56 protein-coding genes, 1 other RNA gene and 2 pseudogenes (2 of these 59 only partly in view) are annotated in these 56337 nt (G+C 49.4%); 30 read left to right on the top strand and 29 right to left on the bottom strand.

Translation table 11 applies throughout. The annotated features are described in order from the left end of the window. Nucleotides 1-807 carry the 3' portion of a thylakoid membrane protein ThyD gene (thyD, locus tag IXB28_RS08175; protein ID WP_215618077.1) on the top strand. 117 nt of this gene lie to the left of the window's left edge, so only the last 807 of its 924 coding nucleotides appear in the window; its start codon lies beyond the left edge, outside the window; its stop codon occupies nt 805-807. Between the two features lie 76 nt (nt 808-883). On the opposite strand, the gene IXB28_RS08170 is transcribed toward thyD, so the two are convergent. Beyond that, entirely contained in the window at nt 884-1456 is a 573-nt protein-coding gene (locus tag IXB28_RS08170; RefSeq protein WP_215618076.1) for a thioredoxin family protein, read from the bottom strand. A gap of 55 nt (nt 1457-1511) precedes the next feature. Between IXB28_RS08170 and IXB28_RS08165 the strand changes: the two genes are divergently transcribed. Together IXB28_RS08165 and IXB28_RS08160 are read left to right on the top strand one after the other, a co-directional pair. Continuing rightward, nucleotides 1512-1916, top strand: coding sequence for an NIL domain-containing protein (locus tag IXB28_RS08165; RefSeq protein WP_215618075.1), 405 nt, complete (start codon nt 1512-1514; stop codon nt 1914-1916). 8 nt (nt 1917-1924) lie between these two features. Beyond that, nucleotides 1925-2356 (top strand): hypothetical protein, encoded by a 432-nt coding sequence (locus IXB28_RS08160; protein ID WP_215618074.1) that lies wholly within the window; start codon nt 1925-1927, stop codon nt 2354-2356. A 615-nt stretch (nt 2357-2971) separates the two neighbouring features. Here the strand turns inward: IXB28_RS08160 and IXB28_RS08155 are convergent. From IXB28_RS08155 to IXB28_RS08145, 3 genes are all read right to left on the bottom strand, one after another. After that, nucleotides 2972-3616 carry an IS630 family transposase gene (locus IXB28_RS08155; RefSeq protein WP_326520986.1) on the bottom strand — a complete coding sequence of 215 codons (645 nt, stop codon included), beginning with the start codon at nt 3614-3616 and terminating at the stop codon, nt 2972-2974. A 50-nt stretch (nt 3617-3666) separates the two neighbouring features. Next, the gene (locus IXB28_RS08150; RefSeq protein ID WP_215618073.1) at nt 3667-4089 is read right to left on the bottom strand and encodes a helix-turn-helix domain-containing protein; all 423 of its coding nucleotides are present in this window, start codon (nt 4087-4089) and stop codon (nt 3667-3669) included. Nucleotides 4090-5450: 1361 nt separating this feature from the next. Next, entirely contained in the window at nt 5451-6344 is an 894-nt protein-coding gene (locus tag IXB28_RS08145; protein WP_215618072.1) for an alpha/beta fold hydrolase, read from the bottom strand. 946 nt (nt 6345-7290) lie between these two features. Here IXB28_RS08145 and IXB28_RS08140 point away from each other — a divergent pair. Beyond that, a complete protein-coding gene (locus IXB28_RS08140; protein ID WP_246559691.1) occupies nt 7291-8970 on the top strand; it encodes a phosphatase PAP2 family protein in 1680 nt (559 codons plus the stop codon). A gap of 277 nt (nt 8971-9247) precedes the next feature. Then, nucleotides 9248-10714: an ankyrin repeat domain-containing protein gene (locus tag IXB28_RS08135; RefSeq protein ID WP_215618071.1), complete on the top strand. Its 1467-nt coding sequence runs from the start codon at nt 9248-9250 to the stop codon at nt 10712-10714. Here the strand turns inward: IXB28_RS08135 and IXB28_RS08130 are convergent. Then, entirely contained in the window at nt 10689-11960 is a 1272-nt protein-coding gene (locus IXB28_RS08130; RefSeq protein WP_215618070.1) for a M16 family metallopeptidase, read from the bottom strand. The two genes, IXB28_RS08135 and IXB28_RS08130, sit on opposite strands and share 26 nt — an antisense overlap. A gap of 62 nt (nt 11961-12022) precedes the next feature. Continuing rightward, the gene (locus IXB28_RS08125; RefSeq protein ID WP_215618069.1) at nt 12023-13324 is read right to left on the bottom strand and encodes a M16 family metallopeptidase; all 1302 of its coding nucleotides are present in this window, start codon (nt 13322-13324) and stop codon (nt 12023-12025) included. 1021 nt (nt 13325-14345) lie between these two features. Here IXB28_RS08125 and sds point away from each other — a divergent pair. The 3 genes from sds to IXB28_RS08110 all read left to right on the top strand — a co-directional run bounded on the left by sds (nt 14346) and on the right by IXB28_RS08110 (nt 16978). After that, nucleotides 14346-15317, top strand: coding sequence for a solanesyl diphosphate synthase (gene sds / locus IXB28_RS08120; RefSeq protein WP_215618068.1), 972 nt, complete (start codon nt 14346-14348; stop codon nt 15315-15317). A 132-nt stretch (nt 15318-15449) separates the two neighbouring features. After that, nucleotides 15450-16412 (top strand): carbohydrate kinase family protein, encoded by a 963-nt coding sequence (locus IXB28_RS08115; RefSeq protein ID WP_215618067.1) that lies wholly within the window; start codon nt 15450-15452, stop codon nt 16410-16412. 74 nt (nt 16413-16486) lie between these two features. Beyond that, nucleotides 16487-16978, top strand: coding sequence for a CYTH domain-containing protein (locus IXB28_RS08110; protein WP_215618066.1), 492 nt, complete (start codon nt 16487-16489; stop codon nt 16976-16978). Nucleotides 16979-16993: 15 nt separating this feature from the next. On the opposite strand, the gene IXB28_RS08105 is transcribed toward IXB28_RS08110, so the two are convergent. Continuing rightward, entirely contained in the window at nt 16994-17716 is a 723-nt protein-coding gene (locus IXB28_RS08105; protein ID WP_215618065.1) for a carbonic anhydrase, read from the bottom strand. Nucleotides 17717-17977: 261 nt separating this feature from the next. Between IXB28_RS08105 and rnhA the strand changes: the two genes are divergently transcribed. Then, the gene (gene rnhA, locus IXB28_RS08100) at nt 17978-18838 is read left to right on the top strand and encodes a ribonuclease HI (RefSeq protein WP_215618064.1); all 861 of its coding nucleotides are present in this window, start codon (nt 17978-17980) and stop codon (nt 18836-18838) included. A 92-nt stretch (nt 18839-18930) separates the two neighbouring features. Here the strand turns inward: rnhA and IXB28_RS08095 are convergent, their stop codons facing one another. From IXB28_RS08095 to IXB28_RS08080, 4 genes are all read right to left on the bottom strand, one after another. Continuing rightward, nucleotides 18931-19977 (bottom strand): pentapeptide repeat-containing protein, encoded by a 1047-nt coding sequence (locus IXB28_RS08095; RefSeq protein ID WP_215618063.1) that lies wholly within the window; start codon nt 19975-19977, stop codon nt 18931-18933. A 296-nt stretch (nt 19978-20273) separates the two neighbouring features. Beyond that, nucleotides 20274-21356 carry a photosystem II q(b) protein gene (gene psbA, locus IXB28_RS08090; RefSeq protein WP_215618062.1) on the bottom strand — a complete coding sequence of 361 codons (1083 nt, stop codon included), beginning with the start codon at nt 21354-21356 and terminating at the stop codon, nt 20274-20276. Between the two features lie 192 nt (nt 21357-21548). Then, complete coding sequence (locus IXB28_RS08085) at nt 21549-21893, bottom strand: histidine triad nucleotide-binding protein (RefSeq protein WP_215618061.1); 345 nt, start codon at nt 21891-21893, stop codon at nt 21549-21551. Nucleotides 21894-22092: 199 nt separating this feature from the next. After that, the gene (locus IXB28_RS08080) at nt 22093-22449 is read right to left on the bottom strand and encodes a hypothetical protein (protein WP_215618060.1); all 357 of its coding nucleotides are present in this window, start codon (nt 22447-22449) and stop codon (nt 22093-22095) included. A gap of 391 nt (nt 22450-22840) precedes the next feature. On the opposite strand from IXB28_RS08080, the pseudogene IXB28_RS08075 reads away from it, so the two are divergent. The 5 genes and pseudogenes from IXB28_RS08075 to IXB28_RS08055 all read left to right on the top strand — a co-directional run. Continuing rightward, nucleotides 22841-23488 (top strand): annotated as a pseudogene (locus IXB28_RS08075) (magnesium chelatase domain-containing protein); the annotation flags it as partial. Between the two features lie 118 nt (nt 23489-23606). Next, nucleotides 23607-24299 (top strand): hypothetical protein, encoded by a 693-nt coding sequence (locus IXB28_RS08070; protein ID WP_215618059.1) that lies wholly within the window; start codon nt 23607-23609, stop codon nt 24297-24299. After that, a complete protein-coding gene (locus IXB28_RS08065) occupies nt 24299-24727 on the top strand; it encodes a hypothetical protein (protein ID WP_215618058.1) in 429 nt (142 codons plus the stop codon). Before IXB28_RS08070 ends, IXB28_RS08065 begins: the two co-directional genes overlap by 1 nt. A 173-nt stretch (nt 24728-24900) precedes the next feature. After that, on the top strand, nt 24901-25272 hold the full coding sequence (locus IXB28_RS08060) for a hypothetical protein (protein ID WP_215618057.1): 372 nt from the start codon (nt 24901-24903) through the stop codon (nt 25270-25272). A 2-nt stretch (nt 25273-25274) separates the two neighbouring features. Next, nucleotides 25275-25667: a hypothetical protein gene (locus tag IXB28_RS08055; RefSeq protein ID WP_215618056.1), complete on the top strand. Its 393-nt coding sequence runs from the start codon at nt 25275-25277 to the stop codon at nt 25665-25667. 556 nt (nt 25668-26223) lie between these two features. Here the strand turns inward: IXB28_RS08055 and IXB28_RS08050 are convergent. The 4 genes from IXB28_RS08050 to IXB28_RS08035 all read right to left on the bottom strand — a co-directional run bounded on the left by IXB28_RS08050 (nt 26224) and on the right by IXB28_RS08035 (nt 28109). Further along, complete coding sequence (locus IXB28_RS08050) at nt 26224-26391, bottom strand: hypothetical protein (RefSeq protein ID WP_215618055.1); 168 nt, start codon at nt 26389-26391, stop codon at nt 26224-26226. Nucleotides 26392-26803: 412 nt separating this feature from the next. Further along, nucleotides 26804-27235, bottom strand: a complete 432-nt coding sequence (locus tag IXB28_RS08045; protein ID WP_215618054.1) for a hypothetical protein — start codon at nt 27233-27235, stop codon at nt 26804-26806. Beyond that, complete coding sequence (locus tag IXB28_RS08040; RefSeq protein WP_215618053.1) at nt 27235-27672, bottom strand: Panacea domain-containing protein; 438 nt, start codon at nt 27670-27672, stop codon at nt 27235-27237. Before IXB28_RS08040 ends, IXB28_RS08045 begins: the two co-directional genes overlap by 1 nt. Before the next feature lie 257 nt (nt 27673-27929). Next, nucleotides 27930-28109 carry a hypothetical protein gene (locus IXB28_RS08035; RefSeq protein WP_215618052.1) on the bottom strand — a complete coding sequence of 60 codons (180 nt, stop codon included), beginning with the start codon at nt 28107-28109 and terminating at the stop codon, nt 27930-27932. 345 nt (nt 28110-28454) lie between these two features. On the opposite strand from IXB28_RS08035, the gene IXB28_RS16575 reads away from it, so the two are divergent. Then, entirely contained in the window at nt 28455-29069 is a 615-nt protein-coding gene (locus IXB28_RS16575) for a hypothetical protein (protein ID WP_246559690.1), read from the top strand. A gap of 7 nt (nt 29070-29076) precedes the next feature. Here the strand turns inward: IXB28_RS16575 and IXB28_RS08025 are convergent, their stop codons facing one another. Further along, a complete protein-coding gene (locus IXB28_RS08025) occupies nt 29077-30000 on the bottom strand; it encodes a DUF1036 domain-containing protein (RefSeq protein WP_215618051.1) in 924 nt (307 codons plus the stop codon). Between the two features lie 39 nt (nt 30001-30039). Continuing rightward, nucleotides 30040-32967 carry an nSTAND1 domain-containing NTPase gene (locus tag IXB28_RS08020; protein ID WP_215618050.1) on the bottom strand — a complete coding sequence of 976 codons (2928 nt, stop codon included), beginning with the start codon at nt 32965-32967 and terminating at the stop codon, nt 30040-30042. 92 nt (nt 32968-33059) lie between these two features. Between IXB28_RS08020 and IXB28_RS08015 the strand changes: the two genes are divergently transcribed. The 7 genes and pseudogenes from IXB28_RS08015 to IXB28_RS07985 all read left to right on the top strand — a co-directional run bounded on the left by IXB28_RS08015 (nt 33060) and on the right by IXB28_RS07985 (nt 37156). Next, entirely contained in the window at nt 33060-33242 is a 183-nt protein-coding gene (locus IXB28_RS08015; RefSeq protein ID WP_215618049.1) for a hypothetical protein, read from the top strand. 28 nt (nt 33243-33270) lie between these two features. Further along, nucleotides 33271-33891 (top strand): annotated as a pseudogene (locus IXB28_RS08010) (ATP-binding protein); the annotation flags it as partial. A gap of 418 nt (nt 33892-34309) precedes the next feature. Then, nucleotides 34310-34681: a roadblock/LC7 domain-containing protein gene (locus IXB28_RS08005; RefSeq protein ID WP_215618048.1), complete on the top strand. Its 372-nt coding sequence runs from the start codon at nt 34310-34312 to the stop codon at nt 34679-34681. A 261-nt stretch (nt 34682-34942) separates the two neighbouring features. Beyond that, a complete protein-coding gene (locus IXB28_RS08000) occupies nt 34943-35788 on the top strand; it encodes a DUF4388 domain-containing protein (protein ID WP_215618047.1) in 846 nt (281 codons plus the stop codon). A 59-nt stretch (nt 35789-35847) separates the two neighbouring features. Then, nucleotides 35848-35944, top strand: an RNA gene (gene ffs, locus IXB28_RS07995) — signal recognition particle sRNA small type. Nucleotides 35945-36156: 212 nt separating this feature from the next. Continuing rightward, nucleotides 36157-36531 carry a phasin family protein gene (locus tag IXB28_RS07990; protein ID WP_215618046.1) on the top strand — a complete coding sequence of 125 codons (375 nt, stop codon included), beginning with the start codon at nt 36157-36159 and terminating at the stop codon, nt 36529-36531. Between the two features lie 169 nt (nt 36532-36700). Continuing rightward, nucleotides 36701-37156 (top strand): hypothetical protein, encoded by a 456-nt coding sequence (locus IXB28_RS07985; protein ID WP_215618045.1) that lies wholly within the window; start codon nt 36701-36703, stop codon nt 37154-37156. 10 nt (nt 37157-37166) lie between these two features. On the opposite strand, the gene thiD is transcribed toward IXB28_RS07985, so the two are convergent. The 4 genes from thiD to IXB28_RS07965 form a co-directional block, all read right to left on the bottom strand. Then, nucleotides 37167-37973, bottom strand: coding sequence for a bifunctional hydroxymethylpyrimidine kinase/phosphomethylpyrimidine kinase (gene thiD, locus IXB28_RS07980; protein WP_215618044.1), 807 nt, complete (start codon nt 37971-37973; stop codon nt 37167-37169). A 13-nt stretch (nt 37974-37986) separates the two neighbouring features. Continuing rightward, nucleotides 37987-39117, bottom strand: coding sequence for a cell division protein FtsZ (ftsZ, locus tag IXB28_RS07975; RefSeq protein ID WP_407659182.1), 1131 nt, complete (start codon nt 39115-39117; stop codon nt 37987-37989). A 574-nt stretch (nt 39118-39691) separates the two neighbouring features. Further along, entirely contained in the window at nt 39692-40531 is an 840-nt protein-coding gene (locus IXB28_RS07970) for a cell division protein FtsQ/DivIB (RefSeq protein WP_215618042.1), read from the bottom strand. A gap of 349 nt (nt 40532-40880) precedes the next feature. Further along, nucleotides 40881-41315 (bottom strand): hypothetical protein, encoded by a 435-nt coding sequence (locus tag IXB28_RS07965; protein ID WP_215618041.1) that lies wholly within the window; start codon nt 41313-41315, stop codon nt 40881-40883. 150 nt (nt 41316-41465) lie between these two features. Between IXB28_RS07965 and psaK the strand changes: the two genes are divergently transcribed. Beyond that, the gene (gene psaK / locus IXB28_RS07960; RefSeq protein ID WP_215618040.1) at nt 41466-41729 is read left to right on the top strand and encodes a photosystem I reaction center subunit PsaK; all 264 of its coding nucleotides are present in this window, start codon (nt 41466-41468) and stop codon (nt 41727-41729) included. A 318-nt stretch (nt 41730-42047) separates the two neighbouring features. Here the strand turns inward: psaK and IXB28_RS07955 are convergent, their stop codons facing one another. Together IXB28_RS07955 and IXB28_RS07950 are read right to left on the bottom strand one after the other, a co-directional pair. After that, on the bottom strand, nt 42048-42356 hold the full coding sequence (locus IXB28_RS07955) for a thioredoxin family protein (RefSeq protein WP_215618039.1): 309 nt from the start codon (nt 42354-42356) through the stop codon (nt 42048-42050). 56 nt (nt 42357-42412) lie between these two features. Next, a complete protein-coding gene (locus tag IXB28_RS07950) occupies nt 42413-44728 on the bottom strand; it encodes an ATP-dependent helicase (RefSeq protein ID WP_215618038.1) in 2316 nt (771 codons plus the stop codon). Nucleotides 44729-44859: 131 nt separating this feature from the next. On the opposite strand from IXB28_RS07950, the gene IXB28_RS07945 reads away from it, so the two are divergent. The 3 genes from IXB28_RS07945 (at nt 44860) to IXB28_RS07935 (ending at nt 45580) form a co-directional block, all read left to right on the top strand. Then, a complete protein-coding gene (locus IXB28_RS07945) occupies nt 44860-45030 on the top strand; it encodes a hypothetical protein (protein WP_215618037.1) in 171 nt (56 codons plus the stop codon). A 4-nt stretch (nt 45031-45034) separates the two neighbouring features. Next, a complete protein-coding gene (locus tag IXB28_RS07940) occupies nt 45035-45310 on the top strand; it encodes a hypothetical protein (protein ID WP_215618036.1) in 276 nt (91 codons plus the stop codon). 72 nt (nt 45311-45382) lie between these two features. Then, entirely contained in the window at nt 45383-45580 is a 198-nt protein-coding gene (locus IXB28_RS07935) for a hypothetical protein (RefSeq protein ID WP_215618035.1), read from the top strand. A gap of 362 nt (nt 45581-45942) precedes the next feature. Here the strand turns inward: IXB28_RS07935 and IXB28_RS07930 are convergent, their stop codons facing one another. The 4 genes from IXB28_RS07930 to IXB28_RS07915 all read right to left on the bottom strand — a co-directional run bounded on the left by IXB28_RS07930 (nt 45943) and on the right by IXB28_RS07915 (nt 50175). Continuing rightward, nucleotides 45943-47382 (bottom strand): RecQ family ATP-dependent DNA helicase, encoded by a 1440-nt coding sequence (locus IXB28_RS07930; protein ID WP_215618034.1) that lies wholly within the window; start codon nt 47380-47382, stop codon nt 45943-45945. A gap of 165 nt (nt 47383-47547) precedes the next feature. Beyond that, nucleotides 47548-48174, bottom strand: a complete 627-nt coding sequence (locus IXB28_RS07925) for a hypothetical protein (RefSeq protein ID WP_215618033.1) — start codon at nt 48172-48174, stop codon at nt 47548-47550. A gap of 390 nt (nt 48175-48564) precedes the next feature. Continuing rightward, nucleotides 48565-49503 (bottom strand): serine hydrolase, encoded by a 939-nt coding sequence (locus IXB28_RS07920; RefSeq protein ID WP_215618032.1) that lies wholly within the window; start codon nt 49501-49503, stop codon nt 48565-48567. Between the two features lie 126 nt (nt 49504-49629). Beyond that, complete coding sequence (locus IXB28_RS07915) at nt 49630-50175, bottom strand: gamma carbonic anhydrase family protein (RefSeq protein WP_215618031.1); 546 nt, start codon at nt 50173-50175, stop codon at nt 49630-49632. 365 nt (nt 50176-50540) lie between these two features. Here IXB28_RS07915 and IXB28_RS07910 point away from each other — a divergent pair, with 365 nt between their 5' ends. Genes IXB28_RS07910 through IXB28_RS07900 form a run of 3 tightly spaced genes read left to right on the top strand, consistent with a single transcriptional unit; the run spans nt 50541 to nt 52838 of the window. Then, nucleotides 50541-51050 carry a TIGR02652 family protein gene (locus IXB28_RS07910; RefSeq protein ID WP_215618030.1) on the top strand — a complete coding sequence of 170 codons (510 nt, stop codon included), beginning with the start codon at nt 50541-50543 and terminating at the stop codon, nt 51048-51050. Nucleotides 51051-51078: 28 nt separating this feature from the next. Further along, complete coding sequence (locus IXB28_RS07905; RefSeq protein ID WP_215618029.1) at nt 51079-51492, top strand: VOC family protein; 414 nt, start codon at nt 51079-51081, stop codon at nt 51490-51492. 8 nt (nt 51493-51500) lie between these two features. After that, on the top strand, nt 51501-52838 hold the full coding sequence (locus tag IXB28_RS07900) for an ATP-binding protein (protein WP_215618028.1): 1338 nt from the start codon (nt 51501-51503) through the stop codon (nt 52836-52838). 67 nt (nt 52839-52905) lie between these two features. On the opposite strand, the gene IXB28_RS07895 is transcribed toward IXB28_RS07900, so the two are convergent. Beyond that, the gene (locus IXB28_RS07895; RefSeq protein WP_215618027.1) at nt 52906-54252 is read right to left on the bottom strand and encodes a serine/threonine protein kinase; all 1347 of its coding nucleotides are present in this window, start codon (nt 54250-54252) and stop codon (nt 52906-52908) included. 313 nt (nt 54253-54565) lie between these two features. Next, on the bottom strand, nt 54566-55669 hold the full coding sequence (locus IXB28_RS07890; protein ID WP_215618026.1) for a TRAP transporter substrate-binding protein: 1104 nt from the start codon (nt 55667-55669) through the stop codon (nt 54566-54568). 288 nt (nt 55670-55957) lie between these two features. Here IXB28_RS07890 and IXB28_RS07885 point away from each other — a divergent pair, with 288 nt between their 5' ends. Continuing rightward, nucleotides 55958-56337, top strand: partial view of a CPBP family intramembrane glutamic endopeptidase gene (locus IXB28_RS07885; RefSeq protein WP_215618025.1) — the 5' portion only. 1114 nt of this gene lie beyond the right edge of the window; only the first 380 of its 1494 coding nucleotides appear in the window; the start codon lies at nt 55958-55960; its stop codon lies off the right edge, out of view.

Raw genomic sequence — 56337 nt, 5'->3', positions numbered from 1 at the left:
GTGTTTCCACCCTCTGCATTCCAAAATGTGGAAGTAGTTGGCTACAGTCCCCAGGAATCTGGCGATTGGCAGGGGGAAGTGTCTGGCTGTGATGGGGTGATTAACCTAGCCGGGGAGCCCATTGCGGAGCGCTGGACCCCTGAACGGAAGCAGGAAATTATGAACAGCCGCGTGGTGGGTACGGAGAAATTGGTGGAAGCCATTGGCAAGGCTGAGGTGAAGCCGAAGGTGCTGGTGAGTGCTTCAGCCATTGGTTTCTACGGCACCAGCGACACGGCAGAATTTTATGAAACCAGTGAGCCGATCAAACAAGATTTTTTAGCCGAGGTATGCCAAGGCTGGGAAGCGGCGGCAGATAAGGTGACTAGCTATGGCACTCGTTTGGTAACCATTCGCATTGGCATTGTGCTAGGCATGGGGGGTGCGATCTCAAAAATGCTCACACCCTTTAGGCTCTATGCCGGCGGCCCCATCGGTAGCGGCAAACAATGGTTTTCCTGGGTACATCGCGATGACCTGGTGAGCCTATTTATCAAAGGGCTGACGGACGGCACCATGGATGGCACCTACAATGGCACGGCCCCTAACCCGGTGCGCATGTCTGAGCTGTGCGATGCCCTGGGCAAAGTCATGAATCGTCCGTCTTGGCTGCCGGTGCCCGACTTCGTTATCGAAACCTTGCTAGGAGACGGAGCCATTGTGGTGCTTGAAGGGCAGAAGGTATTGCCCGAGCGCACCCAGTCCACCGGATTTTCCTATGCCTATCCCAAGGTAGAACCCGCTCTGCGAGAGATTGTGGTGGAATAACCCTGGCCCCTAGAAAATACAAAAAATCCCCCGTGGTCTGAACTCTTCGGGGGATTTTTTATGCCACATATACCGATTACTGCACTACCTGGGCCCCATGGCTACGTGGATCATCCGCTGACCCCGACATATCTAAGGCTGACTCCACTTCCGATGCTTGGCCTTCCGCTTGGGCATAGGGCAGCTTTTCCCCTGCCATCAGGGAGGTCAGGTTACTGGCCAGGACGGCTCGGGGAATTTCACCAATGGCTGCACCGGCATCATTGCCTTGGTTATCGAGAAACACAAAGTGGGGAATCCCATCTACTCGATAGTGCAGCATTTCTGGTAGCCACTTAGAATTGTCCACGTTCAGCATGACGAAGTTTACGTCCTGCTGATAGTCACCTTTCAGCTGTTCCAGGTCCCCAGCCATGGCCTGGCAGCTAGTGCACCAGTTGGCATAAAACTCTACTAAAGTGGGTTTTCCATTTGCGATCGCCTGATCAAACGGTACCGCAGCTTCCGCCATATCCGACAAAGATGCCGATGGGGTGCGGGTTTGCAGCCCCAACACAACCGCCACACTCAGCAGCACCGCCACCAAGACAACCACAAAATTTCGCACTTGTTGTGCCATACCACCAGATTCAGGGGAGTTAACCGACATAGAATAAAAAAGCGCCCATGGGCGTCCTTACAGCCTTTCCTATTAGTCTAGCGGAATGAAAAAGCGCGTCACCCTCACATTTCCAAAACAGACGGTGAATATGCCCATCACCTATCGGCTGGCAAAGGACTTCAATGTGGCTGCCAATATTATTCGGGCCCAGGTTGCCCCCAACCAGGTGGGCAAAGGAGTTATCGAACTATCGGGCGATATCGACCAGCTCGATGAAGCCATCGAATGGATGCGCAACCAGGGCATTGGCGTATCCCTATCGAGCCGCGAAATTCTAATTGATGAAGACCTCTGTGTGCACTGCGGCTTATGTACAGGGGTTTGCCCCACAGGAGCCCTCAGACTAGATCCAGACAGTTTCAAACTCGTCTTTAATCGGGCCCAGTGCATTGTGTGCGAGCAATGTATTCCCACCTGCCCAGTGCAAGCAATTTCCACCAATCTGTGAGGGCAATCATGAAAAAACTGCCCTGGCTATCGTCCCTGTTGCTTGTGTTGGCCTATATGGGGTTTGGTGCGTTTTTGCACTCCCGCCATAGCTCTGACCTAGTGTGGTGGTTAGCCCTGGGCCACGCTGCCATCGAATCTGCTTTGCTGACGGTGATGTGGAAACCTCTGCGCAACTTTTTCTTACTGGGGTTTCAGTCCGACGTGGGCTATACCGTCATGGCTCTAGTCATGGCTTCCTTAGCGGTCGTGATTGTGTCCTGGATTCAGATTTTTATCTATTTTCTGGTGATGTTGGCCGCAGCTCTATTACTGCGGGTGGAGCTGTTAATTCGCAATATTGGCAACAGTTTGTCCTTTGTGACGCTGCTGTTCATTTCTGTCATTGGTTTAGGGCTAAGCCGGCTAGCGACGGAGCTACCGATTTATAGTTTGCACTGAATGCCCCGATGGTCATGACTATGGGGCCTGTGGTTGCGGCCACTCTGTTGTGTCGTCCTGAAATGTAGACGTTTTAGAAATCGGCATAGAACACCCTACATCTAGGCCATGGTTAAGCGATTCTAATAACAAGCACAAGCGTTTAACTGTTGCCCCTACCCTGTTGCACCATTCGGTCGCAGGGTACTTTTTTGGGCATTTTACAGTCTTCATAGACTCGTCTTAGGCAAGAGAAATCAATACACAGCTTTTCAAGCTGGTGAGCGGTCAAGACTCAGATTTGGGAGCGATGAGAATCGCTTACAACGTGGCTGCACCTCATCACGATTCACCGACTCAATTCCAACTTTTAGCGTTGACGCTGCACTAGGCATCAAGAACTTAGGCGTCTGCATGAAAATAATCTACCTCTTTGAGACATGTTTGAGGTGTGCTGTCCCCCTTACGAAGGGGGACTTACAGGGGGTTATCGACAGTTAGCGCTATCGGTCCAGACCCCTCCGCCTACGGCACCTCCCCTTCTTAAGGGGAGGAGGTCCTACGGCATATTCTGTGATGGGGATTTTATTTATGTGCATTCCCCTTAGTACTTTGGAAAATAAGTTTTCTGCCATTTTAGAGAGTCTTATCTTCTCGAATTTTGAGATAATGCTTCTGAAATTTATCGCGTGCAGCCTCCAGCGAAAATTGCCAATTGATGCGGATACGCTGGTCATGCCGTTCTTGCACCAAGGCGAGCACCTCTTGCTCTAATTGGTCTTGTGTGGGAATGCGCTGATGCAAACAGCCTCTAGCCAGTGCAGAAAACTCGATTTCAATCATATTGAGCCAACTGGCTGACTTTGGGGTGTAGTGAAACTCAAACCGTTGGGCTAAAGCAAAGGCCTCCTCAGGGGTCAGGTATTCATAGAAAGAACTGGCATTATGGGTGTTGAGATTATCCTGCACCACCTGGATTTTGGCAGCATTGGGATAGCGAGCAGCTAAGGCTTGAAAAAACAGGGTGTATTCTCGTTTGGTTCGTCGCGTATGCACCTGAGCCAACCGCTCACCAGTCAGCGGCTCAATCGCCGCAAGTAATGAACAAGAGCCATTTTTTGCATAGGCATAATGCTCTTTTTTAGCCTGCCCAGCTTTGATGGGGAATGGCTTCATGACCTCACCAATCAAAAAGCACGGGCGTTCATCAAAACACACCACTGGATAGCGTGGAGTATAGGGGCGAGCATATAGCGCTAATAGATGTTCCATTTTGGCAATAAAGACACTGGTGAGCGCCCCAATACACCACGTCTTTTTGAGATGAGGTTTTAAGGCATTTTTTTAAGAATCTCACGCACCTGAGTGTGGGAAAGATGCTTACAGTAGTTCAAGTCAACGGCTCTGTTTGCTAACAGCCGTAACGTCCAGCGCGCATGCCCCGTTGGAGCATCACTGCAGGCTAGGGCAGTGACCTTTGCTCGTTGGCCGCCATCGATTTCAATGGGACGACCGGGACGAGGCTTATCCGTCAGCATGGCGAGTCCCTCCTGTTGATAGCGGTCACGCCACTTTCTGACCGTGACCCGGTTAATCCCCAAGGTTTCGCAGACGGATTGAATGGTCTTGCCACGGTCCAATTCCAGCAGACCAGTCGCTCGTTTGAATTGCCGTGCGCTCAGTTGACCTTTGCTCAAAAGGGCTTCTAGCTCCCTGCGGTCAGTAGCGGTTAACTCAAGATGACGCTTGTTCATTGGCCTATTGAGAGAAGGAGGGACGTTAATTCAGCCTATCGAACCCATCTGCAATATGGCAATAAATTTAATTTCCAAGGCACTTAGCAGTGTCGTGCGTGCAGCGCCTCCCTCGGAGTGAGTCTGGCTAAATTAGAATTACTTAATCGCCCAAGCCTTGGCCAACTATCTGGGGCTAGGAGATCTCACAAATGGATGCAGCCTTTGAAACGGCAATATCGATTTGTTGTTGGCCATCTAGAAAGTGACCTAGATCACAACATCAAGTGTCTTGGCTCACATGTCTGAAAGCAAGGCCCTATGTGGATTATGGACACTCTAGAAATCGGCATAGGACAAATAGCTTAGGCAATGGGATTGCGCGATTCTAATAACAGCACAAGCGTTTAACTGTTGCCCCTACCCTGTCGCACCATTCGGTCGCAGGGTACTTTTTTGGCAATTTTTAATTGGATGCCCATTGCAACATCTGTACCGTAGACCGTTGAAGATGTTGCGGCGATTACAAAAGAGTCTTTTGAATCAGTTAAGTATCCTGGCTTACATTTTGTTCGTTGATGTTAATAAAGTCAGGACGTTCTAAAAACCGGCATAGGACAAATCGCATGCCCCGATATTTAAGCGATTCTAATAACAGCACAAGCGTTTAACTGTTGCCCCTACCCTGTTGGACCATTTGGTCACAGGGTACTTTTTTGGGCAGGGAAAAGTGAGGCATTATGTTTGTTTTGGGCCTAACCCCTGGCATCCCTGGGGATGGGGAGTAGGTGCAATCTCCCCATGCTGTTCCCTGAATGTTTATTGGTGGGCTGTCCCCTACTGTCGAACATACACGCTCGTGCCCGACCAACGTAAAAGCACTCTAGCAAACGTATGTAGCAGATCTTTCTGTACGCTACAACCTATCCTGTGCAAGGCTGCGTGCTTTGCCATAGATGGCTTCTAAGTGGATGAACTCAATATCTGATAGCTAATTGGGGCAACCGACCTAAATAATAAAAACAGCCATAAAGCTGTTCGGCTTTACGACTGAAATATAGGCTCAAGTGGAACGATGGACACTCTAGGAATCGGCACAAATGACCTATTTTAGAATTTGGCCTAAGTCATTGTATTGACAGCACAAGCGTTTAACTGTTGCCCCTACCCTGCGTTGCATAAGCTTCCAGGGTACTTTTTTGGCTGTTATTTCTCGTAAGAATTCACTACTTGGCCAAAGCGGCAAATACTTAATGCAACAGATCAACCTGCTACAAAGAAATTACACCCTTTTTGCGATGGACGTTGAAAGCGGAGAGATGTTGGTGTCAACATCTGCTCGTTGCAAGGTGGAAAGCGGTTAGCTGTTGTATCCAATGGGATTAAACAACTGCCGCCTTCCGCTGCACCCATTCGCTAATCAATGGATTAACCAATTCGGGTGCTTCATCCTGGGGGCAATGGCCCACTCCTTCGAGTGGTATAAATTGTTCGACGCTCTCATATGTACTGAGTTCCCGACCTAGGGCAATAGGTTCCCACGGGTCGTCTTCTCCCCACAGCATTAACACTGGACAAGTGAGCTGGGGCAGCAAGTCTTCAGGCAACGGGCCTTGGGAATAACTAATAAATGCTACAAATACATCCACCGCTGCTGGATCGCGGGCAGGCGCTAACAACAGCTCAATCAGTTCGTCATTCACCGCTGCTTTGCGACCATAGGCCTGGCGCAAAATATTTTTGAGTGTGCGGGGCTTCGCCAAACGGGCAAAGAAAAATTTGCCGATGGGCTTGTAGTTAAGGATGGCCTGAATAAGTGGGGTGGGGGCACTGCGATACCAGGGCAGGGTGGACCGCTTGCGATCGTGCAGTAGCCTGAGGGAGCAGTCTAGAACGATAAGACCGAGTACCTGGGCTGGAGCCATGGTGGCGGCTTGCATGGCAACGATGCAGCCGATGGAGTTACCCACCAGATAAACAGGCTCACCAATGATTTCCTGGCAAAAGTCCAGTACCTGCTGTCCCCAGGTTTCGAAGGTGTAGTCTATGGGGTGCCCCGGTGCAGGCTTAGCCGACTGGCCATAGCCGATGAGGTCAATGGCGTAGACACGGTTGGTTTGCCCGAGCTCGGGTAGGTTTTTGCGCCAGTGGTCGCTGTGGGCCCCAAAGCCATGGATGAGGAGTAGTGGTGGGCCCTGGGTACCTGCGGTTTGGTAGCGGATGGAAAAGCCTTGCCAGGTCCAGAAATGGGTTTGGGGGGTAGCTGGTTGAGTCATTGATTGGGCAGGGCTGTGGGTGGGTAGATTTTTTATTGCTGTTTTGATTATTGCGTACTGTGAGGTGGGGTGGTTAAGATTCTCGTGGTTAGTCTTGGTTGGGCTGTTGAGGAATAGTTGTTTTGTTTGGATTCTGTTGTTGGTTTATTGTGTTTGCGAAGTCTGGATTAATCGCAAGAGAATTGCTGTGCAAAACGAGGCTTTCTTGCATACTCAGCGATAACCATGAACCATAGATCTCTATCTGTCTGTTTCAGACAAAACCAGGAGACAGGGTTGCCGAATAGTCAAGGCGGGTTAGCCTAATCTGTTGTCCCCGTTTAGCATAGCGATACAAGTCTTTGCCCGATGACCATGGCGGGACGGTTTTTTTCTAGTGCCTAGGCTCTGCTTGATCACATTTTCTATGAGGCTCTAGCCTCTGCCTGTATCTGGTGGTGGCAGAGCCACAGGTCTTCGCTCTAGGCAGAGCCTAGGAGCGAGGTTACGGTGACTTTGTCCTTACTATAAAACAACTTTTCCCATAAGTACCCTGGTGGGTACTGTCGGATCCAGAAACTCTAATTCCATACTGTTTATATCAACGCTCAAAAAAGTAAAGGTCACAAAAATATTGTCAAGATCACTTACTTTATAGAGCCGGTCAAGGTCTCAAAATCTACTTTATTTGTGCTAAAAATCCCAGTTGAAAAGCGTTAAAGGCTGACTGACCAAAATTCCTTGTGGAGATTGGATAGAACGCAGTGAACCCCAACGCCTGAAACGGGTTTGTTGGATTACGCTAGCGCTAACCTACAGTAGTACAAGGGTTTCGATTGTTTTGTTAGTTAGCCAGGCGTTCAAGGTTTCCCATGGGTGCCTTGCGGCTTTCGATCGGGCTTTGGCAACAGATAAACCAACTTTCTAATCTCACTTATTCAACCATACTTCTTTAGGAGATCTTTTAATGGAAGATACTTCACCCACTATGCATACATCCAACTCAAAAGATCGCAGAGATCTTCGAGAGCGTCGGCGCGCTGCAAATGAAATTCGCCGAGAAGTTGGTAAAAGTGCATCGGATGAATTTATTGTTACTGTGCCACCTGATAATGGTGATGAAAAACGCTACGAAGACATTGGCTTTACTGGCTTTGCCTCGTTTACAAAAGCGCTAAAACATAATGCAACCAATGGCTTTGTAGAACCCTATTCATTTAAGTCGCTACTAAAAGCCATTGATGAGGGCACCCAGGCTGAGTTTAACAATGTGAAGCTGGGCGGCGGCGAGCGCTTGCTTGCCAACCCCTTAAATGCCGAGTCTTTTCAGCTTATTGGTAACGACTCCAACGGTGCGCGTATGGCGGCGGCACCTCGCTTTGATAGCCGTAATACGGCGGTTGATATGGTCGAGCGTTACTGGATGGCCCTATGCCGCGACATTCGCTTTGATCAATATGAGAATAGTGAATTGATCAAAGCGGCCTGCGCAGACCTCAACAACTTGGGCTTTGAGCAAGAGTTTGGCTTTGCTTGCACACCCCAGACCATTTTCCGTGGTCCCTATGCTGGATGTGCAGATGGTCCCCATGTTTCCCAGTTTCTGTTGCAGGATGTACAGTTTGGCAACCAGACAATTCGCCAGCGACAGCGCTATCCTAAGGCCGGCTTGGACTATATGACCGATCTGGACACCTGGAACCAGGTGAACAATGGCGACAGTAATCCTTCTGGTTCCGATATTCTGGAAGGGGAGCGTTATATTTCCACCCTGCGGGATGCGGGCCAGTGGGTGCATCTGGACTTTCCCCACCAGTCTGGTCTGTGGTCTACCATTATGCTGCTAAGTCAGAATGCAGCGATCACTGATGCTAGCCCCTATGCCAATGGTGACATCAAAACATCCTACGCGTTTGGTAGTTTGGGTGGTCCAGATATTACGATTCAGTCTGGTTTGGCTGGTGTGTATGGCTTGAAGCATGCCTGGTTCCAGAAGTGGTGTGTGCACCGTCGCCTGCGTCCTGAGGTCTATGCCCAGCGTTTGGAACTTTTCCGCCGTGGCATTTTGGGGAGTTCTCCCAATACCCCCTTTAGCGATGAGAAATTTGTTTCTCTGTTTGGTGCAGGGGCCGATGTGTGGCGTACTACAACTGTTCTGGACTATGTGCTGGAGCATAACAAACAGCAAAATATTGCCCAAAAACGGGGCGATCAGGCGGGCACTTGGCTACTGCCCATGGGCTTTCCCGAAGGTTCTCCCACCCACCCTGCCTATCCCGGTGGCCACTCTGTCTTTATTGCAGCGGCTGCAACTGTGGCTAAGGCGTTCTTTAAGGATGGTCCCTTCCCTTGTCCGAAGGTGCCGGTGGATGGGGGGGAGCACCTGGGTGATTGCTACGATTCCCTCACTATCCACGGTGAGCTGAATAAGCTAATTGCCAATGTGACCCTATTCCGCGACGGTGCTGGGATGCACTGGCGCACGGATGGTACCACCTTTGGTTCTAAGACAATTGTGGAGACCGGTGGCAACCTGCTGGGTGAAAAGCTGGCAGTGAGCATGCTGCGGGATAGTAAGGCGACCTACGCTGAAGAGGTGGGCCAGTTCCAGTTCCAGGGCATCGGTGGTAACACTATCCAGGTTTAGAGTCTGCGGTTATGTCAGGGCGGGTACTTGTGCCTGCTCTGACAAGCTGGAGGCCACTGCCCGGCATCTACCAGTGAAATAGAGAGATTGGTAATTAAAAACGTAGGCGTTGCTGATCTTTGGGATGATTTTGTTTGGCATATCCACATAGTGGGCCAGCCTGTTGAATTATTTCGTGATTAGCAACGGTAAAACGGATGGCAAACGCTGTCCGTTTTTTCTTTTTATGGGCACCACGCCTTGCGAAATTGAGGCGCCCCGTTGTGGAGTGTTGACTATGAAAGATTTCCTGAAACTCGATCAATCTCCTATACACTATGCCGCTGCCCTCGGTGATAGGGGTGCGATCGCTGACTTACTATCCACCGGTGCAGATATTAACGCCAGACTGGATGCGGCGGAAGGCTGGGGTATTTTTTACCTGGGGGTGACACCGCTGATGGTGGCGGCTTGCTCTCCCTACGGAGCCACTGTTGAAACTCTACGTTGGTTACTGGACCACGGTGCTGATGCCACATTGCCAGCAACGGGCAAAATTACGGCGGCTTGGTACGCTGCCGGGGCTGGTATTTTTATGGATTTGGCAGCCGACATAGACCCCGCAGACCATGGGGCACGACTGCGGCTGTTGCTGAGCTTGGGGGCAGACCCAAATGAAACTGCGGACAATGGCCGATCGTTATTAATTGAAGCCTGCCGCACCGGAGACTCGGGGCGAGTGGCCCTACTTTTGGAATATGGGGCAGCGGTGGAGCCCCTATTGGATGCTGTTGCCGATGACTATAAGCGGTTCTGGGCCGAGGGCTGTAGCCCGTTGTCGTCCTACCAAATTCCGTTTTTTAATGCTGTGAGTTCAGGTTCTGTGGATTGTGTGCAACGGCTGATGGATGCTGGCGTTGATATTCATGGGCGCTCTAATGACGGGGCCACTGCGCTGATGTGTGCTCGGCATTCGGCAGTGGTGCAGATGTTGCTCGATGCGGGCCTCGATATGAACATCCTGCGCAAGCAAGGGTGGGCTGCGTTTCAGGAGATTTTGGAACAGTATGGGGAAGATGAGGACGAGGAAGCGGAGATTGTGCGATCGCTCCAACTTCTCATCCACCACGGTGCCGACATCAACGCCACCCAGCGCGGCAAGTCCCGCCTTTACTATGCCGCCTTTGCCCAAAACCCATTTGCTATCCAGCGACTATTGCACCTAGGCGCAACGCTAACGGCAGATTGTTTAGGTGCCATCACCTGGCATGGTAATGCCGACTTTGAGCCAGACATTGCCCGGGCCATCGATTTACTGGTGGCAGCCGGAGCCGATATCCATGCCCAAGATGCGGCGGGCGATACCCTATTGCACAATGCCACCCTAGAGTATGCCTTTCCCCCCAGTGATGAGAACTATTTTGGCTCCAGCGATGGTTGCAACTACACAGCGGTCCATTGCTTACTGCGCCATGGGATAGATCCCGATCCCGTCGGCACCCATGGTCGCACGCCGCTGATGTTGGCGGCTATCTCAGCCTCGGCGGACACCCTGCGAGATTTGTTAGCGGCTGGGGCCAATCCCCAGCGGCAAGATGCAGCGGGCCAAACCGCTGTGGATATGGCTCGTCGGGCATATGCCGAACTGCAATCCCAGGCCGATGAGTACACCACGCCTAAGGAGCGGCAGAGTTACCACACATACCTACAGTCGCGGGCGGCCTGTCTAGAGGTGCTAACTAACGCAGCGCTTCCACCGCAGTAGCAGGTCCCAAAATCGAAATATAGGAATCAACAAAGCAGCGTTTTGCGGCGTCTTGGGCTTGGTCGATGGTCACGGCGGCCACATCTGCTTGGAATGTGGTGTCAAATTCGGTGCCTAGACCCAAAATTTCATACCAGCCAAATAGCTGGGCAATTTGCCCATTGGTTTGTTTGCCCAGGGCATATTGGCCGAGCATTTTGTTCTTGGCCACCTGCAGCTCATTTTCGGTCAAGGGGATTTCACACAGCCGACGGAGCTCACTTTGCAGCCCATCTAGAGCCACCGATACGTTCTCTGGGGCGGTGCCAATATAGGAAACAAACTGGGATGGCCCTAGCCGGGTGGGATAAAACGCCGACACATCATAGGCTAAGCCCTGCTTTTCCCGCAGTTCCACAAATAGGCGACTGGATAACCCGTTGCCCAAATGGGTGCTCAAGAGCTTTAGGGTGGCAAAGTCAGGATGCTTAACGCAGGCGGCTAGGTAACCGATGATGATAAATGCCTGGTTGGTTTCTTGGGGGGTGACGATGCGATATGCGTGGGAATCCACTGCGGGTAAATTGGCCACAGGGGCGGGATAGTCTGGGGTGGACCAGTCCCCCAGGAGTTTGTCCACTAGGGCGACGGCTTTTTCTGGGGCAATGCGGCCCACAATCACCACCACCATGTTGTCTGGGCGAAAATGTTTTTGGTGGGCTTCGAGTAAGTGCTCTTGCTGGATGGACATGACGGTTTCTTCGGTGCCCATGCTGGAGAAGCCGTAGGGGTGTTGGCCGTACATGCCTTCTCGAAAATATTTGTAGGCCACACTAAAGGGCTGCTCTTGCATGGAGCGTAGCCCTTGGATGGTGAGCTTTCGTTCTAGCTCGATCTCGTTTTTAGGAAAGCTGGGCTCCCGCAGAATTTCGGTGGCCAGGGTGAAAATTTGTTCAAAGTCGGCGGAAACGGTTTTGACGCTCACCAGGCTATAGTCGGAGGCGCTGTCGGCCCCGAGGCTAGCGCCCACATATTCGACGGCCTCGGCAATTTCTAAGGAACTACGGTGGGCGGTGCCTCGCGTTAGCAGTGAGGTGAGGAGGCTAAAGATCCCTGCATTTTCTGGGGTTTCATTCCCCTGGCCGACGGGTAAAAACACACGGGCTGAGACGATATCAGCGGCCGGATTTTCGATGGCGATAACTTTTAGGCCGTTGCCCAAATGGGTGGTGATGGAGTTTTGCTTTGGGGCAGTGGATACAGTCACAGGTGTTGTGGTTACGAATCGGCAGAGAGGAAAGTTTGTTGTTGGTAAGGAAAAACCTAGGGCTATTGTGGAATCAGAGCCAGTGTGGCGCAATGGTTTGGAGAGAGGTATTGCTGCGCCAGGGGAAGTAGCTCTTGGGGGGAGTAGTCTTGCACATAGTGGGGATAGGCGAGGGACAACTCGGGGGTGGCCAGGGTTCCATAGTACCCGTATAGTCCGGCTAACTGACCGGGGGTTTCCATGGAAAAGGCATAGTCGTTACACAGTACACGCTGAGCCCGTTCTAGCTCTATCTCTGTAATGGGTATGGTAGCTAGGGAGGCGATGCGATCGCAAATCACCTGTTCTACTTCTTTTATATAGGTGGGCTCCAACCAAGACGACAACATAAATAAACTGCAGTCCTCTTGTACGGAAAAGCTGCTAGCAATGTCATCCACCCACTGACGATCTTCCCGCAGCTCCCTCACCAAACGCGATAGGCGGCCCTCAGCTAGGACCGTGGCCAAAATATCTAAGCCACAGGCCGCCTGTAGCTCACCCATGCCAGGCCCTAACCAAGCCATCATTAATCGGCCATGCTCTAGACGAGGGAGGGCGAGGGTTTGTTGAGTGTAGTTTTCTAACTGTCGCAGGGAGGCACTGGCGGCCTGCGGGCAAGCATCGGGTTGGGGGAACGTATGAAACGTTTTCTGCACCAGGTCTACCACGCGCTCACGGGATACCCCACCCGCAATCACCACCCGCATATTGCCAGGTTGGTAATAGGTGCGATGAAACTGCCGCATTTCTTCCGGCGATCGTGCTTGCAAAATCTCCGGCGTGCCCAGCACCGAGCGGCCATAGGGATGCTCCCCATAGAGCATTTCCGATAGCGTTTGAAACCCCACGGCATCCGGATCATCCCAGGACTGATGAATCTCTTCCACCACCACCTGGCGTTCCCGAATAAATTCATCGTCAGGAATAGCCGCCTGGAGCAACAAGTCGGCTAAGTAAGGCAGGGCATGGTCCAAATCATCCGCTGCGATGGTCATATAAAAATGGGCATAGTCGTGGCTGGTGGCCGCATTGGTTAACCCGCCCCGACTCTCGATTGCCGCATCAAACATACCGGGCAAAATTTTTTCAGTCCCCTTGAACACCATGTGCTCCAAAAAATGGGCCATGCCCGCCCAGGCCAAAGGTTCGTATCGCGCCCCGGCCCTAATCCACACGTCCACAACTACCACGGGCGTCGCTGGAATTTCCTGATGAATGACCGTGAGACCATTCGCTAGGGGAATAACACTGGCCGGGAATGGAAGGGGGCCCCCACTACCATCGAATAAATTGGAAACAGGCGGGTTGGGGGCTGAATTCAAATTGCTGTGTGCATACTGCAAAACTTCTGTCTATGCTAACGCCCCAAGTTGTTTTCGGGAATACATATCAAGCTGCTTTAAACAATCCATAAAACAATGGCCCAGCGAATCCGCTCGGCCATTGTGCTGAAAATAAACATAAGAAAAAGAGTCTAATCAAACGCGCTAAATCATGAATAGGCAAACTCATTGCGGCCAAAAAGAACCGTAGTTTACCGTTCACGTTTCACGTTTGCTCTCGACGCCTTAAAAAGTGCTGGATCGCTGTAAATGCAACATAGACGAGCAGCAGGTAGCTGATGGCTAATAGCAATATCAACATCGGGGTAAACGGGTGGGTCATTGACGTGGTAGAGGTGCGAGGGAGAACAAGGAATAACTACCTGCCAAAAAATAAGCAGGAGGAACTGACAGCTCAACGGCTGGTTCAAATTAAGTTCTAAATATTAAAAAAAAGCTCTAGTACTAGAATCACCTAGTGCCATATGTATCGCAGTATTGCTCGTCACTCTATGCACTAAAAAATACGTGCATACACTGAACAAATCTTCTACCAAGCCCTGCTAAAAAACACAGCAACAAAGACCTGGACAAATGACCAAGTCAGATAGTTGAGCAATTTCTTAGCTGCTAATCACAGTAGGCAGTATGTGCCTGGGCTAATGCAATACAGTCGCCGATAATTCCAGCAGTTCTAAAAGTCACGAAGAGCAGTTAGAACCAAGCTACTAAATACGAACTACCGAGCTTGCTATGAAATCTTTCAATTCCTAGGTATAGATTAACATAAGGATTTGTTATTTACCTAGAGTCTATTTAAAAAAAGAAATAGAAATATCTAATCAATGCTGGCCAGATACGTCCCTTTGTGTGTATGAGCGCCTGAAAATCTGTAAATCGCCTTGGGCAAAGAAGTTCCCAGATATTCTGAATGGATTGACGACACCAATTGAGACGTTAGCTTAGAATGAATATGGATTACTTAAAATTTCGTAATCAAGCTGTCTGAGCATTTCCTCCCATGACTTCAACAACATCGCTGTTTGCCCCCGTCGAAGCAGATCTCAGTCTGCTGACGGATAACCTTAAGCAGCTGGTCGGTGCTCGGCATCCTATTCTCTATGCCGCTGCGGAGCATCTATTTGGGGCCGGAGGGAAGCGTATTCGACCGGCCATCGTTTTATTGCTATCCCGCGCGACGGTAATGGAGCCAGAAATTCCGGCCCGGCATTTTCGTTTGGCTGAAATTACTGAAATGATTCATACGGCCAGCCTCGTACATGACGATGTGGTGGATGAGTCATCTTTGCGACGTGGGGTGCCGACGGTTCACAGTAGTTTTACTAATCGTGTGGCTGTGCTGGCCGGAGATTTTTTGTTTGCCCAGTCTTCCTGGCATTTGGCGAACTTAGATAATTTAACGGTGGTTAAGCTTCTATCTCGGGTCATTATGGACCTGGCGGAAGGTGAGATTCAGCAGGGTCTCAATCGGTTTGACACCACCTTGTCTATCGATGCCTATTTAATGAAAAGCTATTACAAGACAGCGTCGTTGATTGCTAATAGCTGCAAGTCCGTGGGCGTACTCAGTGGAACTTCGAATGTGTTGGCTGAGGCGCTATATCAATATGGTCGCAATTTAGGGTTAGCGTTCCAAATTGTGGATGACATTTTGGATTTCACGGGGTCTGAAGAGGTTTTGGGTAAACCGGCTGGTTCGGATTTGCTCAGTGGTAATTTAACGGCTCCCGTGCTCTATGCCATGGAGGAAACCCCCTATCTAACAACGCTGATTGAGCGAGAATTTGCCCAGTCGGGTGATTTTGATGAGGCGATGGCATTGGTAAAGGCCAGTCGTGGCATTGAGCGCTCTCGGGAGCTGGCATCGCTGCATGTTGATCGGGCCATCGAGAACTTGGCAGAACTGCCCCAGTCTGAACCTAAGCGTGCTTTGGAGGCCATCTCTAACTACGTTTTAAGTCGCCTTTATTAAGTTCAGGTGGGCTGAACGTACTCGGCCTTTGCCAGTCACAACTATGTGCTGGGACGGAAAACACTTTATACTTTCCGCTGGGAGTATATTGGGTTGGTTTTTGGTCGCTAGGGGCATGGTCCGGAGGAAAATATGGTCGGTCCGGTGAATCCAGTCATCTGTCTGGGCGAAATTTTGGTGGATAGTTTTTGGCCCGGTGGGGAGGAGACTAAGCTGTCATTGCCCGGTGGTGCTCCGGCGAATGTGGCCTGCGGGTTGTCAAAACTGGGCACGGCAGCAGAATTTATTGGGGCTGTGGGTGTGGATGCTTGGGGCCAAGCCCTCAAGCGTCTTTTGCAAGATTTGAATGTGGGCGCGCGGGGGTTGCAGCAGCATCCGACGGCTCCCACTCGCGAAGTTTATGTGCTGACCGATAGGGCCGGTGAGCGTTCGTTCGCTGGGTTTTCTCTGCCGGATCCGGCTGGGTTTGCCGATGCCCATCTGATTTGCGATCGCATTGATCCCCTACTGTTCAAAGGGGCAAAATATTTGGTGCTTGGCACCCTGGGCTTGGCCTATCCAGAGACCCGAGAGTCTATTTTGCAGGCGATTGATTGGATTAAGGATCAAAATGGCCATGTGGTGCTAGATGTGAACTGGCGACCCATGTTTTGGGAGAACCCAGCCCAGGCAATAGGTTTGGTGAAGGATCTGGTAAAACAGGCCTCGTTCTTAAAGCTTTCCGATACGGAAGCCCAGTGGTTGTTGGATACCACCGATCCGATGATAATTGCGGCGCAACAGCCCCATTTGGATGGGGTCTTGGTGACTGCGGGGGCGGCGGGCTGTCGTTACTTTTTAGGGGGCCACGCCGGTGAAGTGTCTGGATTTGATGTGGATGTGGAAGATACCACTGGGGCGGGGGATGCGTTTGTGGCTGGTTTTTTGCATCAGCTATGTACCCGTGGTCGCCATTGTCTTTTGGATGAAGAGACTGCCCATGAAATGGTGCGCTATGCCAGTGCGGTGGGCGCATTAACGACCACAAGGTCCGGTGCGATCGCGGGCCAACCCACCCCCAGGGAAGTCGACGCGTTCTTATTTTTGCGAAATTAGGTTTGTTCTCCCAGGGATGGTGTGCAACGCTATTGCCCATAGTGCAATGGCTCTGTTTATCCCTTTGAAAATTAATGGCCAAAGAAATCGAACGCAAATTTTTAGTGCAGGGCGATGCATGGCGTTCCCTTGCCACGGGCCGATACTATTGCCAAGGTTATATTCCCACCCAGGGAAAACAAACCGTGCGGGTGCGCATTATTGGCGAACAGGGCTACCTCACCCTCAAAGGGCCAACCGTTGGCATTAGCCGTTCTGAGTTCGAGTATCCCATTCCCTTAGCGGATGCCCAGGCAATGTTGGCAGAGCTTTGCGAGCAACCCTTCATTGAAAAATATCGCTACCGCATTCCCATGGGCGAGTTTGTGTGGGAGATCGACGAATTTTCTGGAGAGAACCAGGGGTTGCTACTGGCCGAAGTAGAACTGACCGATCCCGAGCAGGTCGTTGAGCTACCGAGCTGGATTGGCCAAGAAGTCACCGGAGACCCTCGATATTACAATTCCAACCTGGTGACACAGCCCTTCAAAACCTGGTCAATGGCCGACGGTGCTGAAAAGCAGTAGGTGAAAAACTGCTGTTTAGTACGATCCCTTGAAAATGCGTTGGGCTTGCTGACGGGCTAGGCGGTCTTCCCCTGGCATTTGGGAGGCCCCATTCCCATGGCTAAACTCTTTGCCGGGATCTTCAAACGGTGGCACAAATGCGTGGCGCTCGGCATCGTAGGCCAAAATGCGACCGTCATGGATGTTGTAGATCCACCCGTGGAGCGATAAGTTGCCCCGATGGAGCATGGAGCGGACGGCTGGGTAGGTGCGCAGGTTTTCAATCTGGGTCAGTACGTTTTCCGCCACTAGCATGTCTAGTTTGTCGGTTTTTTCGAGGTCGCTGTAGTTATCTTCGACTAGCTGGCGGGTGGCTTCCGTATGGATGAGCCAGTTGTAGACCAGGGGCATTTTTTCTTCCAGCTTGCCAATTTGCAGCAACCCCTTCATGGCACCACAGCTAGAGTGACCACAGACAATAATGTGGTCCACATTCAATGATTTCACGGCATATTCAATGGTGGCCCCTTCTCCACCGTTGGTGGCTCCAAAGGGGGGCACAATGTTGCCCGCATTGCGAATGACAAACAGCTCCCCCAGTTCGGCCTGGGTAATGAGTTCCGGCTGGACTCGGGAATCAGAACAGGTGATGAACAAGGCGTTAGGACTCTGACCCTTGGCCAGACTAGACATCAGTTTCTTATGGGCAGGAACATAGTTTTCCTGAAACTGACGCAGACCCCGCATTAATTTTTTCATCGTCGTTCGTCCTTAATTCCTGTGGGTTGGGCAATGCCTATAGTTTGTTATCCCATATCTTTAGAGGGCTAAGTGCAAAGTTTTACTTATTAGTGTGATTAGTCGGGTGGGCATTGCTCTCCATGGGGCAAACTTCGGCCTTTTAGTCCATGGAGTTGGAGGCGAATAATATCCGGATTTAGGATTTTTCTAGGGAGCTTTGATCAACGGTTGAAATCGTCGCTATGATGCGTAGGGTTTTTGTTTTTACACTAAATTTCTATGGCTGATTTGCCTGATATTAAGGCGATATATACGGATGGTGCCTGTTCAGGCAACCCAGGTCCAGGTGGCTGGGGTACGGTCATTTATTTTGAGAATGGTTCAGTGCACGAGCTGGGGGGCTATGAGCCGGGGACGACCAATAATCGGATGGAAATGCAGGCTGCGATCGCGGCCCTAGAATTTCTCCAGCAGCACGACTACGCCGCCGACATCGAACTCAACACCGATAGCAAGTATTTAATCCAGGGCATCACCCAATGGATGCGGGGCTGGAAACGCAAAGGCTGGAAAACCGCCGCCGGCAAAGCCGTCCTCAACAAAGACCTGTGGCTCACTTTGGATGACCTGACCCAAAGCCTCAAAGCCGACCAAAGCGTCGATATCGATTGGAAATACGTCAAAGGTCACGCGGGCAATGTGGGCAACGAACGCTGCGACACCATTGCCCGGTCCTTTTCACACCAGCGTGCCACCAGCCTAAACCAATCCATTGATGGCAGTAGTAAAGCTCCGTCCACTAAGGCCAAGGCCAAAGTTGCCCCTAAAGCTACCCCAGAGAAAAAATCTCCTCAACAAACAGAAATTCCCCTACCCAAAATTGACACTACCCTCAGCGATATGTCCGATACCCGCATTAACCGCGTTAGTAATATGCTCACCCTGCTACAAACAGCGGATGAGCTAGCTAAACAGGGCTATTTGATTACTACATCTGAGCTGGTGGTGCTCACCGGAGTGTCGGCGGCTGAACTAGCCAAACGCGGTGATGACTGGACCTGGCGTAACTGGACAGTTTCCTGCATTAGCAGCGAGTCCGACCCAGAAAAATTCTGGCAATTAGAGAGAATCGAGGAGTAATGCTTGGTTGCCCAACAGTGCTCAATGTCTAACTTCGGTGATGGGCTGTTCAAAGGCTACTGCTCACTTAAATTATTCCTGCATCGAGAAATTTAATGTAGCCTGCCTTTGAGAGCTATTTCCTGACAATCACGATCTGGATTAAGAGATATGTGAGCAGGCAATTTAACCCGACAAATTTTAGCCTGACTCAACTGCGACTGCTTTAAACCTTTGGTACTTTCAAGATCAACACCAGAAAAAACTGCATCTTGTAGATTAGCGTGCAATAAATTGGCTCCCTTTAAGTTTGTCTCCCATAAATCAGCATTGACTAAGTTAGCAGTCCTAAGATCAGCATTTTGTAAGTTAGCTTGCCTGAAATTAGCGTCCGCAAAATTAACATTTGATAGGCTTGCAGTCTCTAAATTAGTCTTCTCTAAGCTAGCTCCCTCTAAATTGGCATAATCTAAGTCAGCACTTGCTAACTCAGAAAGGTCTAGATCTACATCTGTTAAGTTTGCTTCTTCTAGAAAAGCATTGGTGAGACTGACATCCTCTAGGAAAGCATCCTGTAAGTTTGCTCCTCCAAGCAAGGCTCCATCCATCCAAGCATGCTTTAAATTTGTATCTGTCAGTATTGCATTTGTGAGATTTGCGTTTGTCAAATTAGCAGACTGAAGGTTTGCCATCTCAAGCTGAGCATTCTTTAAGGTAGCCCCTTGCAGATTGGCACGTTTGAGATTCGCTTCTGTAAATATGGTTTGACTGAGTGAAGCTTCTGGTAATTCAACTTTTTCAAAGTGAACCTTACTAAAATCTTGGCTATCCAGGGGTTCACTAGGCCAAGTACATATCCACAAACATATAGAGCGGCGGCGCCAATGTGAACCGGGGGAAGCGTTCAAAAACTCTACGGCTTGTTTCCGACCTCCATCTCCTGCTTGTTCGTGAGCATTACTGATCGTTTGCCATGCATCAATACTGACTTCATATCGACGCTGTGGCTCCAAGCTAAAGTAAGTAACCACACCAATAACAATGCCGATATTGCCCAACAATCCTAAAAAGTTTAGGGCCTCAGAACTTTTTTGGGATGTCCCCTTGAGTACCTTATAAACTTTCTTGAAAATTAATTTGTCATCCCATCTCAAAGCCATATCTAGTCATTAGCTTCTGATATACGCTTTGCATAAACACTTCTAAAAAGGACAAGAATACGACCACTTCTTGATTCTCAGTGCATTCAAGAAAGCTGCTTATATATCAAGCAACAATCAAGATTTATAGTTTTGATTAGTCTTACTCTAGCTAGACAGACATCTAGTTGCAGTGGTCGTGATGCTGAATGAATTACGACAAATCAAGGATCAAGACACACGAAAAAAGGGGCTCCTCAAACGAGGAGCCCCTTTTTCAAACTAAGCCTTTACAACTTAGCCGTTACCGAAAGCGCTTAGCCATTGATTGCAGGAGCAGTCAGAGCAACAGGCGTTTCAGCACCGGACGCTAGGTCGAGGGGGAAGTTGTGAGCATTACGCTCGTGCATGACTTCCATACCTAGGTTGGCGCGGTTAATCACGTCAGCCCAAGTACTTACTACACGACCCTGGGAGTCCAAAATAGACTGGTTAAAGTTGAAACCATTCAAGTTGAACGCCATGGTGCTGATGCCCAGTGCGGTGAACCAAATACAAACAACGGGCCAAGCACCCAAGAAGAAGTGCAAGGAACGGCTGTTGTTAAAGGAAGCGTACTGGAAGATCAAACGGCCAAAGTAACCGTGAGCGGCAACAATGTTGTAAGTCTCTTCTTCCTGACCAAACTTGTAACCATAGTTCTGGGACTCAACCTCAGTGGTCTCGCGAACCAAGGAGGAAGTTACCAGAGAACCGTGCATAGCGGAGAACAAAGAACCACCGAATACACCTGCCACACCAAGCATGTGGAAAGGATGCATCAGGATATTGTGCTCAGCTTGGAATACAAGCATGAAGTTGAACGTACCGGAAATACCCAAGGGCATACCATCAGAGAAAGAACCCTGACCGATGGGGTAGATCAAGAATACTGCAGTTGCAGACGCCAAAGGAGCGGAGTAAGCAACACAGATCCAAGGACGCATACCCAAACGGTAGGAAAGTTCCCACTGACGACCCATATAGGCAAAGCAGCCAATGAGGAAGTGGAAAATTACCAACTGGTAAGGGCCACCGTTATACAACCACTCATCTAGGGAAGCAGCTTCCCAGATGGGGTAGAAGTGAAGGCCAATAGCGTTAGAGGAAGGGATAACAGCACCGGAGATGATGTTGTTGCCAAGTAGTAAAGACCCAGCAACAGGCTCACGGATACCATCGATATCAACGGGAGGAGCAGCGATGAATGCGATGACGAAGCATGCAGTGGCAGCCACCAATGTAGGGATCATTAGAGTACCGAACCAACCAACATAAATGCGGTTGTCAGTACTAGTGACCCACTCACAATAGCGGTCCCACAGGCTTGCCTTGCCACGGGATTGCAAAGTAGAAGTCATAGTGATGAATGAAAAGGTATAAAGAGGCTCTACTGTGAAGGCATGCAAGTTAACTAAATAGCTAACCCGTCTGCGAATAAGTAACTAGAGACTCGCTTATAAGATTAGTAAATATGCTTAGTGATTTGTAGGGGCAAGATACGAAAGTTGCCACATTGAAACATTTCGCATTGTTGTATGAGTGATTGCTCACTAGCCTGGTGGCCAAGCCATGGAGCGTCCACCAAGCAGGTGCATGTGAAGGTGGAAGACGGTTTGACCGCCATCTTGGTCCGTGTTGATGACCACTCGATACCCATTTTTGAGCCCTTCGTCTTGGGCGATTTTGTTTACAGTTAGCAACATATGTCCCAGCAATTCCTTGTCCTCAGGCACTGTGTCAGCCAGCCTCGGTATGGGCTTTTTGGGAATTACCAAGATATGGGTGGGTGCTTGAGCGCTAATATCCCGAAAGGCTAAACAGAAATCGTCTTCATAGACGATTTCCGCTGGAATTTCCTTACGGATGATTTTGCCAAAAATGGTGTCTTCACTCATGGGGCGTTGATGGTGACAACGCTATGAATTGTAGGGGGTATGGTGTGGTGAAGACGCTAAGAATTTCTATGAATTGTGAGTATAAAATGCGGAGTTAGGAGGTCGGAAAGCCGAATTAATCACCTGCCTGGCTTGGTTTCGCCTTGTAATCATTTAGGGCTTATAGCTGCAGAACGCTTTATTGGTATAGCTTTCGAATTCAAAATTCCGAATTTCCCATTGGTGACTGCGGGAATTGCACCTGGCTATAGAGCCAATCGGTAATGAGTTTAGGGCAATTTTTTTTAGACCAGCGCACTGCCATGTGATGAAACATCGGCTTCGTTAATCGGGCAATCCATTTCATTAAACGATTGAGGCGGTGTGGCTTGACCCGCTGGTTAATCAAATTATTAGAACCAATGTCATAAAGTCGGTCAACCACCAGTTTCAGCGTGGCTTCTTCCCGCTTAAACATATTTTCTAATAGCAGTTCCACATCCTTGATGTGCTCCTCTGCAATTTGCTTATCACGTATGGTGATAGCCACTTCCGAGGAGTTTGTGGTCGTCAACATAAGGCTTTTATAGTAGGGATTTTAAGTGATATTGCTGTCAACCATCACATCGACCGATGCGCATTCAGGGCTCCGTGTTCGATGGTTTATCTACTAAGGAAATACCATATTAGCAATCTGAATGATGTGACTTATCCTTCAATGCTTAGGCCCATGGCTCTACTTTATTCGGTCGCTTGGTTTGCAGCCGCTGCGGATTTAAAGAGCAGCGGCTGCGAGGCTGGGGCACTATCTGGATATGCCAAAGACAATTATCCCGAGGATCGGTAATTCCAGGGTGAATATCGCCATTGATGGCGTCAAAATGGGTCTCTCCGGTGATTTTTTTCTGATAGAGCGTGCCTCTATTCTGTGCTGATGGGCATTCTACAGGCACATCTAGGAGTCCACCATGCTGGCAAGAATCTGGAGTGCATCCTTAATCGGTATTGATGCTTTAAAGGTGGGCGTGGAGGTAGATCTCTCCGGCGGCTTGCCGAGTGTTGTAGTCGTTGGTCTGCCTGATGCTGCGGTACAAGAATCGCGAGAACGGGTAAAAGCAGCGCTGAAAAATGCCGGATTTCCGTTTCCGATGCGCAAGGTGGTGGTCAACCTCACACCGGCTGATGTGCGCAAGGAAGGTCCCATTTACGATTTACCCATTGCCATTGGTATTTTGGCTGCCTCTGATTTAGTCAGTCAGGAGTGCTTGGATAAGTACTTACTCCTAGGTGAATTATCCCTCGACGGTAGTCTGAGACCTGTGGCAGGAGTCATGGCCATGGCCGCCGCCGCCCAGCAGTTAGGCATTGAAGGATTGATTGTGCCTAAGGATAACGCTCAAGAAGCTGCTGTAGTGCCCAACCTATCGGTCTATGGTTTTGAAAATATTACCGATGTGGTGGAATTTCTAAATAATCCTGGTGAGCGGCAGCCGCTGACAATTGATGGTCGCCAGTCCCTTGCCAGTGCCCAGCCCCATGCGGTGGACTTAAAAGATGTCAAAGGTCAGGCCCAGGCACGGCGAGCTTTGGAAATTGCAGCGGCGGGTGGCCATAATGCGGCCTTATCTTGAGCTGGATGCTTAAAATACCATGCATACTTAGGCTTTAGCTTGTAGACATGTCTATAAAATGGCTACCATATACTCAAAATGTGAATAGACCCATCAATTAGGCATGGAACAATCGCCTACATCGAAAAAGCCTTCTTTGTCCTACGGTATGCCTGCTTGCCCATCTTGCGGCAAGCAAGGGCTGGTCATTACTGATAAAGAGCATGTTGCATGCATTTTATGTGACTACAAGCGGGATTTGAGTCAGTCTCTGAAGCGAACAAGAGGTTCAGCGCCAATAAAGCACACATTTTTGTGGCTGCGCACTCAAGTTTTTCAGAGAACTAAAAAGGTTTATGACAAGGCGATATTGCCTCAGCCTGAACTGAACGAGCGAGACTTCTCGGATCCGATAAGTAATGATAATGACGCATTAGTTGTAGATTTATTTCTAGAGGAGCAAGGGAGAAATCTTGCTGGACACATTGCAATCGCAGTAATCGCAATAGCCTCCTTTTTATTCATTTCGACATTTGCTGAGTTTGGGCTTTCGGAGGGCCTCAATATCGTAATACTCATATTGGCTTTTCCAATATTAATGATCGCTCGCTATGCATTGATACGCTACAGAATAAAGGCTGGTTATTTTGGTAACAACCTGAATGAAGGAAGGCAGTTGATTGAGTTTGTCCAGTCATTCGATGACGCCCAAGGGCCTCCTTCAGGCGGCGATGATATGGAGGTATTTCCAGAAGTAAAAACTGAAACAGAAAGCCAAACAGTTACTGATAGCGGCATAGCTGGGGAGCTTGCGTAATGGATACGCTCACAGCTAAAACGCTTCAAATAATAGAAGGTTTGATGGCTAGTAGCCCACGCCGAACTTCACAGGCAGTTATTTTAGGGGTTGCGCTTACCAGTGTTGTACCAGTTTTTTCGCCTTTAATATTGGAGCATACAGGGTTGGATTTTTCCTCTTTCTCTGCCGCTGGTTGGGTCTGCCTGTGCGTTTTTATTGCTAACTTTCGGCCATTTAGTAGACAAAAAGAACTCGATTTTCATCTGCAAAAAAAGTACGATTCCATTGATGAATCGTTGCGAAAGCGAGTCATTAGCTTAGAAGAAGCGAAATTTCTTCAAAAGCAAGTACTACGAAACTACCTTCAGTCTGAGATGAAAAATAAGTCTATCAAGGTTGCTCCTAAAAGGGAGGCTCAAGCAAAAATTGAAAAGCAAGGTTCATGAGGTAATTGATGATATAAATCACTCTGCTCCTCCCACCTGCTTCCCCACCCGCACAACCACCATTTATTTTTTAAGCTAAACTGGCAAAGCTTTTTCTAAATATAGCCTTTACTTTGTGGACATACTCATAAAGTAGTGTATGGCATACTTGGGAAAGTTACCGATATTGATCTATGGTTGAGCCGACTTCTGACGAAGATAAAGTCTCAAAAGAGGCATTTCGAGAAGAAGCTATTTCAAGGTTAAAAAATCTTAAAATAGCTTCTCTAGAAAGACGATTTGACGAGGTTTATGCAAGTTGGTCAAAGGCATTTGCGAGACTCGATAAGTATGCCCGGCTCAACTCTGTAAGAGAAAAAGAGCAACAGAAAGAAGTATTGCTCACCACAGAGATTTCAGAAAACGTCTCAACTGAAGAAGTTTCAGCTGAACTAGCAACACTATGTAAAGCCCTAAATGCTTATCACATAGCCTGTGGTGGTAACGGCCTCGAAATCGACGACTGGGAAACCCTAGTCGCTGTTCGTGAGCTAGCGGGGGTTTAGCCATGAACGAAGAGCGCTATCGCATTAGAATGCGCCAGCTACCTGGCAGCCCTCCAGACTTACTAGACAAGCTTAGGGAATCCATCGAAGAGCTTTTTGATTGCGGCCTTACCGGAGCTACCAATTATGTTCAAGGTAGAGGTGAGCAGGAATCAGCTAAAGCAGCTGAGATTAAAGCTAAGGCGCTTGCTCAACTAGGGTCTCTACAACTGGAACGGCAAAAGCTCATTGATGAGCGAGATAAGGCTATCGCTGAACACCAGCAGGCTATGTATGAGCTGAGAACCCAAAGGCTAAAAGAGGTCGTTGATAGCCTGGTTCGACTTAAGGAAATGGGGGTTGAAGTCAAGCTTGAAGTGGTTGCTCAGGTTCTGATGCAGGCTGCTAGTGAGTAGAAGGCAGCCAGAGGCTTTTACTCAAGAACGGGCCTAGGGGGTTAATAAATTTTGTCTTTACAAAAGAAACACACCCTTTAACTAAGCAACTAAGAGGAAAATAATACATAACCCTGCAGCTGCTGCTGCACAAATCATCGCAGTTCCGTCATACTGACTGTTAAAGATTGCTATTAGAGCACAGAAACAGGCAAACCCAAAAGAGCCTAATAATAGTAGTCTGAGTGTCCCGTCGAGTATTTCATTCGGATTGTCGCTTTGGCCTCTAATACATCCAGTGGCTAAAAGTGAGAGCCCTGAAATCAATAGGTAGCGGAAAATTGGATGGCCAATGATTTGAGCGAAAGGTTTAGGCATATTGCTGACAATTGAATCAAGCTTATTGCTGAATATCGTTGCAAATTTAACCTATGAGCTGAAATAAAACTAGATTTACATCTTAGATATTTTGCTCGATAACACTTCAACAGCTCCAGGGGTACAGCAGTCACCGCCGATACTTCCGACTATACAAATTCCGCCTAACCCGCTCAGCAACCGTCCAGGGCCAGATCGGCTAACCCACCTGCCGCTTTACCCGCAGAGCCACCACAGTCACTACCAGGACTAGAGCCAACCCACCTATACCAATCAGGCTTTCCCTGCTAGCGTCCGCCGCACTCGCAGCAGCGTCAGCCACGATTTCCTGATACTCAGCCTCGGTCAGTCCTTCGGGGGTGGTCATGGGCGCTCCTGTGGCTGGGTTTAGGGTGCCCAGAGATATCGGAGAGCTTTTAATTTTTGTACGGATATATGCAAAGTTACAGCAATTTTTTCAGAGACTGGGCATAGTCGGAATGGGCGATTGAGACAGTCCACAACATTAGAGTCATCTGAAATCAAATAAACCAAAAGGCCACCTCTGGTACAGGCGGCCTCGGTTCGTGCATTCAATGGAGTCGAAACCATGAAATTACACTCAGTCAATATCATAATCCCCACCCTCGTTTTGGGGGTAACTTTGCTTGGGCTTGCTGTGCTTTGGCAAGGAGGCTTGGTAGATATTCAGCTAAGGCCAGGGACGACTATCAAGATTGAGAAGGCGGAGGCGCGTTAGCTGTGCAAAGGCCCTGGCAGCTGTGTGGGCTGGCTGGGTTTTAACTGCCGTGATCATAAAGCGTGAAATCTTTATCCAGCCAAATAACATAGAAAATTCTGCCGCTTCGGTATCCGACCATAGGCTTCATTCCAGAAAAGCGGAATGCTAAAAAAGTGACATCATCAGTAATATGACTGGGGATTGACTCTTGAATGGAATTTCGACTGATTTTTTCATGACCTAGCCCATGACGGGGAGCAGATTTAATTTCCTTCCACGTCATTTCACTTAGCTTTCTAAGGCGAATAGCAAATTTAGCCTGATCTTGTACCTGACAGACTGTTACACAATAGTCCTTCTGCAGGTATTCCAAAGAAAAAATTGGAGGTTGCTGTTCTGGCGAGATGTCTCTTTTTTGCGAAGGAGTTTTCAACCGTGCGCTACTTGAGCCTTGCTTTCCCGCAAGTTTTCTTTGTCTATTTCTAGCCATTACTCAGAAGCAAGCTGTGTCTTAAAATAGTCCCGCATTTTTTTGGGAGAGATGACCTCATTAATAGAAGTATCCTTCCATGGGGACTCTTCATGGGTCATGTTTCGCAGCTTCCAGGCCGAAAATTGACCATACACTGCATAAACTTCATCCAGTAGCTCTTCTGTCTCTGGGTCAAAAATACCGAAATCCATTACTTCTGGTGCTGGAATTGCACTAGAACCAAATTCTTTAAATTCATGATAAGCATCTGGCACCACAGGACCATGCTCCCATGCCCTGATATCTTCTTGGAATAGCTTGCTGGTATAGAGCGCAAGATGGAAACCTTGGGCGTAATAGAGTAGCTTCTGTAGCTTGAGGTTAGAAATTAAATCACCAGCATTTTCATCTGGTAGACAAAGAAAATAGCAAGCGATATCAATTACAGAAAACATAAGCCCTCCGCTTAATGAATAAACTATGGGCACATATTTTATAGATCATATGTACTTAAATTTTAGCTTTTAATTTCAGGGTGGGCTAGTGGAAAAATATAACGTTTCAGTTCTCATAAGCTCGCACCCAATGCCTTAGGCGTCAATACGACGATGGTCGTTTAGGGCTAATCTTTACCTTTGGTTCTTTAAAGTCAGACATACAGCTATTGGGTTTTTAAAGCTTTTCAGTCAACCGTTTCACACTATAGACATGTCTATAAAGTGCCGTCAGAAACATCGCCTGTCTGGGGCAAATGCTTATCACCTGACTCAATCTTGATCTGAAGCCCCTCACCACCGAAACGCATGTCAATTGCTCCGGCGTAGTCTAGGAAAATCGCAGCCAACGTGATGGCTGTCGTGCAGAGTATTGCGGCTAGGAGAATGCTTTTCATGGAGTCATCTGTGGAGTGGTTAGATGATTCCAATATCTATCAAATCACATTTTGGCGCGCTAATGAGGGGTTAATGAGAGTTTTGTCATAGTTAAAGACTCTAGGCGTTTAATCTAGGAATGCTTGGAAAACCTTGCAAATAAAGCTTTCTAAGCATTATCTGAGAGGTAGAATATTTTTTAAACCACGTTCATTTTAGATTAATTCCCTATTTCAAAAGAAAGCCAGGATACAAATTAATGTAAAAATCTGCACTGTACTTCTATGTCCACCCCCAGATCAGCAGCAGCCCTACTTGACTGGCATCCGCTGTTCACTGGCCGATGCCCTGAGCGTGAGGTGACGATGGAGCAGCCAGTGAAGGGGCGTTGGGAGTGTGGGTGTGGGTGGAGACCCAATACGGTGCACCTGGCTCGGGGTGAAGTCCGCTGCTTCCACAACGTCAAACTCCATAAGCGGCAGTGGTATGGCCCGGTTCATGTCATCTTTGAGCGTAACAATCTCAATGGTGATCTCTGGGTCGTTGTCAGCGACGAGCCCACCACGCTACAAACGTTTCGAGAATACGGTCTGCGCTTCGATATTGAAGAACTTTTCAAGGACGAGCAGTCCAGTGGCTGGAACCTACAGAACTCTGAGATTCGCTCAGTCTGTGACCTCTCCAGGCTGTGCTTCATTCTGGCGCTAGCGACACTTTATGTCACCGCACAAGGCGTGGCTGTCGTCGAGCAAGGCAAACGTCGATGGGTTGATACCCACTGGTTTCGTGGCAACAGCTATTTTCGCATTGGCCTCGACTGGATTCGGACTGCTCTGCTGGATGGATGGCAGCTGATCATGCACGTTTTCTTCCTCTCCAACAAAGACCCTCATCCAGCTATGGCGTCTCGAAGGCAACATGAGAAACGCTCTTCCCGATTGAAGTTTCAAGTCTTCACCACGTACTTTGAGCCGGACTGAACTTTTGTCAGTCAATCAGGTTAATTCCTTTATAGTCAGTACCAGACACATCTTTGTGTTTAAAAGTCCTAAAGTACAAATCTTCAAGTTCGTGATCGCCAGACAAATAACCTCCCAAAGAATCTGAGACTTGTCCTCCACATGCCAACCAGGTTATCAACTCGTGCCTTAATCTGAACCTATTAGATAGATGTCCCCACTTTTCAAGAATTAAATTATTTACACTTACATGAATTCTATCTCGCGAATCATAAAACCTACGACTATTAGAATTCAACCGTAACGGCTCCCGCTGAGAGAAATCAAAGCCGTTGTCTGAAACGCACCAAGGCCATGGACCCAACCATTCTGTATTGTCTATACTAGGTTCACCCGAAAAAGGCGCTCCGTAAAGCGAACTAAACCAATGACGAGTTATTTCAACGTCCCTAAGTCTTAAGGGTGTCGATATCCCAGTTCTTTCTTTATAAATATTTTTAATATACTCTTCTATCGGAATCGAAAAGTTTCTAGCATCATCCCAACCAAACTCTTCTTCTTTCCAAGAATAATCCAGGTGTAAATTGTTCCAGGCTTCATTCGGGGATCCCTTCCACTCTCTTCCAGTCTCACTGTTGGCGTAATACCAAATATTCTGTAATGGCTCTAATGTTTCTAAAGGAACCGCACACTCGCCTGGATACATCTTCCACCATCCCTCAGCAGCATGGGTATAAGAACCACCAATTTTCGTATTATCTCGATCGCGTTTTCTAGGTTTTTCAAAGTGTTGTTTGTAAGCTGCCTTGTCATAAGCTACTGCAGCCCAAATGGTTTCAGAAGTCTTATTGCATAGTTTAAATTGAGAATACGCTGGCTTTTCAAGCGTTACATTCAAAATCAGAGATGTTACTAACGTGCTAAAGAATGTAGTAATTAAGCTTATTTTCATGGAAGATGTCCCCGTTATAAATTCATTTTGTCACAACAGTTATTCCCTATTAATCTTTTCGCAGTCTCTGTTCGGATCAATTGATATATTAGTAGGTAATTTTGAATTACAGATATAGGTAGTGGAAAGTTGTTCGTCACTTAGACCTATTGAGCCATGTAGATCTGAATTTAGAATTGTCGAGTTCCGAAAATCAGTTGAGTTTAGAATAGTGTCTCGTAAATCAACTTTTTCAAGAAATGCTTTACTGAAAGTAGCATTTTCTAGGTTGGCATCACGAAAACTGACATTCTTTAAAAATGCTGAATAAAATATTGACTTATTCAAATTTGCATCGCGAAAGCGTACAGAACGCAAATCTGAGTTTCCAAAATCTGCCCCTCGTAGATTTGAATGAATCAGACTAACAGACCTCATATCTGACTCTGAGAAATTTATTTCAGCCATATTCTTCGAATATTCTAGATCAGAGTTCTCAAGTGTTGTTGAATTTAAATTTGCAGCATTCAGATGAGCACCTTGTAAGTCTACATTCACAATATGCAGTCTATAAAGACTTGCATTTGTCAGAGAAACATCATGTAGTTTTTCACAATTTCCAAAGACTAATTTAAGGAAATTGGAAGTAAATTTTGGAGCCCATTTAAAGTGATTTAGCTGAGAACAACCACTAGTTAAATAAATAAAAGATTGTCGCTCAAAACTTCCCCCTTGTTCTGCCTTTAACGTTTCATAAGCTTGTCTTATCTTACTTTGCCTTAAGCTTGGCTCTAAGAGTAATAAGACTAAAAGTAGTCCCCCCGTTAAAAATGCAAAAGCACTTGCTAAACCTATGAATTTAGAGCTGCGCGATTTTAAGCTCTTTTTGACAAACTCTACTTCTAAAGTAGTCAATGGAACTTGCTTGTTATATTCTTTGAGATACTTTTTAGCGTATAGTAATCGATGCCCTTGCAGCAAATAATCTTTGTTTTTTTTGTGCACATACCAATCTTTTGTGGCAGATTCAATTTTTTGCTTTTCTATTACACAATGCTTATTTTCATCTAACCATTCTTGTAACTTAGGCCAATTCCGAATAAGCGTCTCGTGGACTATGTCTACAGTAGCGTTTGAATAATTTCCTATTTCTAATACTTGTTGATTATCTGTTACCAAAAGATTCTCATCCACTAGCACTGTCAACACTTCAACTACCAGGGTATTGGGGTATTGATTAGACACTAAATTATACTGAGTAATGCGACGACGAGTAGGTTCAAAATCTTCTCCCACATATATCAAACTCAGAAAGATATACTTTGCGATACGCTGTTGCTCTGGTGTAAATGCGTCATAAATTTTGTCAGCACGCCGCTTAAGTGCGCCAGAAACCCCCCCAATCTTCATGTAGGTAGAGATGTTGAGCTGACTACACTTTTGCCAGTTCCACAGTTCTTTTAAAGTGTATTGGAGCAGCGGCAACTCAGATAAGGACTGTTGCACATCTCGTAAAAGCAACTCAGGAAGCCCAGGCTCAAAACCAACATCTACTTGTTTTGCTGGCTTTAAGATAGACTGAGTGAGTTCATCTTGAGTCATTGGCATAATGAGCTCAAGATGTTGTTTTACCTTCTCAGCTAAATGCTTATAATCTTCTTCAAAGCATTGTCCTAAGAGGTCTGAGCGAATCGCGAAAATAAGACATAAACGTGATGAAACTGCCTCCAATGCACCCAATAGAGTATCAAAAAAATCTTTCCTTTCAGCTTTGTCTTGGCAAAGTGTGAATGTCTCCTCAAACTGATCAACAGCCAAAACTACTCGTCGAGCATCAGAATTTTGCACTAAACGCTGAAGACCTGTTGCCCCCTCGCAAATTCTAAGTTCAGCCTTAGCCTGTTGATCAGCTCGATTCACTGGATCTAGATTCTTATCTACAAAGGCATCTGCCAAACTCTGTAAGGGGTGCTCTCCCGGCACCAAAATCCGAATCTCAATATCACCTTTATCTTTAATGTGTTGTAATAGGCCCGCACGCAGCACAGATGACTTGCCACTACCAGATGCCCCTACAAGGACAAGAAAATTATCGTGTAGAACCTTATCAATTAGGGTCTTGCTTAAAGTTTCACGACCATAAAAGTACTTGTAGTCCTCATCATTGCAGTCAAAGTAGGATAAACCTTTATAAGGACAGATACCAGTATCTGCTGGTGGCGGCTTTATTGCCTGGTCATCAATTTTCCAAGGCCGGGTTAATTTAATTGCCTCACCAGAATTGGTACAGACTGGCGTTTGCAATTCATCCTTAAGCGCTTGATTAACGTAGTCCACTAAAGCAAAAGTATCAATCCAACGTCCTGGTAATCGGGATGGTTCCAGACCCTCTAGCAATGCTTTGGTTAGCACACTGTACTGACTATTCAGATCTTCCCATGAACTTTCAAAGTCACGAGATGACGCAATAAAACATCTATCGCGGCTTTCACTATTACCTGGGTTAGCCGCTCCAACATTTACGATCAGAAAACCACTATGGCAGCAGTCAAGCCAGATGACTTGCTGCTTGATTTTGCTCTTCGATAGTAACCAATGCAACCATCCCAGAGATATGCCTGAGCTGGGATTACTTGGGTGCGTGTCACTAGTAGCCAAATATCCTTTGTCGTAACCGTCTTCGCCCTCTTCATCTGGAATGCCATGGCCCGAAAAGTAGAATAGTGCGGTCTCTGGGGCCTGTTTACTGTCTGGCAAGAAAAGTTGCTTTAAAGCCTGCTTCAGTTGAGACTGAGGCACCTGATGTGTCGATGACACTATTGGCTTATTTCTATTGGCTTGGTCAATCTGTTCTGGGAATCGCCAAACCTTAAAGTCCCCATCCTGCTCCAGACGTTGTGAGATCGCTTCAGCATCTTTAGCTGGAGCTTTCAAAGGACTCAAATATTGATAGCTATTGATTCCGACGATCAGGGCATCGCGACTCATAGATGGCGACTCATGGCTGATTTTAGTGACAGCATAGTATCTGGCTGCTCATATAGCAGTACCCGCATAGGTAATTTTTAAGATTGCAACCCATGGCCCAATTAGCCCCCATCCAGCTCGAAGACGGCACCATTATCTACATCGAAGCTGAAGAAGCGATTACACCTCCACCAGTACCTGCTCCTGACGGTCCACCGTTGAGTGTTCATTCCCAGAGCAGAAGGGTTAGCTGGCGCACTGAACTACAGACTACACAAAATCATCATCGAGTATAAATACTCATGAGTCTACATAGGGGGGAATTATTTGGATGAGCTGACGGAATTTAACCGTAAAGTGCTGGAATTTTTGAGACAGCCTTTAGAAGATGGCTACGTTAGTATCGCCAGAACACGTCAGAGTGTCGAATTTCCGGCTCAATTTACTTTAGTGGCCAGTACCAACCCTTGCCCCTGTGGTTTCTTTGGCGATTCGGTGCAGCCTTGTACCTGCACCCCTAGGGCCCGCGAAATGTATTGGGCAAAGCTATCTGGTCCGCTGATGGACCGCATTGACCTGCAGGTGGTGGTGAGTCGATTGAAGCCACAAGAAATCACTGAACACAATCCTGGAGAACCCTCGGAGCAGGTGCGGCAGCGGGTCGAATCTGCTCGGCAGAGGGCCCAAACTCGCTTTACCAATGAACCGAAGCTACAGTGCAATGCAGATTTAGAAAGCCGCCATCTGCGTCAGTGGTGCCAGTTGGACGATCCGTCGCGGACGTTACTGGAGACGGCGGTCCGTAAGCTGGGGTTATCGGCTCGGGCAACGGATCGGATTTTGAAGGTGGCGCGTACCATTGCAGATTTGGCAGCGGTGGAGAATTTAGATGCCGTCCATATTGCTGAAGCTATTCAATATAGAACGATTGATCGTATGCAGTAGTTGGGGCTTCTGTGCCATTAGCCGTTCAGGTTTGGTGTTGCTGAACCATGGGCTGAGCTTTTAATTTTTAACCAGCGCTAAATTTTAGTTGATTATTTAGTTGATGTGGCAAGACGTATCGCCTCGGTGGTGTTTGCTGCGGAACCTAGGGGATGTCCCAGTCGACAAGCCTAATAAGGTTGTAGGGATAAGTGTGAGCATAGGCTATTCGGCCCATGGGAAATGCACAAAACGTTTCTGAGCCATGGGGACGTTTGCTATACCTGCTGACTAATCGATTGAAATATATTGGAATCTCTGAGGATAGTGATAGGACGTTTCTGATTCTAGGTATGATTTTATCCGCCCAATATCGACATCAGAAATAGTCTGTAAATCGACTAAATCGACTCATTTTCGACTCCAAAGGCGCAAATTAATGGCCATTGATACGGCAAAAATTCAAGCGGTGCTGCATCGGTTTGTGAGTGGCACCAATGATGTAGAGGGGGCTGCTCTGGTGACGTTGGATGGGCTACCTCTGGTGTCGATGCTGCCGAATTATATGGATGAAGACCAGGTTGCGGCGATGACGGCTGCCCTGCTGTCGTTAGGTGAGCGCATTGGGCTAGAACTTGTGCGAGGTCGCATTAGTAAAATTGCTCTAGATGGTGAACAAGGCTATTGCACGCTGGCTATCTGTGGTGAAGATGCCATTTTGTTAGTATTGGCGTCTCCTGCGGCGAAGCAGGGGGTTTTAAATTTGGAAGTGAAACGTGCTGTAAAGCACTTGCAGGGGTTATTAAGTTAGTCGTCGTTATTGGTGCCTCGGGCAGGTGTTATTAATGACATCCTGGCTATGGGGGCAGATCGTTATTATTCCTTCACCCATGGGTGGCAATTAATCTGCCATGCTAATTAATCCGATGCCTTCTCAGTGGATGGGTTGAGCCGTTGGCAATGCTGCCATTTGCAATGTTTTAGGCCATGATGGGTGGGCACCTGAATGAGAACAATTGCAGTTGATATATGCTGTTAGAATAGCGCCAGCTTTTTGCCGTTACTGTGCCGTATGTCCTTAAACGGTTATTTTTCGGACTTGTCACTACCTGAACTTTGTCAGCTTCTTCAGGATGGGAAGAAGACTGGTTTGCTGTCGATTCAGGGGCTTGATCATGCTGCTCAGGTGTCTGAGCAGTACTACTTTATTTGGCTACATCGGGGCCGCATTGTGGCGGTGACTAAGCGCTTGGATAGCCGGTGTCTTGCCAACTTGATTATTAAGCGACGATATCTCAATAGCACCATGACCGGGCGGCTGTTTCGCCGGTGTCCACCGGATGAGCCGTTAGGGCGATTTTTACGGGCTCAAGGGGTTTTGACGACCAAACAGTTAGAAATTTTGTTTGCCACCCAGGTAATGGGCCAGGTGTGCGAACTGTTTCGTTTGCCCGATGGGTATTTTGCTTTTGACCCATCGGCCCCGCTGCCGAAGTCGGAAATGACGGGGTTGAGCGTTGTTGCGACTGAAGTGATTTTGCCTGGGCTGCGGGTGTTGAAAAATTGGTCTGCTTTTGCGGATCAGCTACCCGAGGCTCAATCGGCGTTGGTGAGTTTGGTGCGGGGGCAGCCCCACGTGCGCATTAACCAGGCTGAATGGGCGGTATGGCGCTTGATTGATGAAAATATTACCTTGGGTGAAATTGCGACTCGTTTAGACTTAGCGGTTGAAGATGTGCAGCGGATCGCGTTTCGGTTGATTTTTGTGGGGCTAGCCCAGGAAATTCCTGCCATGGTTTCGGAGGGAGAGGTGGCTGACCCTCTGCTGACTCGAGAAGCGATGCAAACTCAAGAGTTAAGTCCCAGTTTTTTTCGAAATTTGATTGGACTTTTTCGTCAGGTGCCAAAGTCGTCCTAGGGATTGTGGAGGGATTTTGGAGTGGGCTGATGGTGATAAACGATGCTATGATTAAGGCTGACTCGGATCTATGCGATCGCAACGCCCAAATCTTGTCAGGACCGGAAGGTAGCAGCAATACGGGATGCTTGAGATAGGCGTAGTCTCCGGGTCTCCTCTATTTTTAGGGTTAAAGCAAGGGTTTTACAGACCCTCTTTTTTGACCGTATTCCCCATCAAGTACGGCAATCCGACAGTTTACCCCGCTACACACTGTCAATATCGCTTGTTAAAACTGAAAGTAATAGTAATAGAAGTTGCTTTCCAGGGAACTTCTATGGGTTTAATTCGATTCAATTGATATTAATAGCGTTAGAGGAGCATAGGCCGTGGCAGACTTTGGCCAGTTCGTTCAAAAAGCATTTTATCTAGGGGTGGGTCTAGCATCCTACGCGTCTGAAAAAGCGGGGGGGGGCTTTAGCGACCTACGCCTGCAGGCACAAAAACTAGTAGACGAGCTGGTAGACCGCGGTGAGATTACGGCGGAAGAGGCCCAAAAAATGGTCAACGATATGGTGGCTCGCGCCCAGAGTGCAGCCCCCGCAACGGCTCAACAACCCGCCGCAGATACGGCTCCCCGCACCATTGAAATTATCGAAGAGGAAGACGAGCCCGAAGATCGAGCTGCTGCCGATGCGCTGCGTCAGGAAATCGAAAATCTGCAGGCTGAACTGCAGCGATTAAAAGACGAAGATAATCACTAAAGAGCTGTGAAGCAACTGCTTCACGGTTTAATTCGAAAAGGCGAGTTAATCAACGATTTCAAGGCACAAGACCATGAATTTAATGTTTAACCAGCCCTAACGCTATGCCATTGGGGCGAACGTGCTCCCAGGTGGCTTTGCTTCTTACTTTCTCCCACAGGTCATAACTATGGATGACTGGCTAAAACAATTTCAACAGGATTTGGAAACGGCTGTAAATGCCACCCTAGGTCAAACAGAGCAGTTTCTTGACGAGCTGGCTGAACAGGCGGCGGCGGTGGTGAGCCCAATGTTGGACGCTGCCGATGAATTGGCAGATGAGCTGGCGGACCAGGTGATGGAAAATGTGGCACCGCCCATTTCCCAAGCCCTCGATGATTTCGAAGCGCAAATTGATCCTGTGGTAGGGGCGGCTGTGACGTGGTGCGAGCAAACCATGGCACCGCTCCATCAAACCCTGACTCCGTGGCTACAAAACCATCCCAAATGTGCGGGTTGCTCCTACTACCATGGTGAGAGCTATGGCGGTGAAATGCTGGTGTGTGCCCTACACCCGACCGGCCCAGAGGACTATGATGTCTGTCCCGATTGGGATAGTGTGTGGCCCCAGCCTGAGGAAAAATAAGGGCTATTATTCATTCTAAAATTGGATAGAAGTGGCCCACGGGGCCTTGTCCTTGGCCAATGCGCAGCGAGTGGTGCAGGGCATGGGTGACATAGTCTTTGGCACGGCGGGTGGCGTCCAACGGGGACTGGCCTAGGGCTAGGTTGGCTGCGATCGCAGCTGATAATGTGCAACCGGTGCCATGGGTGTCATTCGTTTCAACACAGGTAGTCACTAGCTTGGTGACGTTAGTGCCGTCATACCACAGGTCAATGCCCCGCAGCGGCCCTTCAAAGCCGCCACCCTTGACGACCACCGCCTGGGCACCCAAGCCATGGATCGCCTGCGCGGCGGTTTCCATATCATCTAGGGTGTGGATCGATTGCCCGCTGAGGATTTCTGCCTCATACCGATTGGGGGTGAGCACGGTCGCCAAGGGAATCAACCGTTGGCGCAATGTTTCGATGGCACCATCATCAATTAGCTGCGCCCCAGTGCGGGAGACCATCACCGGGTCAATTACACAGCGAGTGTTGGCTACCTGGGTTAAGGCATCCGCCACTGCTTCAATGATGGGCTGATTTAGCAGCATGCCTGTCTTTAGCGACTGGATGCCAATATCGTTGACCACGGCCTCTATTTGGGCCACGACGGCTGCTGGTTCTAGGGCATCGACCCGAGTCACACCTTGGGTATTTTGGGCGGTGACACAGGTTAAAGCACTGGTGCCATGCACCCGATGAAACGAAAACGTGCGCAAGTCTGCCTGAATGCCAGCACCGCCGCCACTATCTGACCCAGCGATGGTCAATGCCACGGGTGGAGTATGAGCAACCATAGAACCAATAACCCTAGCGAGACTGTCGCCGTCGCTGTAGGAAATCGGGGATGTCTAGGTTTGGGGAAATATTTGGCTGACCGCTGGGGGGAGCCGCCGGGGGAACGCTAGGTCCCGTATTTCCAATGGAGGAGGGTCGCTTCAGGGGCGAAATCCGAGACGTGCTGGGTGGGGCACTGGCCGCAGCATTAAAGTCCGAGTTGAAACCAGTGGCAATCACCGTGATGCGCACCTCGCCCTGCATGCGCTCATCAATCACCGCACCAAAGATGATATTGGCATTGGGATCAACCGCTTCGTAAATGATCTCGGCCGCGGCATTCACCTCATGCAACGTCAGGTCATTGCCACCTGTGATATTCAATACGGCACCAGCGGCACCATCGATGGAGGTTTCCAGCAGGGGTGACGAAATCGCTGCGATCGCAGCTTCCCGCGCGCGGGACTTGCCTGAGCCCACACCGATACCCATCAGCGCCGAACCCGCATCTGCCATCACGGCGCGAACGTCAGCAAAGTCTACGTTCACCAAACCAGAAATGGTGATGATGTCCGAAATACCCTGAACACCTTGGCGCAAAATGTCATCGGCAAACCGGAACGCTTCTTGAACCGGGGTTTGCTCTGAAATCACCGACAGCAGCTTGTCATTAGGAATGATGATCAGCGTATCGACACATTCCTGGAGGGCCATGATCCCTTCTTCGGCCTGGGACGTGCGACGACGGCCTTCGAAGGTAAACGGACGCGTAACAACACCCACCGTTAGGGCACCGGCTTCTTTGGCGGCTTCTGCAACAACGGGGGCTGCGCCGGTGCCCGTGCCGCCGCCCATGCCAGACGTAATAAATACTAAATCTGCGCCTTCAATGGCGGTGGAAATCTCATCCCGAGACTCTTCTGCCGCTTTTTGCCCAATGGCAGGATTCCCACCTGCACCCAATCCACGGGTTAGCTTTTGGCCAATTTGTAAATGGTTTGAGTTACCAGTTTTGATCAACGCTTGGGCATCGGTATTCAGGGACCAAAACTCAATGCCTGACACACCACTGTCAATCATGCGATTAACAGCATTACAGCCGCCGCCGCCAACACCAATTACCTTTATCCTCGCCATACTGCCGGGCACAATGTCGCTCCCCATTGCTGCATTACTGGATGCAGTTTCATTACGGTGGTTATTACTTATATCAGACATATTGAGACCCAGGCCCGAGTTTCCGTGAGAATTATGTGAGGATGATTTAGACATAGGGCGAGTGTAAAACGACGTACCAGCGGGCTATTAACCTAATGAGCTATTAACCTAATTAGTCACAGAACACACAGGCTGCTGCAAAAAGTAAAAACTAACTATATAGCAATTACAAACCAGGCAGCCTAACTCTCTGTAAATGCCAAATAAGGTTCACTCTCAAACTGATTAGATACAGCCTGAAACTCTCTCCCTAAGGCCTTCACAGAGAGTTTGAAGAATGATTTCAATATATGCTGGCGCATGTTCTAGTCAACTATACGGGAACTTGCTTAAAAAACCAACTAAACCTACTGATTAATTCAAGAATTTGATCGGTTAAGAACAAGCTTTTAAAAAAAGCTAACTAATTATCTGGATGAAACATCAAAGAAAACCTTGATAAATATCAATATCTAACCCCGGAGATGATTGAGGCAGAATGCATTCAGCCATCTTCTATTGATGTTCGCAAGCAGCCTACTTAAGGAATTGGAGTCGTCGTTGCTTGCAGAATTTCTAAGGTCGGATTGTCCGGGTTCCTCAGATCAATAAACGCTATTTCTTCAATATCCATCTTGGCGTTTAAGTTACGCATTTTATCGAGTGCGGCCAATTGTTGAGCAAAGTTTTGGCCATAGGGGCCCATGTGTACGGTGCCAAGTTCCGTGGACAGGATTAAGTTAGTGGGATCCCGCCAGTCTAGCCGGGAGATGTGGACGGGGGTCTTTTGTAAGCTGCGATAAATGTGTGGCCAATCTTTTTGATAGACCGGACGCATACCCTGTACTTCTAGCTTAGGTTCTTGCTCCCCCAGTCGCGTGAAGCTGTTGTAAGGCATCCAATAGCCATTGGCATCTAATAGACCGATTTGGGTAAAGCTTTTGGGATCATTATCTAAAGACGTAATGGCGGCTTCTGTATTGGGTAGAGCGATCGCAACGGGTGTGCGTTCCTGAATGCGAATGTTTAAGCCCGGAGGCAACAGTCGCCGGCGCACCATGGCATCGGCAATGGGGCCTTCGGTCATCAGTGTGTTTTCCAGGTCTAGGGGATGCAGTTTTAAGAGGGACAGGGGATAGTCGATGTCGATCAGTTCATGCACCGCTTCACTGGATAACAAACGATTGCCACTGATGTTGATTTGCTCTTGAGAGCTGAGCTGCCAGCGATTGGATGTGGCTAGGCTAACGCAGCCCACCGTCAGCCCCACCATGGCTGTGTAGCGCCATAGCTGCTGCCAAAAAAGAGTATGCCGTCGCCGTTTTAGGTTTTGGCGACGGGTGGTTAGCGTTTCTGAGGAGTACTTGGGGATATCCGACATGGATGTACTAGGGCGGTGGGAGGAAACGATGTAGGAAAAACCACGCCTGCATTGAAACGAGGAGTGATACAGGGCTGACCCGTGTTGGAAAATCTATTTAAGCATCCAGAATTCCCAATGGCCCATGTATTCTGACACTTCTTTGTAAAAAAGTTGTCACCCGGACAATCTGTGTATGCGTACGGTATGGGCAGGTGCCAACCCGCACCCTGGGGCGGCGTCTGGGGCTCAGTATTTTTGCTGTTGCCACGGTAGGGAAGCAACGGTTGCCCCCATGGGCGCATCGCCCACAGGTGACCGATCAAATCATCCTGGGGATCGGCAACGCTGTATTGGTATAGGTCGCCCTTTAGGACAATTGATCCCCACCTTCTGCCAAGGTCTTGGTCAAAAAACTACACCATTTTTGGGCGATGTCTACATCTGTAAAGGGAATTTGGGGCTGCTCATCATCCGTTAGCTGGAGCTGGAGAAACGCTTCACTTTTCTTGGCAAGGTCCTGGGCGGCTTCAGCAAAGGTGGCATCGCCTTTCGCGATCAGTGAAATGCTACGGACCTGATTGAAATCAATGGTTTGTGTATTGATGATGCCCTGGCGGGTGGGCAGGCCCCAGGTGAGGTTGCGCTCCGATTGGCCCAGGGCGGCCAAAATGTCGTATTTGCTACGTTCGAACTGGTTGGCCCATTGCTTGTAGGTTTCCACCTTTTGATACTCGTTCCAACCGGCCCAAGTAATCCAAAAAAAGAAAATGAGTAAAGGTAGCCAAAGTAAGCCGTGCACCATGAGTATTTATGCTCCCATTGTAAAGTCTTGCAACGAGGCGGTCGTTGATCTATCGCATTGATGAAAGATGATGACAAGGTTTGTACTTAGTTTGCGCTGAGTCGGCCCACAGTTTTCAAAACCATACTATTTCTGAGAGGAGACGGTAAATTGCTTTACTTACCTTCTTTATTGGCAGTGACTCCCGCCACTGTTGCTTGGAGCCCTAAGGTGGGTTTCGTCATGATTGTTTGCAATATTCTTGCGATCGCAATCGGTAACTACGGTATTAAGCACAAGAACGTTGGTCTAGGTCTACCTTCCTCCGAGCTATTCGGTGGAATGGGGCATGGCGCTATGTTGGCCTGCACTAGCCTCGGTCATGTGATCGGTATCGGTGCCATTATTGGCCTAGCTAGCATCGGCGTTCTTTAAGAAACTACCGATAGGCGTCGTTGTTATTGCTTGGTCTGCTGTCATCTAGAGGGTGTTTTCCATAGCACCTTCTAACGATTGATTTACGTTCCAGGTCGGCAACGGCGTCGCTAAATATCCAACGGGCTATCTGGTATTTACTACCGGGTGGCCTAGTTCACTACTCTCAAATAACATTCGCGTTTAACAACACTGTCTTGTTATTGGGCTGGGGATCTAATCCCCAGCTTTTTTTTGTTCAGTATTATTTTTTCGATTTTCTGAAAATTTTAGGAGGATTGCCTCCAGGCAGTCATTGCCTCCTAAGAGGCGATCCTCCTAAGAGGCAATGACTGCCTGGAGGCGTTTCCGAAACTCTCCCTTGGGGTGCCCTCCTTTGACCTCGCCTAAAATTTGAAATTCTCCTTCAGGTTCTTCACAAATAATGTAAGTGGGCCAGCCCATGTCGGCCTTGTCTGGATATTGGGCCAATAAAACTTTTCGATATTTGCGGTAGGTGGCTGTATCTTGCATTTTTATATCGACAAAGCTCAGCCCGAGTTCATCAGCTACCTTGGCGTCGTAAAACGACATTTTGTGGCAAATACCGCAGTCTTCAGAAGAAAATTTCAGCACGGATGCAGACATAGGAGCTTTGGTTAATACGAACTGACCTAACCATTCTAAAACTGCACAGACCTGCTTTATTCTATAAACCGCTCTAATTCAGAAAACACAGGGCAAGGCTCCCCAGCATGTAGATTGTCTGGATTGCTCCAGGCAAAGGGAGATTGTTGGGCCGCACTCATCCATAGCAATCGTTTGGCGCGGGTCATGGCCACATAGAGTAAACGGTATTCTTCTGCTTGCTTCAGCTGGGTTGCCCGCTGTCCGGCAGCGGCCATGTTGGGGATCGTTGTCCGGCCATGGACATGGGCGCGAATTTGAGCGCGGACAACATCGGGTAACGAGACGGGATTGGCGGCGGGGCCGAGAAATTCTGTTTGGGGCGGTACCCAGGGTTGGCCGGGGATGAGTTTGGCGTGGAGAAAGGGGAGAAAGACGGCATCCCAATCTAGCCCCTTGGCCTTGTGCATGGTGATAATCGTGAGCTGGCCGGGGCGGGTATATTGGGCTTCGGCATCTTCGGCTTCGATGGCATCAAAGCGTTCGGCACTGACGATTTCCTGCAGGGCGCCAATCATGGTGCTAAGGCTGCTGTCTTCGGAGGTTTGTTGGGCAATGCGAGCGGCGAGCTTATCGGCGGTGGCCAGCTCGCTTTGATTGTAGTTAAGGGTGGTGCCGAGGAAGGGGAGCAGGTGGTAAGGCGGCAGATCAAACCGGGCCCGGAGGAGGCTGGTGCAGTAGCGGCGGGCGCTAATGGCGGGCTCTGTTTTGAGCGGTGGGTCGAGGGGGCCTGGATATAAAAACTGTTCGGGGTTGGTGGTGAGGGGGTTGAGATCTTGGGTGGGAATGCGTTGACGATCCACTAGAACCCGTAGGGCCCCCTTTAAATAGTCGGGGGAATGGGGCCGTTCGATAAATTGCATCAGCCGCAACATTTCTAGGGGCACTTGGTTGTTGCGATCGCGACTGCCCACATCGTAGATTTTTAGGCCGGTGTCTTTTATAAAATCAAATCCTAGCCGTTGTGGATCTTCTAAAATTTCCCGCAGAAACCGGCCCTGGCGATTCTCTCGCACTAACACCGCTAGGGTGGGTAGGGCCTCATCTTTAAGCTGTTTCCAATCGTTAATCAGGGTTTTCACCCGTTGCCCAAGGCGCTGCACCGATTGAGTCACATCATAGGGTTTGAGCAGTTCCACCCCCTGCCCTAGGGGGGCCGGATTGGCGTTGGGTTGTGGATCGTTGGGGGGCACAGGCAAAATGGCTTGGTCGCGAAATGGGGGCTCTGCCAACCGCTGATTGACCCACTGGAGCATATGGTTTGCTGCCGCCATAATCGCCTCCGTACTACGGCCAGCCTGGGCGATGGTGGCTAGGCGATCCGGGCGATTGGCGTCGCAAAACTGGTTGAAGAAAACCGGGTCGGCGGGGGTGAAGGTGGAATTAATTGCCTGGTTTGGATCCCCAACGCGGACGAGATTTTTCGTTGGTGTGTCTGGGCTGGGGGTAGCATCGCCGTGGCTGGGGGCAGGGGCTGGCGCGGCCGCCAACTTTTCTAGGAGCTGGGTCTGTAACGGCGATGAATCTTGAGCTTCGTCTTCAAACACTGCGAAAAACTGGGTTTGCCAGCGGTGACAGACATCTGGGTCTTCTAGTGCTCTTAGGGCCGCTAAAATCATGTCATCGTAGTCAATTAGGCCCCGCTGGTTGAGTAAGGTTTGATATTGACCATAGAGTCCGGCGGCCACATCCAAGAGTTGATAGGGGTTAGCGGGCGCGTTTTGACCGATGTGGCGCAGGTTTTCGGGCTGGAGGCCAGAACTTTTGGCTTCATGGATAGCGGTATAGGCTAAAGCGGGTAGCACTTCTGTCCGTAAAACTGACTGGCGGCGCAGGCGTTCGGTGGCTTCTCCGTCAAAACTGTGGCCCGCTAGTAAACGCTGATAAAGGTCGGGGGCCTCGTGGATCCAGGCTTCTACGGCGGTGCGAATTAAGCGGTTGCTTTGGTTCGGGGAAACAAGCGTCGTTGTCTCTAGATCAATCCCAGAAATTTCGGGTGTATGGGTGGCGATGTTGAGGGCAAGACCGTGGAGCGTTTGCACAATAAAGCTGTTGTAGGGCAGCTTTAGGGCTTTGAGATGATGCCGTACTTTAGCCTTGATGTGGGCGGCGGCGGAGCGGGTAAATGTAACCAGTACGAGCTGTTTACGCCCATGGAGTTGAAAGTGGGCAATTGCGATCGCAGCGCCTGCCGCCATCCCCGTCGATTTTCCGGACCCAGGCACCGCCGATACCGCCAGGGGGCCACCGCGCCAGTCGGCTAACCGACGTTGCCCCGGGCGCAGGCTATCCCGCAATAGCTGAAGGTGTAAAGTACGATCGGGGATAGGCATGGGCAATGACGTAGAACTGACAGCTCCAAGGGTACTGTATTCGCCGATGGCTATAACATCGATAGTCGTCCTGCAACCGCGCTCCGTCCCCCACCCCCTAAAATGATCTATAGATACCGGCTGCACTGGCTATGATGAACTTTTCACAACGCACAATCGTGATCCTTGGCAGCGTCATGTTTGGGATCGGTTTGTTGTTTACGGCCATTAGCCTGATTCCCAATCGAGAAGTTTCTGGTGTAGCAGCCCTATTGATGGGAAGCGGTGTGGGCCTGATTACAATGGCACCCTGTAAGGAGTAGATCCATGAATGGCAAACAGCTAAAGCGTCGAGAGCTAACTATGCAGCAAAAGACACCGATTAAGCCCATCGATACTAACCAGGGTAGACGCTATATCCTGATTAAAGGGCTGGGTCTCTGTGCGATTGCATTTTTGTTGATTTTTGTCGCCAGTGACAATTCTGGTCGGCTAATTGGCTCGAACTATTCCCTGATAGACTCTCATCCTGCCAAATTTGCAGCCTATTTCTTTGCGGGGTTTGCGGGTATTTCTGGGTTAGATCTGATTCGTCGCAGCTAGTGATTTGCCAGGGACTCAGGAGAATTCTCTTTGAAGCGATGGAGAAGAAAGTCTCTTGGGTAAGTTGTCGCTATGGCTAAAGTTGTTGTGGCTGGTGACGGTCTTACGATTTATGGATTGGTTTGTGGCAGAGGGTTTTCAGCCGTTGGTTGTCGGCTGAAAACCCTGGTGGCTTTAGAACGAGTTGTCCCTGAGAATAATGCGATCGCGCCACCTTTGCGCTTTAGGACTATCCAAATTTATCAGCGTGTCGCAAATGCCATTGGCTAAGTGGGTATATTCAGGACGGTTTTTGACCGCGGCATCAAGAGCAATCAAGATATCAGTAGGGCTGTACTCTCCGATCACAGTCCTAAACATTGTGGTCAAGTTTTTCTGAGTTGTTACAGACATTGGTAAAACCTTCCAATTAGTCGTTTTATGGTTTGCTGCCAGATAAATTCGTCTGGGCGGATATCATTCCTAGAACACTAGACACTCCTAAAAAATGCGTACCCCATGGGTGGAGTCCCAGCATGCCCAAACAAAAATCATTGATTGATTTGGCTTAATGTTTTTTAATGAAAAAGATTTTGAGCCAAAATATTGGTGAATTATGTAGGGTGGGCGGGAATACTACAGGCCTTGTGGTGCTATTTTTTGCACGTGTCGCAATGGCCACACTGCATGCCGTTGGCTTCCGCCGTACACCCAAACTGCACCAATAGCGTCTGCCAACGACACTTGCGACTAAATAAATAGTCTTTAATTTCCTGAATGCTGTTGTAGATTTTGCCCGGTTTACTCGTTGTACCCTCGGTTAACCGATAGTGAAATGGATCTTCCCAAATCAACTTCTGTTGGCTATGTAACAGCGCTAATGCCGTAGCGGCTTTGCCATTCTGTTGCAACACCTGGTCAATGTGCCCCGTGGCAGATAGGGACTTGATTAACTGCTGAGCCTCTTGTTTCAGTTTACGTTCACTTTCCGAGAAAAACTGCCAGCGTTTTTTATCTGCCGAATCTAGCCATCCCGTGGGCTCACTGACCAACGTGAGGGCATCGGCCGGTTTGCCATCACGACCACCGCGACCAATTTCCTGGACATATTCACTCAGGGTGCTGGGGGCATGAAAATGGCAGACCCACCGCACCCTTGGATGGTTGATGCCCATGCCAAAAGCACTGGTGCACACCACAAACTGACAGTCTCCCGCAATCCAGTCTGCTTCAATGCGTCGTCGGTTTCCACTGGTTAGCCCCGCATGGTAAGCCTCCACCGAAAACCCTTGGGGCTTTAACCACTGGGCTAGCTCTTCAGCTGTTTTGCGAGTGCGTACATAGACCAACCCCGCTTGCCCTGGATGGGCCTGAATAAACTGTCTCATGGTCCGGCGACGTCCCCGGGGTGTCCAGACCACTTTTACGGCCAAATTTAAATTGGGTCGATAGGGGCTCAGTTTGATTTCTTTGGGCTGTTGTAACCGCAACACGTTGCAAATTGTTTGCTGGGCTGCCGGGTTAGCCGTGGCCGTAAATGCTGCAATGGGCAGTTTGGTTCCCCTCGGCTTATGGCTGAGCAACGTGCTTCTGACCGCGCCCAATCTTCGATAGCTGGGACGGAAGGTATCTCCCCACTGCACCAAACAATGGGCCTCATCCAAAATTAACCCATTGATCTGCACGTCTGGTAAACACAGCGTTTCCCACACCCGCCGACTCAGCAACGTTTCTGGGGAGAGATATAACAGCCTAATCCAATTCTGTTGTAATTTTTGTAGCGTTTGTCGTTTCTCAAAAGGTGTCAGGGCACTGTGCAAACGCTCTGCTGCTAAATGGCGCTGCTTGAGCTCTTGCACCTGATCTTCCATCAGGGCCACGAGGGGGGAAATGACCAGCGTTACTCCCCGTTGCAACAAAGCAGGTAGCTGAAAACAAATAGACTTGCCGCCGCCTGTCGGCATAACAATCAGCGCATCTTTTTTGTCTAAAAGTGTCCGAATGACATCATCTTGGGGTGGTCTAAAACTGTCGTATCCCCAAACGTCTTTAAATCGGGCCTCTACCTGCTGCCAAGGTGTTGCTATAGCCATCAATGCATCCTGAAAACCTAGGCTAGAGTGCCCCGATTAGCAAGAACCTCCGCTACTTCCTTCGCATCGATTGTCCGATCGATCGAGCTAGGGTAGTGGCAGAGGCCTTGTCAATAGCGGATGTTTTACTGCACCGTGCTGGGGCAGCTTTGCCTTAGCCCATGGCTAAAATAGGCCATCGATGTTGTAGCCTAGGCCGAACATAAAATGGACGGTAATGTCATCCGCTAGGGTGATATTGCTCTGACCATTTAACGTCATCCTTTCGCTAAAGGGCACATCAACACCGGCGCTCACCAGCGGTGCCACATCATCTTCTGTGGCATTAATGGCAATGCCGCCGCCAACATAGGGAAAAATACTGGCATTAAACAAGGTTGCCGGTGACTGAAAGTTGTAGGTGACAGGGGCAATGACGGCCGCTGAATCGTTGACAACGACGGCGGGGCGAACCGATAGCTGTGGGGCAAAGCTAAGTTTGCTAATGGCGGCTAAACCCAGCTCCTCTAGGGCACCATCGCCATCCCCTGTGCCAAGGCTAAGGCCAAGGCCAATAAAGTCACTTGTGGTGCCATCACTGCTGCGACGTCCCCGACGTTGAGCAAGTTCTAAGGGAGTTTCCTTGAGCTTAGCGGGGTTAATAACCTCCGAATCTAGGGCTATTGTCTGTGTTTGTACGCTCTGGGTTTGAGCCTGCGCGATTTCATTATTAACGGCTGCTAGCCCTATGCCGATGACTAATGCCTTGCACAGCGTTGATGCATGGCGTCTTAGCCGATATGTGATAGACATTGTTCTTTACTCCTCTAACCAAAACAGTTGACTTGCTTGGTCGGGTGGATTGCACTACCCGATACACCCGTTACAGCGTTGCCAATAACGAACACATTTCCATACTGCTTATATCAAGTTTTGTAATCCTTTGATACGGCAGTTTGGCTTAATTTCTGTGGTGAAAGTTTAATCGGCCCAGGCCTGGCGTCAGGCGTTTGGGGTTCCCCATGCTTACTTTTGGGGACCGCTGACCCATAGCTGGGCTTGGGCTAAGCGGCTGGAAACCAATGGCCGCAAGGTTTATCCTCCGGTGGATGCATCCATCGGAGGGCAGGGGCTTTGGCTTGGGGGCTGATGGTGTTGAGCCCGGCTGAGGACTGGGCTTTGCTCGCAGACTGTCAGGGAACTCTAAACTTTCATGAGCTCTAGAATCTGGGCTGACACGAAGGGCAAAATCTCTTCGTTGGTGCTGTGCTCTGTGCCTTCGGTGAAGACGACTAGCAAATAGGGATGGCTACCTTCCGCTTCAATGTAGGCTGCGTCATGGCGTACTTTGCTGGTGAGTCCTGCTTTGGACCAAACCTGTGTGGCCACGGGGACGCCCGCACCTAAAAATCCCGTCACCTGATTTTCTGGATCGGCGGCGAGTACTTTAGGGTCGAGGTCTCGCTTCATCAGCGTCATCATGTTTTGCGATCGCTGGGCATTGACCGCCACCCCGCCCACAATGCTATGGAGCAGTCGAGCCGAGGCCTCGGTGGTGAGCATATTGCGGTTTTCGTAGCCATCGCCCAAAAATGCACGCTCGCGACCGTAGGGGCCATCACACCAGGTTTTTTGGTTGGCATTAATGGTGGTCAGTTCTGGCCAATGCAGGCTTTGTAAATAGCGATTTACCAGGTTTCTCTGATGTTTCCAAGTCTCAAACGGGCCGGCTGGTATCTCGGGGCCGCTAGTGGTGCCGGTGAGGACATCCATGACATAGCCAGTGGCGTCGTTACTGGAATCGACGATCATGTCTTTCACGGCGCGTTCTAGCTCTAGGCTGGTTTGGGTCATGCCCCGTTCGAGCCATTCGTGGATAGCCACTAAGTAAAACAGCTTGACTACACTGGCCGGGTAGATGAGTTCCACCCCACGGTAGCTAGCCCCCTGGGGTTGCTGCTTCCAAAATTCCTCCGGACTCAGTGCGCCGCCGGTATTAACGCTATAGGGGGGCGCGTATGTGAGCCACGTAACGGCAATTTGGTTTTGAGCCAGGTTGGGAAATCTGGCCCAGGTAAGGTCGAGCACCTGGCTCAGTTTTTTTTGGAGGCGATCGTCGGTGTGAAAAAATTTAGCGGTCATCGTTGGCAATAAAGCGGTAGACAGGGGTGAAAGTGATTCAGAGAGAGGGCTCAGGGGACCCATCACTATAGCGTTGGGCCGTGTTGGGCCCTAGGGCATGACGGAGCTAGAACCGAGGGCGGGGCGTTATTCAAAGCCCAGATCGGTGCCATTGCCCGCATGGACCAGCGCTAATTGCTCATACTTTTTAGCGTGGTCAATCAGGTGGTCGATTTGCTCTTGGGCCAGGGGTTTGAGCACTTTGCCAGGGACCCCAACCACCAACGACCCAGGGGGAACATCTTTATTCACCACAGCGCCGGCGCCAACTATGCTCCCTGTGCCAACGCGAACGCCATTGAGAATAATGGCACCGATGCCAATCAGGCAGCCGCGTTCAATATGGGCACTGTGGACAACAGCGCGATGGCCGATGGTGACATAGTCTTCGAGGATGGTGGGTTGGCCAGGGTCGCCATGGAGAACGGCCCCATCTTGCACGTTACTATGGGCGCCGATGTGGATACGTTCCACGTCGCCTCGGATCACAGCTCCGTACCAAATATTGGCACCTTGTTCGATCTCTACTTGCCCCAGGATGGTCGCATTGGGGGCTACAAAAGCGCTTTGGGAGATGTCTGGTGCCGGCCAAACGCCACCAGGGACGGTCAAAATGGGGGAGGTATGTGCCACGGAATTACTTAAAAATCGTTAAGTTGTCAGGGGTTTCAGCTGTATTTTGAAGGCTGACTGTAGGATAGATGGCGTTGTGATTTTCCCATATGGGGTCCGCTCTAAAGTCTCGGCAGATAACGGGGCCTAGGGGATGGTTTTTATCGTTTACAGCCGCATCAACCTATGGAATGCTCTGAAATAATATCGGTTAGGGCAAAGCATGCTTTTTTCTCCCGTTATAATAAAGCGAGCACAATCCTGATTGGCGTTGTCTGGGGTGTACCATGGTGCGGCTCCAAAAAGAACGGTTTTCCTGGGTTCAACATTGGGGCAGTTGAGACCGGCCAGTTAAAGTTTGGGCATCAGTGTTTTAATAAACCCGCATGATAAATTCTGCTTCTCAGTATCCGTTTTATGGGCCAGAGATAAAATGCCCCCACTGTCGGCAAATGATTCCGGCACTTACGTTGACAGATAGCTACCTCTGTACCCGCCATGGTGCTTTCGAGGTCAGCCTTGACACCCGCGATTTGGTGCACGTACAGTCGGGGCGTCACTGGCGTCAGTGGGAAGGGGAATGGTATCGGCAGCATACCCATCCCGATGGGATTCGGTTTGAGATTCATGAGGCCCTGGATCGTTTGTATACTGAGGGATATCGGGCAACGCGGGTGATTATTGCGGAGCGTTATCGGTCGCTGGTGAAGTCTTATTTGGAGTACAGCACGCCCTGGCGAGGTCAAGTGGATTCTAGCAGTCCTCGGCTCTACGGTTTGCCAGTTGCGTTTAGTCCCTCATCCACCGAGGTGCCCCAGTGGGAAGTGATTAATTTTGATTTGGAAAAAGAACCTGGTGTGCCGAATAATTATCGGTATTTGAAATTTTTTGAATAGATTGGTGTTGCACTAACTCAAAATCACTATGCACCACGCGTCTATCCGTACGGCGGATATCCATCGGGCTATTGTGTTCTATGAGCTGTTAGGGTTTGAGGTGATTGAACGGTTTACCGCTGGGGTGACCCTAGCCTGCTGGATGGAAGGTCTGGGGGGGCGCATTGAGCTGATGCAGGTGCCAGAACCGCAGCCAGCGGCCGATGCTTTCAGTGATGAGCATTACACTGGCTATTATCATCTATCGTTTGATCTGACCCAGGTCGCATCGAGTTTGCCAGATTGGTTAGATCACCTACGGCAACAGGCGGTGGACCATGGGAACGCTATAACTGTGCTGTTGGAACCTCAGCAGCAGATGATTGGATCTACTGTCTATGAGGTGGCCTTTATTGCAGATGCAGATGGGCTACCGCTGGAGTTTCTGCGTCGCTTGAAATAATTGGCTTAATGGGTTCTGTTCCGTTCGCGAATAATTGGGCATATTTGGACACCGAGCTCAGCTGGCTTGAGCGTTTGTTGCTGGTAGCGGTGTCGCAGCAGCGGAAAAATCTGAAGTCGGTGACTAAGGTTGCTAAAACTACTTCTGATAAGGTCACTAGCGATTGGTGGCAGGGGCTGGTAACGATTAAAAATCGTGCCTATGACGATGCTGCCCCTAAGCCCAGTTCGGGGCCATCCCTGGGATATCAGAAAACGTTAGACCAACGTATTTTGCTCAGTCGTGCCAGTAAGGTGTCCTTGGGGCTGCCTGCGATGCAGACGGCTCTGGGGTTGAGTTTATTTGAGAAAAAGCTGGTACTGATGGCGTTAGCCCCTGAAGTGCAGGTGCGCTATGGCAAGCTTTATCACTATTTGCAAACGGGCGCTCACTGTGCGCGGGGTTCGTTGCCGACGGTGGAATTGGCTCTGCGGCTGCTATGTCGCAATGAGTCGGAACGGCGGCGTGCGCGCACCAGGTTGACTGGCCCGGAATCGTTGTTAAAGCGGCGCATTGTGCACTGCCTTGATGGGGCTGACACGTTCTTAGGCAGTCAGTTGCAGCTAGCGCCCGAATGGGTCGATTATCTACTGGCCGAAAATCCTGACCCTGGCTGGCCCATGCGGTTTGTGGTGGCAAATCGGTTTGCATACCGTTGTCGCCAACAGGTGAGTTGGCCGGACCTGAGTCTGCCAGAGCCTGTGCAGGTGCGATTGGAAATGGCCGTGGCTCAACCCGCATCGCGGCTATTGCTGGTGGGGGAAACGGGGGTGGGGAAGGAACAGGCTGCGATCGCACTGGCTAGCCAGCTTAAACGACCCCTATATATTCTCGAACTGTCCCAGATCCCCCATGGCGACTGGGATAAGTGCTTACAAGAACTACAAGATGCCAGACATCCCATGGTGTTGGTCAAAGCCGCCCACCATTGGTTGGGTCGACATGCGTCGATGGATCGGGCCCTCCTCCAAAAGTGGTTTGACCAGTCCTCTGCACATATTTTATGCACTGTTCAGCACCGCCATTTAGTCCGTCGCCAGTGGAGACAGCAGTTTACGGCCATAGAGATTCCTCGACCCAATGCGGATGTTCGCCTGCGGCTGTGGCACCAAGGGTTTCCGGGGGGGGTAAAATCCATGGGGAAAGTGCGGTGGCGAACCCTGGCCGAAAAATTAGAGCTGTTGCCTGGTGAGATTGACAACATTGTCCAAACCACAATTAGCTTTGCTATGGCGGCGGATGCCGTTACGATTGACCACCTCCAACAGGCCTTAGCACAGCATGGATATAGCTGGAAGTTGCGTTAACAACTTTTTGTTTTAGCTATGCCAAGGCCCTATGCAGTTGGTTGAGGGCATGGGCTAGGAGAGTGGATCAAGGTTGTTTTTGCCTTTGGATAAAACTGTCCAGCTCTAGCTGCAACCATTCTTTTTCGGTTAATGATAGGGATGTGCCAAATTGGTGGCTATGCACTCCAACCTGCAAGGCCAGGGTTTTGACCGGATAGTCGTTGCGCAACATGACCGTTTCCAGGACCACCCGTTCTAGTTCGTCTACGCTACCTTGGTTGACTCGCCACCACAGCAACATTTCACGCTCCAGACGATATCTATCGGGTTCAATCACCAGGGATACCCGCTCTAAAATAGTCCATAGGGTTCTCCAGGCAATGCCGATGCCGATCACCCAGAACGGGACAAAAAACACAATTGCTGTGGCCAAAGGGAAAAAGGGCAACACCGTTAGCCCGACCAGCCAGGCAATGGCATTCCAGGCCAATGCCAGGGTGATATGCCCCCTTGCCGCTGCTTTCCGCAGACCCGTGGGGGGGATTTTGAGAACTAGTTTGTTGCGAGTGCGTTGGAGGGAAATGGAACTGCCGGCGGGCTGTTTAACCAGGGACTGCGGTAGGGTCGGATCGGAGAGGGCAAGGAGGGCAATACTGGCCGATGCAAAGCGTTCTTCTGCCAGGGGGGCAATGAGTCCGTCTATCCAGGTTGCAAATGTTTCCGATAGGTTAATCACCGGGCGAAAGTCCATGCGGAGACGTTTTTGGGGTAAGTCTCCTGGATTTTGGTGGGTGAGTAAGGTGAGTAAGGTGGCCCCTAGACCATAGAGATCAGTATTGGGGTAGGCTTTTCCCCTAAATTGTTCCGGTGCCATGTAGCCAAAGGTGCCGACAACAGTGCTACCAAAGGCGACGGTGTTTTGATAAACAGTTTGCACCGCGCCGAAGTCTACTAGAGAGATGCGGTTGTCGGGACTAAAAATAATGTTTTGTGGTTTGATGTCCCGGTGGATAATGGGTGGATTAAGACTGTGGAGATAGGTCAATACCTGTAAGATTTCGGTGGCAATATGGCGGGCTTCTGTTTCTGAAAACCGCTGACCGTTAGCGATGAGGTCGGCTAGGGATTGCCCTGGGGCAAGCTCCTGGACAATGTAAAAGTAGCGATCGCATGTCGTATCTACTTGAAAATAGTCTAAATACTGAGGAATGGCTGGATGATCTAAATTTTGCAGAACCTGGGCTTCTCGCTCAAAAAGCTCTAGCTTTTTCCAATCGCTCAAACCCTTTAGCGATAGCTCCTTGAGCGCCACATAGGTGCCCATTTTGCGATCTTCAGCCGCGTAGGTAATGCCGCTACCCCCTTGCCCAAGTACCGATATAACGTGATAGCGATCATGGATGATGGAACCGACGGGCTGGGCATCGTGCATGGATGACGGTCAACGTAAACTGGACAATGGGGACAGGTATAACGTTAACGTCTAAATCCCTGTTTGTGGTTGTTTCTTTTGGGGATGGCATTAACCAAGAGATTAATGCCGTTGCTGAGGTAGGAGAGAAAACTGTCATCCCAGTGAGCTGTCATGACAGCTCACTGCCGGGGCTTCTTTCGCGCTGACTGGACATACCCACCCCGGGGGAAACTGTTTTCACAACAGCTATTTAAAACCAGGGCGTGGGACATTATGCCCACGCCCCAAGATATCTGATAGTAATGGATGCTTGAATGACAGTTTACTAGGCTTATTTATTGGCAAAGCCAGCAAAACCAAGCTCATTCAATCGGTTCCAACCATAAACGGAGTCACGGAAGGATTTCCACTGGTCGTAGATTTCCTTAAAGTCCGCATCCTGGGCTGCATTTTCGTCATAGATTTCGAAGGCGGCCTTTTCTGCCGCTGCTAAAATCTCATCACTAAAGGACTTGAGGGTTACACCAGCACCCAGCAGACTCTGGAGGGCCGCACCGTTCACGGCATCATATTTGGCCAGGGTGCTGGTATTCGATTCTACGCAGGCAGTTTTGAGCACTTCCTGGTAAACCACGGGCAGTTGGGTCCACGCATCCATGTTGATCATCATGTCAAAGGTGGGACCGGGCTCCCACCAGCCGGGGTAGTAATAAAACTTGGCCGCTTTTTGCAAGCCTAATTTTTCATCGTCATAGGGGCCAACCCATTCAGCCGCGTCAATGGCTCCCCGTTCTAGGGCCAAGAAAATTTCACTGCCAGGTAGGTTTTGCACGTTCACCCCTAACTTGTCCATCACCTTGCCACCGAGGCCGGGGATGCGCATTTTTAAGCCTTGCAGGTCGCCAGCGGTGTTGATTTCTTTATTAAACCAGCCCCCCATTTGCACCCCGGTGTTGCCCGCCGGGAAATTGATGGCATTAAATTTGGCGTACAGCTTTTGCATGGCTTGTAAACCGCCACCGTGGTAGAGCCATGCATTTTGCTGCTGGGCATTGAGACCGAAGGGGACGGTGGTGCCGAAGGCCAGGGCGGGGCTTTTGCCCACATAGTAATAGGCGGCACTGTGGCCACATTCGACGGTACCATCTTGTACGGCGTCTAAGACCTGTAAGCCCGGTACGATTTCGCCACCGGCGTAGGGTTCAATGGTGAATTTGCCATCGGTCATGGCGGCAATGCGATCGCAGACAATCTCAGCCGCACCGTAGAGAGTGTCCAATGATTTGGGCCAGCTGGTGGCCATTTTCCAGCGTACCGTGGGCAGGGCCTCACCATCACCCGCCGCCGTGGGGCTAGTAGATTGGGCACAGGCAGTCAGTGCCGCAGTCCCGGCGGCTCCCGTTAAACCATAACCAATTAACTGTCTACGTTTCATAGCGGATTAAAACCCTACAAGTGTTAAAAAAACTGCAGCTTAGCAAGCGCTGCAGCTAAAGCATGTTGTTACTGTGAGTTAGTGGCCGAAATCGTTGGTAAAACAGGATTTACTCCTGCATATGACCAATAACTTTCGGCCACTACCGCAGCAACCCATAAAAAGTCATTAAATCACTCTGTTTAACGAATTAAGTGTCCTGGCAACAGTCGTTAATAAAGTCCTGGGCCTAGCGCTACCCTCTTCCCATGCCCGTGCGATAATGCCTAAATTGTCTGTGGTTGTCCCATGTCGCTAAAGCGGGTTGTTTTATCACTGTTGACGGGCCTTGTCGCGCTGGTCGTCGTTTCCTCCCTATACGAAAGTTTTTCGCAGCCCCAGGTGACGGGACAGCTCCAGCTATATCAAAGCAATTTATTGCTGCAGGCCTCTGAGTGGGACGACCTACAATCTCCTGAATTGAAGCAGCTGGGGTCCGCATTGCTGGGGGCAAATCCGTTAGACTCTGTCGCTAAGCAATATGAATCGGTGCGTAAGGAAGCGGTCGATGGTGTTAAGCGATCGCAGGGCCAATTAACAACCCAAGCAGATCCTGAAACCAATCCAAAGGTAACCCAGCTGCAAACGGCAATTACCCAACAGCAAACGCTGATCGACGATATTGACCT

The organism is Leptothoe kymatousa TAU-MAC 1615, assembly GCF_018739865.1.
GTDB lineage: Bacteria > Cyanobacteriota > Cyanobacteriia > Phormidesmidales > Phormidesmidaceae > Leptothoe > Leptothoe kymatousa.
Note: the sequence above shows the minus strand (reverse complement) of the source record. Positions and strands in the feature narration are given on the sequence as shown.

Bases quoted from the DNA above. Each gene is read 5' to 3' on its own strand.
- IXB28_RS08165 (WP_215618075.1), top strand. From the start codon at position 1,512: ATGAAAAAGCGCGTCACCCTCACATTTCCAAAACAGACGGTGAATATG.
- IXB28_RS07970 (WP_215618042.1), bottom strand. From the start codon at position 40,531: ATGTCGGATATCCCCAAGTACTCCTCAGAAACGCTAACCACCCGTCGC.
- IXB28_RS16575 (WP_246559690.1), top strand. From the start codon at position 28,455: ATGGAGCAGCCAGTGAAGGGGCGTTGGGAGTGTGGGTGTGGGTGGAGA.
- IXB28_RS08170 (WP_215618076.1), bottom strand. From the start codon at position 1,456: ATGTCGGTTAACTCCCCTGAATCTGGTGGTATGGCACAACAAGTGCGA.
- IXB28_RS08160 (WP_215618074.1), top strand. From the start codon at position 1,925: ATGAAAAAACTGCCCTGGCTATCGTCCCTGTTGCTTGTGTTGGCCTAT.
- IXB28_RS08140 (WP_246559691.1), top strand. From the start codon at position 7,291: ATGGAAGATACTTCACCCACTATGCATACATCCAACTCAAAAGATCGC.
- IXB28_RS07930 (WP_215618034.1), bottom strand. From the start codon at position 47,382: ATGGCTATAGCAACACCTTGGCAGCAGGTAGAGGCCCGATTTAAAGAC.
- IXB28_RS08065 (WP_215618058.1), top strand. From the start codon at position 24,299: ATGGATACGCTCACAGCTAAAACGCTTCAAATAATAGAAGGTTTGATG.
- IXB28_RS08015 (WP_215618049.1), top strand. From the start codon at position 33,060: ATGGCCCAATTAGCCCCCATCCAGCTCGAAGACGGCACCATTATCTAC.
- IXB28_RS07945 (WP_215618037.1), top strand. From the start codon at position 44,860: ATGATGAACTTTTCACAACGCACAATCGTGATCCTTGGCAGCGTCATG.
- IXB28_RS08080 (WP_215618060.1), bottom strand. From the start codon at position 22,449: ATGTTGACGACCACAAACTCCTCGGAAGTGGCTATCACCATACGTGAT.
- IXB28_RS07905 (WP_215618029.1), top strand. From the start codon at position 51,079: ATGCACCACGCGTCTATCCGTACGGCGGATATCCATCGGGCTATTGTG.
- IXB28_RS07965 (WP_215618041.1), bottom strand. From the start codon at position 41,315: ATGGTGCACGGCTTACTTTGGCTACCTTTACTCATTTTCTTTTTTTGG.
- IXB28_RS07935 (WP_215618035.1), top strand. From the start codon at position 45,383: ATGGCTAAAGTTGTTGTGGCTGGTGACGGTCTTACGATTTATGGATTG.
- IXB28_RS08025 (WP_215618051.1), bottom strand. From the start codon at position 30,000: ATGAAAATAAGCTTAATTACTACATTCTTTAGCACGTTAGTAACATCT.
- IXB28_RS08115 (WP_215618067.1), top strand. From the start codon at position 15,450: ATGGTCGGTCCGGTGAATCCAGTCATCTGTCTGGGCGAAATTTTGGTG.
- psbA (WP_215618062.1), bottom strand. From the start codon at position 21,356: ATGACTTCTACTTTGCAATCCCGTGGCAAGGCAAGCCTGTGGGACCGC.
- IXB28_RS07900 (WP_215618028.1), top strand. From the start codon at position 51,501: ATGGGTTCTGTTCCGTTCGCGAATAATTGGGCATATTTGGACACCGAG.
- IXB28_RS07920 (WP_215618032.1), bottom strand. From the start codon at position 49,503: ATGACCGCTAAATTTTTTCACACCGACGATCGCCTCCAAAAAAAACTG.
- IXB28_RS08040 (WP_215618053.1), bottom strand. From the start codon at position 27,672: ATGTTTTCTGTAATTGATATCGCTTGCTATTTTCTTTGTCTACCAGAT.
- IXB28_RS08055 (WP_215618056.1), top strand. From the start codon at position 25,275: ATGAACGAAGAGCGCTATCGCATTAGAATGCGCCAGCTACCTGGCAGC.
- IXB28_RS08000 (WP_215618047.1), top strand. From the start codon at position 34,943: ATGTCCTTAAACGGTTATTTTTCGGACTTGTCACTACCTGAACTTTGT.
- IXB28_RS08060 (WP_215618057.1), top strand. From the start codon at position 24,901: ATGGTTGAGCCGACTTCTGACGAAGATAAAGTCTCAAAAGAGGCATTT.
- IXB28_RS07940 (WP_215618036.1), top strand. From the start codon at position 45,035: ATGAATGGCAAACAGCTAAAGCGTCGAGAGCTAACTATGCAGCAAAAG.
- IXB28_RS07895 (WP_215618027.1), bottom strand. From the start codon at position 54,252: ATGCACGATGCCCAGCCCGTCGGTTCCATCATCCATGATCGCTATCAC.
- ftsZ (WP_407659182.1), bottom strand. From the start codon at position 39,117: ATGGGGAGCGACATTGTGCCCGGCAGTATGGCGAGGATAAAGGTAATT.
- IXB28_RS08095 (WP_215618063.1), bottom strand. From the start codon at position 19,977: ATGGCTTTGAGATGGGATGACAAATTAATTTTCAAGAAAGTTTATAAG.
- IXB28_RS08070 (WP_215618059.1), top strand. From the start codon at position 23,607: ATGGAACAATCGCCTACATCGAAAAAGCCTTCTTTGTCCTACGGTATG.
- IXB28_RS07955 (WP_215618039.1), bottom strand. From the start codon at position 42,356: ATGTCTGCATCCGTGCTGAAATTTTCTTCTGAAGACTGCGGTATTTGC.
- IXB28_RS08150 (WP_215618073.1), bottom strand. From the start codon at position 4,089: ATGAACAAGCGTCATCTTGAGTTAACCGCTACTGACCGCAGGGAGCTA.
- IXB28_RS08005 (WP_215618048.1), top strand. From the start codon at position 34,310: ATGGCCATTGATACGGCAAAAATTCAAGCGGTGCTGCATCGGTTTGTG.
- thiD (WP_215618044.1), bottom strand. From the start codon at position 37,973: ATGGTTGCTCATACTCCACCCGTGGCATTGACCATCGCTGGGTCAGAT.
- IXB28_RS08135 (WP_215618071.1), top strand. From the start codon at position 9,248: ATGAAAGATTTCCTGAAACTCGATCAATCTCCTATACACTATGCCGCT.
- IXB28_RS08035 (WP_215618052.1), bottom strand. From the start codon at position 28,109: ATGAAAAGCATTCTCCTAGCCGCAATACTCTGCACGACAGCCATCACG.
- sds (WP_215618068.1), top strand. From the start codon at position 14,346: ATGACTTCAACAACATCGCTGTTTGCCCCCGTCGAAGCAGATCTCAGT.
- IXB28_RS08085 (WP_215618061.1), bottom strand. From the start codon at position 21,893: ATGAGTGAAGACACCATTTTTGGCAAAATCATCCGTAAGGAAATTCCA.
- IXB28_RS07950 (WP_215618038.1), bottom strand. From the start codon at position 44,728: ATGCCTATCCCCGATCGTACTTTACACCTTCAGCTATTGCGGGATAGC.
- IXB28_RS08110 (WP_215618066.1), top strand. From the start codon at position 16,487: ATGGCCAAAGAAATCGAACGCAAATTTTTAGTGCAGGGCGATGCATGG.
- IXB28_RS07890 (WP_215618026.1), bottom strand. From the start codon at position 55,669: ATGAAACGTAGACAGTTAATTGGTTATGGTTTAACGGGAGCCGCCGGG.
- IXB28_RS08020 (WP_215618050.1), bottom strand. From the start codon at position 32,967: ATGAGTCGCGATGCCCTGATCGTCGGAATCAATAGCTATCAATATTTG.
- IXB28_RS07985 (WP_215618045.1), top strand. From the start codon at position 36,701: ATGGATGACTGGCTAAAACAATTTCAACAGGATTTGGAAACGGCTGTA.
- IXB28_RS07910 (WP_215618030.1), top strand. From the start codon at position 50,541: ATGATAAATTCTGCTTCTCAGTATCCGTTTTATGGGCCAGAGATAAAA.
- IXB28_RS07925 (WP_215618033.1), bottom strand. From the start codon at position 48,174: ATGTCTATCACATATCGGCTAAGACGCCATGCATCAACGCTGTGCAAG.
- IXB28_RS08145 (WP_215618072.1), bottom strand. From the start codon at position 6,344: ATGACTCAACCAGCTACCCCCCAAACCCATTTCTGGACCTGGCAAGGC.
- IXB28_RS08045 (WP_215618054.1), bottom strand. From the start codon at position 27,235: ATGGCTAGAAATAGACAAAGAAAACTTGCGGGAAAGCAAGGCTCAAGT.
- IXB28_RS08105 (WP_215618065.1), bottom strand. From the start codon at position 17,716: ATGAAAAAATTAATGCGGGGTCTGCGTCAGTTTCAGGAAAACTATGTT.
- IXB28_RS08050 (WP_215618055.1), bottom strand. From the start codon at position 26,391: ATGACCACCCCCGAAGGACTGACCGAGGCTGAGTATCAGGAAATCGTG.
- rnhA (WP_215618064.1), top strand. From the start codon at position 17,978: ATGGCTGATTTGCCTGATATTAAGGCGATATATACGGATGGTGCCTGT.